Origin of the sequence: Nocardioides furvisabuli, from assembly GCF_021083185.1 — a bacterium.
Taxonomy (GTDB): Bacteria; Actinomycetota; Actinomycetes; order Propionibacteriales; family Nocardioidaceae; genus Nocardioides; species Nocardioides furvisabuli.
This window is the reverse complement of the sequence record NZ_JAIGQB010000002.1, coordinates 1-57,671: the sequence shown is the minus strand read 5'-3', so window position 1 is coordinate 57,671 and position 57,671 is coordinate 1. Positions and strand designations below refer to the sequence as shown.

General features: G+C 67.4%; 47 protein-coding genes and 1 tRNA gene (1 of these 48 running past the window's edge). 17 read left to right on the top strand and 31 right to left on the bottom strand.

What is annotated here, in order from left to right:
- From K4G59_RS03445 to K4G59_RS03405, 9 genes are all read left to right on the top strand, one after another.
- Window positions 1-401, top strand: the final stretch of a protein-coding gene (locus tag K4G59_RS03445) for an HNH endonuclease signature motif containing protein (protein ID WP_231249313.1). The gene continues 1,039 nt to the left of window position 1, outside the view; the window shows 401 of its 1,440 coding nt (coding positions 1,040-1,440); the start codon falls outside the window, past its left edge; its stop codon occupies window positions 399-401.
- Between the two features lie 110 nt (window positions 402-511).
- Window positions 512-940: a hypothetical protein gene (locus K4G59_RS03440; RefSeq protein WP_231249312.1), complete on the top strand. Its 429-nt coding sequence runs from the start codon at window positions 512-514 to the stop codon at window positions 938-940.
- Between the two features lie 68 nt (window positions 941-1,008).
- Entirely contained in the window at window positions 1,009-1,770 is a 762-nt protein-coding gene (gene priA, locus K4G59_RS03435) for a bifunctional 1-(5-phosphoribosyl)-5-((5-phosphoribosylamino)methylideneamino)imidazole-4-carboxamide isomerase/phosphoribosylanthranilate isomerase PriA (RefSeq protein ID WP_231249311.1), read from the top strand.
- Entirely contained in the window at window positions 1,767-2,558 is a 792-nt protein-coding gene (gene hisF / locus K4G59_RS03430; RefSeq protein ID WP_231249310.1) for an imidazole glycerol phosphate synthase subunit HisF, read from the top strand. Before priA ends, hisF begins: the two co-directional genes overlap by 4 nt.
- A 9-nt stretch (window positions 2,559-2,567) precedes the next feature.
- The gene (locus K4G59_RS03425; protein ID WP_231249308.1) at window positions 2,568-3,473 is read left to right on the top strand and encodes an ABC transporter substrate-binding protein; all 906 of its coding nucleotides are present in this window, start codon (window positions 2,568-2,570) and stop codon (window positions 3,471-3,473) included.
- Entirely contained in the window at window positions 3,473-4,348 is an 876-nt protein-coding gene (locus K4G59_RS03420; protein WP_231249307.1) for an amino acid ABC transporter permease, read from the top strand. The genes K4G59_RS03425 and K4G59_RS03420 overlap by 1 nt, the downstream gene beginning before the upstream one ends.
- On the top strand, window positions 4,345-5,082 hold the full coding sequence (locus K4G59_RS03415) for an amino acid ABC transporter ATP-binding protein (RefSeq protein ID WP_308189335.1): 738 nt from the start codon (window positions 4,345-4,347) through the stop codon (window positions 5,080-5,082). The genes K4G59_RS03420 and K4G59_RS03415 overlap by 4 nt, the downstream gene beginning before the upstream one ends.
- Before the next feature lie 130 nt (window positions 5,083-5,212).
- Window positions 5,213-7,036: an ABC transporter ATP-binding protein gene (locus K4G59_RS03410; RefSeq protein ID WP_231249306.1), complete on the top strand. Its 1,824-nt coding sequence runs from the start codon at window positions 5,213-5,215 to the stop codon at window positions 7,034-7,036.
- Window positions 7,033-8,841, top strand: a complete 1,809-nt coding sequence (locus tag K4G59_RS03405; RefSeq protein ID WP_231249305.1) for an ABC transporter ATP-binding protein — start codon at window positions 7,033-7,035, stop codon at window positions 8,839-8,841. Before K4G59_RS03410 ends, K4G59_RS03405 begins: the two co-directional genes overlap by 4 nt.
- Before the next feature lie 20 nt (window positions 8,842-8,861).
- Here the strand turns inward: K4G59_RS03405 and K4G59_RS03400 are convergent, their stop codons facing one another.
- On the bottom strand, window positions 8,862-9,296 hold the full coding sequence (locus K4G59_RS03400) for an SsgA family sporulation/cell division regulator (protein ID WP_231249304.1): 435 nt from the start codon (window positions 9,294-9,296) through the stop codon (window positions 8,862-8,864).
- A gap of 203 nt (window positions 9,297-9,499) precedes the next feature.
- Here K4G59_RS03400 and K4G59_RS03395 point away from each other — a divergent pair, with 203 nt between their 5' ends.
- Both K4G59_RS03395 and K4G59_RS03390 read left to right on the top strand, forming a co-directional pair.
- Complete coding sequence (locus tag K4G59_RS03395; RefSeq protein ID WP_231249303.1) at window positions 9,500-9,997, top strand: PGPGW domain-containing protein; 498 nt, start codon at window positions 9,500-9,502, stop codon at window positions 9,995-9,997.
- A 62-nt stretch (window positions 9,998-10,059) separates the two neighbouring features.
- Window positions 10,060-10,131 (top strand) — tRNA-Val (locus K4G59_RS03390).
- 94 nt (window positions 10,132-10,225) lie between these two features.
- Here the strand turns inward: K4G59_RS03390 and K4G59_RS03385 are convergent.
- Window positions 10,226-10,456 carry a helix-turn-helix domain-containing protein gene (locus tag K4G59_RS03385; RefSeq protein ID WP_231249302.1) on the bottom strand — a complete coding sequence of 77 codons (231 nt, stop codon included), beginning with the start codon at window positions 10,454-10,456 and terminating at the stop codon, window positions 10,226-10,228.
- Between the two features lie 452 nt (window positions 10,457-10,908).
- Here K4G59_RS03385 and K4G59_RS03380 point away from each other — a divergent pair, with 452 nt between their 5' ends.
- From K4G59_RS03380 to K4G59_RS03370, 3 genes are read left to right on the top strand one after another with little or no spacing between them, the layout of a single operon-like run.
- Entirely contained in the window at window positions 10,909-13,140 is a 2,232-nt protein-coding gene (locus K4G59_RS03380; protein ID WP_231249301.1) for a tellurite resistance TerB family protein, read from the top strand.
- Window positions 13,137-14,573, top strand: a complete 1,437-nt coding sequence (locus tag K4G59_RS03375; RefSeq protein WP_231249300.1) for an ATP-binding protein — start codon at window positions 13,137-13,139, stop codon at window positions 14,571-14,573. Before K4G59_RS03380 ends, K4G59_RS03375 begins: the two co-directional genes overlap by 4 nt.
- Window positions 14,570-17,800 carry a DEAD/DEAH box helicase gene (locus tag K4G59_RS03370; RefSeq protein WP_231249299.1) on the top strand — a complete coding sequence of 1,077 codons (3,231 nt, stop codon included), beginning with the start codon at window positions 14,570-14,572 and terminating at the stop codon, window positions 17,798-17,800. Before K4G59_RS03375 ends, K4G59_RS03370 begins: the two co-directional genes overlap by 4 nt.
- A gap of 97 nt (window positions 17,801-17,897) precedes the next feature.
- Here the strand turns inward: K4G59_RS03370 and K4G59_RS03365 are convergent, their stop codons facing one another.
- The 25 genes from K4G59_RS03365 to K4G59_RS03245 all read right to left on the bottom strand — a co-directional run bounded on the left by K4G59_RS03365 (window position 17,898) and on the right by K4G59_RS03245 (window position 49,027).
- Window positions 17,898-18,902: a hypothetical protein gene (locus K4G59_RS03365; RefSeq protein WP_231249298.1), complete on the bottom strand. Its 1,005-nt coding sequence runs from the start codon at window positions 18,900-18,902 to the stop codon at window positions 17,898-17,900.
- Window positions 18,899-22,333: an AAA family ATPase gene (locus K4G59_RS03360; RefSeq protein ID WP_231249297.1), complete on the bottom strand. Its 3,435-nt coding sequence runs from the start codon at window positions 22,331-22,333 to the stop codon at window positions 18,899-18,901. Before K4G59_RS03360 ends, K4G59_RS03365 begins: the two co-directional genes overlap by 4 nt.
- A 12-nt stretch (window positions 22,334-22,345) precedes the next feature.
- Window positions 22,346-23,515 (bottom strand): exonuclease SbcCD subunit D, encoded by a 1,170-nt coding sequence (locus K4G59_RS03355; RefSeq protein ID WP_231249296.1) that lies wholly within the window; start codon window positions 23,513-23,515, stop codon window positions 22,346-22,348.
- A gap of 75 nt (window positions 23,516-23,590) precedes the next feature.
- Window positions 23,591-25,369, bottom strand: a complete 1,779-nt coding sequence (locus K4G59_RS03350; RefSeq protein ID WP_231249295.1) for an ATP-binding protein — start codon at window positions 25,367-25,369, stop codon at window positions 23,591-23,593.
- Between the two features lie 817 nt (window positions 25,370-26,186).
- Window positions 26,187-27,773 carry an exonuclease domain-containing protein gene (locus tag K4G59_RS03345; RefSeq protein WP_231249294.1) on the bottom strand — a complete coding sequence of 529 codons (1,587 nt, stop codon included), beginning with the start codon at window positions 27,771-27,773 and terminating at the stop codon, window positions 26,187-26,189.
- 2 nt (window positions 27,774-27,775) lie between these two features.
- A complete protein-coding gene (locus K4G59_RS03340; protein ID WP_231249293.1) occupies window positions 27,776-28,375 on the bottom strand; it encodes a hypothetical protein in 600 nt (199 codons plus the stop codon).
- 460 nt (window positions 28,376-28,835) lie between these two features.
- A complete protein-coding gene (locus tag K4G59_RS03335) occupies window positions 28,836-29,885 on the bottom strand; it encodes a hypothetical protein (RefSeq protein ID WP_231249292.1) in 1,050 nt (349 codons plus the stop codon).
- 287 nt (window positions 29,886-30,172) lie between these two features.
- Window positions 30,173-30,472: a hypothetical protein gene (locus K4G59_RS03330; protein WP_231249291.1), complete on the bottom strand. Its 300-nt coding sequence runs from the start codon at window positions 30,470-30,472 to the stop codon at window positions 30,173-30,175.
- 45 nt (window positions 30,473-30,517) lie between these two features.
- On the bottom strand, window positions 30,518-31,177 hold the full coding sequence (locus K4G59_RS03325) for a hypothetical protein (protein ID WP_231249290.1): 660 nt from the start codon (window positions 31,175-31,177) through the stop codon (window positions 30,518-30,520).
- 14 nt (window positions 31,178-31,191) lie between these two features.
- A complete protein-coding gene (locus K4G59_RS03320; protein WP_231249289.1) occupies window positions 31,192-31,623 on the bottom strand; it encodes a single-stranded DNA-binding protein in 432 nt (143 codons plus the stop codon).
- A 43-nt stretch (window positions 31,624-31,666) separates the two neighbouring features.
- Window positions 31,667-33,451, bottom strand: coding sequence for a type IV secretory system conjugative DNA transfer family protein (locus tag K4G59_RS03315; protein WP_231249288.1), 1,785 nt, complete (start codon window positions 33,449-33,451; stop codon window positions 31,667-31,669).
- On the bottom strand, window positions 33,448-33,990 hold the full coding sequence (locus K4G59_RS03310) for a hypothetical protein (protein WP_231249287.1): 543 nt from the start codon (window positions 33,988-33,990) through the stop codon (window positions 33,448-33,450). Before K4G59_RS03310 ends, K4G59_RS03315 begins: the two co-directional genes overlap by 4 nt.
- Window positions 33,987-34,994, bottom strand: coding sequence for an ArdC-like ssDNA-binding domain-containing protein (locus K4G59_RS03305; protein WP_308189334.1), 1,008 nt, complete (start codon window positions 34,992-34,994; stop codon window positions 33,987-33,989). Before K4G59_RS03305 ends, K4G59_RS03310 begins: the two co-directional genes overlap by 4 nt.
- 105 nt (window positions 34,995-35,099) lie before the next feature.
- Entirely contained in the window at window positions 35,100-36,587 is a 1,488-nt protein-coding gene (locus tag K4G59_RS03300; protein WP_231249285.1) for a putative type IV secretion/conjugal transfer ATPase, read from the bottom strand.
- Window positions 36,588-36,705: 118 nt separating this feature from the next.
- Window positions 36,706-38,169: an SCO6880 family protein gene (locus K4G59_RS03295; RefSeq protein WP_231249284.1), complete on the bottom strand. Its 1,464-nt coding sequence runs from the start codon at window positions 38,167-38,169 to the stop codon at window positions 36,706-36,708.
- Window positions 38,166-39,530, bottom strand: a complete 1,365-nt coding sequence (locus tag K4G59_RS03290) for a TrbL/VirB6 family protein (protein ID WP_231249283.1) — start codon at window positions 39,528-39,530, stop codon at window positions 38,166-38,168. Before K4G59_RS03290 ends, K4G59_RS03295 begins: the two co-directional genes overlap by 4 nt.
- Window positions 39,531-39,558: 28 nt before the next feature.
- On the bottom strand, window positions 39,559-39,858 hold the full coding sequence (locus tag K4G59_RS03285) for a DUF6112 family protein (RefSeq protein WP_091200440.1): 300 nt from the start codon (window positions 39,856-39,858) through the stop codon (window positions 39,559-39,561).
- 97 nt (window positions 39,859-39,955) lie between these two features.
- Window positions 39,956-40,246, bottom strand: coding sequence for a DUF6112 family protein (locus K4G59_RS03280; RefSeq protein ID WP_231249282.1), 291 nt, complete (start codon window positions 40,244-40,246; stop codon window positions 39,956-39,958).
- A gap of 52 nt (window positions 40,247-40,298) precedes the next feature.
- Window positions 40,299-41,378: a M23 family metallopeptidase gene (locus K4G59_RS03275; protein ID WP_231249281.1), complete on the bottom strand. Its 1,080-nt coding sequence runs from the start codon at window positions 41,376-41,378 to the stop codon at window positions 40,299-40,301.
- 2 nt (window positions 41,379-41,380) lie between these two features.
- Window positions 41,381-41,896 carry a hypothetical protein gene (locus K4G59_RS03270; protein WP_231249280.1) on the bottom strand — a complete coding sequence of 172 codons (516 nt, stop codon included), beginning with the start codon at window positions 41,894-41,896 and terminating at the stop codon, window positions 41,381-41,383.
- A gap of 119 nt (window positions 41,897-42,015) precedes the next feature.
- The gene (locus tag K4G59_RS03265) at window positions 42,016-43,050 is read right to left on the bottom strand and encodes a ParB N-terminal domain-containing protein (protein WP_231249279.1); all 1,035 of its coding nucleotides are present in this window, start codon (window positions 43,048-43,050) and stop codon (window positions 42,016-42,018) included.
- Window positions 43,043-43,888, bottom strand: coding sequence for a serine/arginine repetitive matrix protein 2 (locus tag K4G59_RS03260; RefSeq protein ID WP_231249278.1), 846 nt, complete (start codon window positions 43,886-43,888; stop codon window positions 43,043-43,045). The genes K4G59_RS03265 and K4G59_RS03260 overlap by 8 nt, the downstream gene beginning before the upstream one ends.
- Before the next feature lie 364 nt (window positions 43,889-44,252).
- The gene (locus K4G59_RS03255) at window positions 44,253-45,179 is read right to left on the bottom strand and encodes a bifunctional DNA primase/polymerase (protein ID WP_231249277.1); all 927 of its coding nucleotides are present in this window, start codon (window positions 45,177-45,179) and stop codon (window positions 44,253-44,255) included.
- 651 nt (window positions 45,180-45,830) lie between these two features.
- The gene (locus K4G59_RS03250; RefSeq protein WP_231249276.1) at window positions 45,831-47,492 is read right to left on the bottom strand and encodes a UvrD-helicase domain-containing protein; all 1,662 of its coding nucleotides are present in this window, start codon (window positions 47,490-47,492) and stop codon (window positions 45,831-45,833) included.
- 5 nt (window positions 47,493-47,497) lie between these two features.
- Entirely contained in the window at window positions 47,498-49,027 is a 1,530-nt protein-coding gene (locus K4G59_RS03245; protein ID WP_231249275.1) for a hypothetical protein, read from the bottom strand.
- 1,109 nt (window positions 49,028-50,136) lie between these two features.
- On the opposite strand from K4G59_RS03245, the gene K4G59_RS03240 reads away from it, so the two are divergent.
- Window positions 50,137-51,888: a hypothetical protein gene (locus K4G59_RS03240; RefSeq protein ID WP_231249274.1), complete on the top strand. Its 1,752-nt coding sequence runs from the start codon at window positions 50,137-50,139 to the stop codon at window positions 51,886-51,888.
- Between the two features lie 239 nt (window positions 51,889-52,127).
- Here the strand turns inward: K4G59_RS03240 and K4G59_RS03235 are convergent, their stop codons facing one another.
- Window positions 52,128-53,207 carry an alpha/beta fold hydrolase gene (locus tag K4G59_RS03235; protein WP_231249273.1) on the bottom strand — a complete coding sequence of 360 codons (1,080 nt, stop codon included), beginning with the start codon at window positions 53,205-53,207 and terminating at the stop codon, window positions 52,128-52,130.
- A 345-nt stretch (window positions 53,208-53,552) separates the two neighbouring features.
- Between K4G59_RS03235 and K4G59_RS03230 the strand changes: the two genes are divergently transcribed.
- The gene (locus K4G59_RS03230; RefSeq protein WP_231249272.1) at window positions 53,553-53,714 is read left to right on the top strand and encodes a hypothetical protein; all 162 of its coding nucleotides are present in this window, start codon (window positions 53,553-53,555) and stop codon (window positions 53,712-53,714) included.
- Window positions 53,715-53,971: 257 nt separating this feature from the next.
- Here the strand turns inward: K4G59_RS03230 and K4G59_RS03225 are convergent, their stop codons facing one another.
- Both K4G59_RS03225 and K4G59_RS03220 read right to left on the bottom strand, forming a co-directional pair.
- On the bottom strand, window positions 53,972-54,823 hold the full coding sequence (locus K4G59_RS03225; protein ID WP_231249271.1) for a DUF4062 domain-containing protein: 852 nt from the start codon (window positions 54,821-54,823) through the stop codon (window positions 53,972-53,974).
- A gap of 145 nt (window positions 54,824-54,968) precedes the next feature.
- Entirely contained in the window at window positions 54,969-55,550 is a 582-nt protein-coding gene (locus K4G59_RS03220; protein WP_231249270.1) for a hypothetical protein, read from the bottom strand.
- A 214-nt stretch (window positions 55,551-55,764) separates the two neighbouring features.
- On the opposite strand from K4G59_RS03220, the gene K4G59_RS03215 reads away from it, so the two are divergent.
- Window positions 55,765-56,484: a DUF8453 domain-containing protein gene (locus K4G59_RS03215; protein ID WP_231249269.1), complete on the top strand. Its 720-nt coding sequence runs from the start codon at window positions 55,765-55,767 to the stop codon at window positions 56,482-56,484.
- A 260-nt stretch (window positions 56,485-56,744) separates the two neighbouring features.
- Here the strand turns inward: K4G59_RS03215 and K4G59_RS03210 are convergent, their stop codons facing one another.
- On the bottom strand, window positions 56,745-57,464 hold the full coding sequence (locus K4G59_RS03210; protein WP_231249267.1) for a hypothetical protein: 720 nt from the start codon (window positions 57,462-57,464) through the stop codon (window positions 56,745-56,747).
- Between the last annotated feature and the right edge of the window lie 207 nt (window positions 57,465-57,671).

Genomic DNA, 57,671 nt, shown 5'->3' with positions numbered 1-57,671 from the left:
TCATCGACCTCAACCAGCCGAAGGCCGGGCCGAGCTACGCGATCCCGGACCGGATCCGCGAGCACGTGGTCCTCCGCGATCGCGTGTGTGTGTTCCCGTGGTGCGGTCGCCCGGCGCGTGGGTGCGACGTCGACCACGTCACCGAGCACGACCATCACGCCGACGCAGAAGCCCGACCCCAACCCGGCCCCACGCACACCGACAACCTCGCGGCCCTGTGCCGGTTCCACCACCGCTTGAAGACCCACACCACCTGGCACTACGACATGGTCGCGCCCGGGGTCTTCGAGTGGACCAGCCCGCACGACCACCGCTACCGACACGACCGCACCGGCACCACCGCACTCGACCCACCCGGACCAGGCCAGGGACCGCCCCGGATCCCGTCACCGCGAAGATGACCCCGCCCCGCACCCCGCCACCCACGCGTTGGCGGGGCCACAGGCATGCCCGGGGATGCGGTTTCGCCGTTCCGGCCACGTCGGGCCGTGAGCGTGCCTACCGTTCCTCCGTGCCGAAGACGCGATCCAGGCCCTCCCCAGGACTGATGTGCCCGCTGTGCGGGGCCGACGTACCTGTCGCCGCACCAGCCTGCCGCGGGTGCCACCTGCCGATCGCCGACGTGCGCCGTGAGCAACCGGCCGCCCGGCCCGCTTCTCGGTCCAGGGCTTGGGCTCGCGCGATCGGCGTACGCGTGGTCGGGCTCGCGCTCTACGGCGCGGTGGTGGCGTGGTGCGCGTGGCAGCTGCCGACCACCTTGCCCTTCGTCGTTCCGGCGGCGGCGGCCGGAGTGCTCCTCCACGGTGTGAGGGCTCGTCCGTGGCTCGGCCTGGTGGCGTTCGCGGTCCTCGTCGTCGTGCTGCCGTTCCTGATGGCTCCGGCGCTGGGCACCGGTGCACTGTCCGACCTCGCCGAGTGGATCAACGACCCGCAGTGGTGACGAGCGCCCCGTCTCGCCCCAGCGAGGGCCCTCCCGGCCCGCCATGGAGCGGCTCCTAGGATTCACCCATGCCCAGCACCCCCGAGCAGCCCTACCTCGAGCTCCTGCCCGCCGTCGACATCAAGGGCGGCCAGGCCGTCCAGCTGGTGCAGGGCGTGGACGGGTCGGAGAAGCGCTTCGGCGACCCGGTCGAGGCGGCCCTGCGCTGGCAGGAGGCCGGCGCCGAGTGGATCCACCTCGTGGACCTCGACGCGGCGTTCGGGCACGGGCACAACCGCGACCTCCAGGCGAAGATCGTCGGCACCCTCGACATCCAGGTCGAGATGAGCGGCGGCATCCGTGACGACGAGTCGCTGGAGGCCGCGATGGCCACCGGCTGCCGTCGCGTCAACATCGGCACCGCCGCGCTCGAGCAGCCCGAGTGGTGCGCGAAGGCGATCGCGACGTACGGAGACCGCGTGGCCGTGGGCCTCGACGTGCGAGGCACCACGCTGGCCGCGCGCGGCTGGACCCGCGAGGGCGGCGACCTCTACGAGACGCTCGCCCGCCTCGACTCCGAGGGGTGCGCGCGCTACGTCGTCACCGACGTCAACAAGGACGGAATGCTCCAGGGGCCCAACCTCCAGCTGCTCCGCGACGTCTGCGCCGCCACCGACAAGCCCGTCGTCGCGAGCGGCGGGGTGACGACCCTCGATGACATCCGCGCGCTGATGACGCTCGTCGGCGACGGCGTCGAGGGCGCCATCGCCGGTACGGCGCTCTACGAGGGTCGCTTCACGCTCGAGGACGCGCTCGCGCTGACGAGGCCGGCCGGGAGTCCCCAGCTGTGAGCCTCGCGATCCGCGTCATCCCGTGCCTCGACGTCGACGGCGGCCGCGTCGTCAAGGGCGTCAACTTCACCGAGCTCCGTGATGCCGGCGACCCGGTCGAGCTCGCCCGGCTCTACGACGCCGAGGGCGCCGACGAGCTGACCTTCCTCGACATCTCTGCCTCCCATGAGGGCCGCGCGACGACGATGGAGGTCGTCAGCCGCTGCGCCGAGGAGGTCTTCATCCCGCTCACCGTCGGTGGCGGGGTCAGCAGCGTCGACGACGTCGACCGCCTGCTGCGCGCCGGCGCCGACAAGGTCGCGGTCAACACCGCCGCCATCCACCGCCCCGAGCTGGTCGCCGAGATCGCCGACCGCTTCGGCAACCAGGTGCTCGTGCTGAGCGTCGACGCCCGTCGCGTGGGTCCCGACCACGAGGGCACCGCCAGCGGCTTCGAGGTGACCACCCACGGTGGGCGCAGGAGCGCCGGCCTCGACGCGATCGAGTGGGCCGTGCGCGCCGCCGAGCTGGGCGCGGGGGAGATCCTCCTCAACGCCATGGACGCCGACGGCACGACCGACGGCTTCGACCTCGAGCTGATCCGGGCCGTACGCCGCGAGGTGAGCATCCCGGTCATCGCCAGCGGGGGAGCGGGCGCGGTCGAGCACTTCGCGCCGGCGGTCGACGCGGGCGCCGACGCGGTCCTGGCCGCGACGGTCTTCCACTTCGGCACGCTGCGTGTCGGCGACGTCAAGGCCGGTCTGTCCACGGCCGGCCACCCGGTCCGCTGGGGCGCGCACGCGCCGTAGGATCAGCCCATGCTGAAGACCGCCCGGCCGCGCTCGATGCGGCACATCGTCCTCGCGGTGACCGCGACCGCGACCCTCGCCCTGACGGCGTGCGCCCCGACCGACGAGGCCGACTCCGGCTCGGACAGCGCCGCCGACGACTCGTCGGAGTCGCCCGCGGCCGACGAGTGCACGCCCGACTCGATGGAGACCGTCGCCGACGGCACCCTGACGATCGCGACCGACGACCCGGCCTACGAGCCGTGGTTCGTCGACAACGACCCGACCAACGGCCAGGGCTACGAGTCCGCGGTGGCGTACGCCATCGCCGAGCAGCTCGGCTACACCGCCGAGCAGGTCACCTGGGTGACGGTGCCGTTCAACAAGGTCGTCCAGCCGGGGCCGAAGGACTTCGACTTCGACGTCAACCAGGTCTCCATCACCGAGGCGCGGCGCGAGGCTGTCGACTTCTCCTCCGGCTACTACGACGTCGTGCAGACGGTGATCACCAACAAGGGCAGCTCGCTGGACGGCGTCACCAGCATCGCCGACCTCGCCGACGCCAAGCTCGGCGCCCAGGTGGGCACGACGAGCTACACCGCGATCATCGACCAGGTCCAGCCCTCGGAGGAGCCGGCCGTCTTCGACACCAACGACCAGGCGGTGCAGGCGCTCAACAACGGCCAGATCGACGGCATCGTGGTCGACCTGCCCACGGCCTACTTCATGACGGCCGTCCAGCTCGACGACGGCACCATCGTCGGCCAGCTGCCGCTGCCCGACGGTGAGCCCGAGCAGTTCGGCGCCGTGCTCGACAAGGACAGCCCGCTGACCGACTGCGTGTCCGGCGCCGTCGACGCGCTGCGCGAGGACGGCATCCTCGACCAGATCGGCCAGGAGTGGCTGGCCCAGCAGGGCGCTCCCGAGCTGTCCTGATGCCGGGACGGGTGGCCTCCGGGGCCACTGGGGACTGGGCGCCGTCCGCGGTCCAGCGCGACCGCGACGAGTGGCGGAGGCGTCGTACGCTCCGCAGCGCGGCGATCGCGGCGGGCAGCACCCTGGTCCTGCTCGGCGTGATCGCTGCCGCCGTGGTCAGCTCACCGGGCTGGGACCGGGTCCGCGAGACCTACTTCAGCTGGGACAAGGCGGTCTCGTCGTTCCCGGCGGTGCTCGACGGGCTCTGGCTCAACATCCGCGTCATGGCGATCTGCTGGGTCCTGATCCTCGTGCTCAGCCTCACGATCGCCGTGGTGCGGACGCTGCGCGGCCCCGTCGCGTTCCCGCTGCGCCTGCTCGGGACGGCGTACGTCGACATCTTCCGCGGCCTGCCGCTGCTGCTCGTGATCTTCCTGCTCGGCTTCGGCGGCCCCGCCCTGCGTCTGCAGGGCCTGCCCACGTCGCCCCTGTTCTGGGGTGGCACCGCGCTGGTGCTGTCGTACTCGGCCTACGTCGCCGAGGTCTTCCGGTCCGGTATCGAGTCGGTGCACCCCAGCCAGCGGCTCGCCGGTCGCTCGCTCGGCCTCTCCTACGGCCAGACGCTGCGCCACGTCGTGCTGCCGCAGGCGTGGCGGCGGGTGATCCCGGCGCTGATGAACGACCTGGTCTCGCTCCAGAAGGACTCCGGACTGATCGCGGTCCTCGGTGTCTACGACGCCATCCGCAGGGCACAGATCGAGACGTCGCTCGACTTCAACTACACGCCGTACGTCGTCGCGGGCGCGCTGTTCTGCTGCCTCACGATCCCGATGGCCAGGCTGACCGACCGCTACGCCCGCAAGAAGGGCTACCACGGAGCAGGAGGCCACCTGTGAACACCGAGCTGCTGCGCCTCGAAGGCGTGCGCAAGTCCTTCGGCGACCACGTCGTGCTCAGCGACGTCGACCTCTCCGTCGAGCCGGGCCAGTGCGTGGTGCTCATCGGCGCTTCGGGCTCGGGGAAGTCGACGCTGCTGCGCTGCGTCAACCTCCTCGAGGTCGTCGACGACGGCGTCATCACCTTCGAGGGCCGCGACATCACCGACCCGCGGGTGGACGGTGACGAGGTGCGCTCGCGGATGGGCCTGGTCTTCCAGTCCTACAACCTCTTCCCGCACCTCGACGTCATCGGCAACGTCACCCTCGCCCTCAGGCTGGTCCACGGGGTCGATCCGGGGGAGGCGCGCACCCGCGGCCTGGCCATGCTGGAGCGCGTCGGCCTCGCCGAGAAGGCCACCGCCCGCCCCGACGACCTCTCCGGCGGCCAGCAGCAGCGGGTGGCCATCGCCCGTGCGCTGGTGGCCAACCCGCGCCTGATGCTCCTCGACGAGGTGACCAGCGCGCTCGACCCCGAGCTAGTGGGGGAGGTCCTCGACCTGCTCGGCGAGCTCAAGGGCGAGGGCGTCACGATGCTGCTCAACACCCACGAGATGGGGTTCGCGCGCGACGTCGCCGACCAGGTGTGCTTCCTGCACGCCGGGCGCATCCACGAGCAGGGAACCCCCGAGCAGGTGCTCGGCGACCCCCAGCAGGAGCGCACCCGCGGCTTCCTGTCCCGCATCCGCGCCTGAGCCCACCCGTCCGGTCGATCGGATTCGTCCGCTGTCGGTCCCGAGGAATAGCCTGACCCGGCTGGTTGGTTGCGCTCGGCAACCGACGTGGTCGGCGGACGACGGACAGGCGAAGGGGCGGGCGACACCGGTGGGCGAGGACGCGGAGCTGAAGGGCACCACCACGCGCGACGGCTTCCGGGTCCTCTGGGTCGGCGTCAAGCGCGAGCCCAAGGTCTTCACGGTCGCCACGCTGGGTGCGGTCCTCTTCGGCGTGCTCACCGTCGCGGACGCGTGGGTGCTCGGATGGTCCACGGAGAACGTCCTGATCCCGGCCTTCGACAACGGCGAGATCGGCACCGACATGCTGGTCTGGGTGTTCGCGCTCTTCATGTCCGTGGCCGTCCTGCGCGCTGTCGGCATCGTCGCGCGGCGCCTCGGCGGCGGCATCATGTACTACCGGATGCAGTCCCACACCCGTCGTGCGGTGACCAGGCAGTACCTCTCCCTCCCGATGGAGTGGCACCAGCGCCACCCGACCGGCCAGCTGCTCTCCAACGCCTCCTCCGACATCGAGGCCGCCTGGTCGCCGATCATGCCGCTGCCGATGGCGCTCGGCACCGTGGTGATGATGGGCATCGCCGTGGTCCAGATGTTCGTCGCGGACGTCGTGCTGGCGCTGGTCGGGCTGCTGGTCTTCCCTGCCGTCGTGGGGGCCAACCTGCTCTACCAGCACTACTCCTCGCCCCTGATGACCCGCGCGCAGGGCCTGCGCGCGGAGGTCAGCGAGATCGCCCACGAGTCCTTCGACGGCGCCATGGTCGTCAAGACCCTCGGCCGTGAGACCGAGGAGACCGACCGCTTCGGCGCCAAGGCCCGCGAGCTGCGCGACGTCAACATCCGCGCCGGCCGCATCCGTGCGATCTTCGACCCGGCCCTGGCCAGCCTCCCGGGACTCGGTGTCCTCGTCGTGCTGGCCGTCGGCGTCGCGCGCGTCACCAGCGGTGCCACCGACGCGGGCGACGTCGTGACGGTCGCCTACCTCCTCACCATCGTCTCCTTCCCGATCCGCGCCATCGGCTGGCTGCTGGGCGAGTTCCCGCGCTCGGTCGTCGGCTACCGCCGCGCCCAGGCCGTGCTCGACGCGCAGGGGTCGATGAGGTGGGGCGAGGCGGAGCTGCCCCGCACGGACAAGGGCGCCCTCCTCGAGGTCGAGGACCTCCACTACTCCTACGACGCCGACACGCCCCTGCTGCGCGGCGTCGACTTCGACGTACGCCCCGGGCGCACCGTCGCGCTCGTCGGCGCGACCGCGTCGGGCAAGAGCACGCTGACCAGCCTCATGACGCGACTCGTCGATCCCGACTCGGGCACGGTCCGCGTCGACGGGCAGGACGTCACGCAGCTGCGCAAGGGCGAGCTCTCGGGCAGCGTCTCGCTGGTCCCGCAGACCGCCTTCATGTTCGACGACACCGTCCGCGACAACGTCACCCTGGGTGCCGACGTCGCCGACGAGGACGTGTGGGCGGCCCTGCGCACTGCGCAGGCAGACGGCTTCGTCGCGGCCCTGCCGGGCGGCCTCGACTCGTTGCTCGGCGAGCGTGGCACGTCGTTGTCCGGCGGCCAGCGCCAGCGGCTCTCCCTGGCCCGTGCGCTCGTCCGGCAGCCCCGGCTGCTGATCCTCGACGACGCGACCTCAGCGGTGGACCCCGAGGTCGAGGCACGCATCCTCGCCTCGTTGCGCGACGACGTCGGCGGGTCCGCGGCATCGCTCGTGGTCGTCGCCTACCGCAAGGCCACGATCTCCCTGGCCGACGAGGTCATCCACCTCGACGGCGGCCGCGTCGTGGGTCGCGGCACCCACTCCGAGCTGCTGGCCACCAGCCCGGCCTACGCGCGGCTCGTCAACGCCTACGAGATCGACGCCGACGCAGACGCCGGTGCCGGGGCCGGCGCAGAGGGGACCCAGCGATGAGCGCGACCGCACCCACCTCCGGCACCACGATGCACTCCGGGGAGAAGATCGGCGCCTGGGCGACGATCCGCCTCGGCATGAAGTACTCCCCGGAGCTCCGCGAGGGCCTCGGCTGGACGCTCGTCCTGGCCGTCATCGCGTCCTGCGGGCAGATCGTGGTGCCCATCGCGGTCCAGCAGACCCTCGACAAGGGGCTGAACGGTCCCGGCGGTCCACGCTTCGACTTCGTCGCCTGGATGGGTGTGCTGGCCGCGCTCGCCATCATCGTCACCAGCGTCGCCTCCTACGCCATGACCAACCGGCTCTTCACCACCTCCGAGCACGGTCTGGCCACCCTGCGCACCAAGGCCTTCCGCCACGTCCACGACCTGCCCCTGCTGACCCAGAACACCGAGCGCCGCGGCGCCCTGGTCTCGCGCGTCACCTCCGACGTCGACCAGGTGAGCCAGTTCCTGGTCTTCGGTGGGCTGATCTTCGTGGTGAGCATCGGGCAGATCCTGGTCGCCACCGTCCTGATGCTGGTCTACAGCTGGGAGCTCGCCGCGGTCGTGTGGCTGTGCTTCGCACCCCTCTTCGGTTCGATCCGCTGGTTCCAGAAGAAGCTCTCCGCGGCCTACACCGTCGTGCGCCAGCAGGTGGGCGTGCTGCTGGGCGCGATCTCCGAGCCGGTCGTCGGCGCCGCCGTGGTGCGCACCTACGGCGTCGAGGACCGCACCCAGCGCCGCATCGACACCGCGATCTCGGACTGGCAGAACGCTTACACCCACGCCCAGACCTACACCGTCACGTCGTTCTCCCTGGGCGGCCTGTCGGGCGGTCTGGCCAACGCCGGCGTCATCATCGTGGGGATCCTGCTCGGCTTCACCTCCGACATGACCCCCGGCCGGGTGCTCGCCTTCGCCTTCCTCGTCACCCTGTTCGTCGGGCCCGTGCAGATGGGCACGCAGATCCTCACCGATGCGCAGAACGCCATCGCCAGCTGGCGTCGCGTCCTCGGCATCCTGGAGACGCCCGCCGACCTCATCGACCCGGGTCCCGAGGGTGAGGCGCTGCCGCGCGGTCCCATCGACGTGCGCTTCGACCACGTCGCTTTCGCCTACCCCGCCGGACCGCCGGTGCTGCGTGACATCGACCTCGCCATCGACGCCGGCACCCGCGTGGCGATCGTGGGGGAGACCGGGTCGGGCAAGTCGACCTTCGCCAAGCTGCTCACCCGCCTGATGGACCCCACCGAGGGCTCGGTGCTGCTCGACGGCATCGACGTACGCCGCATCGACGCCGGGTCGCTGCGCCGCAGCGTCGTCCTCGTGCCGCAGGAGGGCTTCCTCTTCGACGACACCATCGCCGCCAACGTGCGCTACGGCAAGCTCGACGCGACCGAGGACGAGATCCGTGCCTCCGCCGTCGAGCTCGGCATCGACGACTGGCTGGCCGGCCTCCCGCGCGGTCTGCACACCCAGGTCGGTCAGCGCGGAGAGTCGCTCTCGGCCGGTGAGCGCCAGCTGGTCGCGCTGCTGCGGGCCCACCTCGCCGACCCCGACCTGTTGGTCCTGGACGAGGCGACCAGCGCGGTGGACCCGTCGCTGGAGATGCAGATCGGCCGCGCGCTCGAGCGGCTCATGCAGTCGCGGACGTCGGTGACGATCGCGCACCGGCTCTCGACGGCGGAGAGCGCGGACGAGGTCATCGTGGTGGACAAGGGCCGCGTCGTGCAGCGCGGGCCGCACGCCGAGCTGGTCGGTCAGGGCGGCAGCGTCTACTCAGGGCTCCACCGCAGCTGGATCGCCCAGCACTCCCACGGCTGAGCCGGGGACCGGGTCGGGCCTCAGGAGGCGAGGACCTGGCTGATGAGCAGGTCGGCGTCGAAGAAGTCCGACTCGGTGCCGGGCGCGACGAGGGCCGCGGTGCGGGAGATGAAGTCGTGGATGTCGCCGGCCCGCGCCTGCAGCACGAGGTGGCCGTCGGGAGAGCTCAGCTCGATGCTGACCATCGCGCGGCCGCTGACCCCGATGGTCGGCGACACGTGCACGTCGCCGTCGCCGGAGGGGCTCTCGGTGCCCCGCATCAGCAGGTCGCGGCCGAAGGTCCACACCAGGTTGCCGTCGGAGGTGATGAACGTCATCGCCACGGCGAAGGGGTCGGAGCTGCGGTAGCCGAGGACGGTGTCGATCTCGTGGCGGACGCCGCGCTCGTCCATGCACTCGACCGTGATGTCCAACGCGACATCGGACAGGGTGTGCCCGCTACCGGACATGTTCATGGAGGCTCCTAGGGGTGCGCCCGGGAGTGAGGCCGGGTTGAGTTGCTCATGAGACGGCATCCGACCCCCCTCGTGATGCGAAACCGCAAAAGATGGTCAACACTGGTTTAGACCGGATCTTGATCCGGACTCATGACGAACTTGACGTTACATGCGATTAGAGCCCTGCGTGGGCGTGTGGGCCAGCCCGGTAGGTTTTTCCCATGACAGGGGCAGCGAAGCGCATCGGTCTCGAGATCCTGGGATGGGTGCTCCTGCTCCTGGGTGTGGCCGCGATCTTCCTGCCCGGACCCGGCCTGCTCGGCATCTTCGCCGGGCTCGCCCTGCTCTCCCAGCAGTACGACTGGGCCGAGCGTCGCGTCGAGCCCGTACGCATCCGCGCGCTGCTAGGTGCCGCGGAGGGCGTGGAGACGTGGCCGCGCATCGTTGCCTCGTGCCTGGGCGCCGTGGTGCTGGCTGCGTGCGGCGTGCTCTGGATCATCACGCCGCCGGCACCTGGGTGGTGGCCCGTGTCGGAGACGTGGTGGCTGCCGGGCGGGATCTGGACGGGCATCACCCAGGTCGCCTCGGCCTTCATCGCGATCGCGTTGATCGTCTACAGCTACCGCCGCTTCCACGGCCACCCGGAGAAGGCCGAGGAGCTGCGCCGACAGATCAAGGGCGAGGGCTCCGAGCGCGAGCAGGCCGCCAACCGCTCCTGAGAGCCTCCACGCCCCCCTGATTGCAGGGGAGCTGCCGCCATGGGATATCGTTCCGGCGTCGCGGGCGATTGGCGCAGTGGTAGCGCGCTTCGTTCACACCGAAGAGGTCACTGGTTCGAACCCAGTATCGCCCACCGAGTAGAAAACAGCCCCTGACCTGCGGAAACGCAGGATCGGGGGCTGTTTCGATTTGGTCGGCGTGTCCACTACGTGTCCACCAACGGTCCATCAATGGCCGGTAGAGGGAAGCTTTCGGAAGGCTGCCTCGAGCTCGTCCAAGCGGATCCGGATGTTGCGGCGTCCGCATCGATAGGCCGGGATCGAGCCGTCGCTGATGCGACGACGAATCGTCTTCGTGCTCAACGACATCACTTCAGCTGCCTCCTCGATGCTGAGGTACACGGGCAGCACCCGCGGTCGCGGGATGCGGGGGCTGGCGTGCTTCTGCTTGGTCGCCATGGGGCCTCCTGGGCGGTTGTGGGTACCTAGGAGGTGGGTTGGTCGTCCCGCGCCCGTTGGGCAGAAGGAGACCGACCATCAGGTCCGGCAACGAATGCTGCTGTCAGTCCTAGCCGGCCACGAGGCGATCCCGACGCGACCGAGTCTGGCGAGACTCGGTCCAGGTGATCGGCTCTCGGATCTCAGCACCTCCTTGAACCCCGGACCGCTGTCGGTTGAGCGGGTTAGGCTCCGAGACGTTCGGGTCGCACGGGGCGGCCATGATCACGGGCAGGGGGACCCCAGTGGGCTTATTCGAGCGGTGGCTCAAGCAGAAGCCTCGACCAAAGCCGTCGCAAGGGCGCTCGTCGGGATCCCTTTTTGACCTCGCCCCACCCGAGGTGACTGCCGTCGCGCCCTCCGAGGCACCGCGCAGCGCCGCGGTGGGTCAAGTCGCTGGGAGGCCCAACTCGGTGACGGCTTCCGCGCCGAACGCATCCAGTGGCGGCGTCCAGCAACTCTCACGCACTGCCCAGTGGATCGGGCCGGGCGCGAGCACCAATATTGGCGGACAGCTAATCCCGGGCGGGATGCTCTACGTAGGTCGTGGTCTGCGGGCCGCCACCGGGTCGGGAGTCGAACCGGCGCTGATCGACCCGACGCTGACCGTGCGGGGATCCAGGCCGGACCACAGCGGCGCCACGATGAGCTACTGGCCGACCTATGCCGACATCAACCCGCAGGCCCGGGCTGCGTACTTGTCTTGGCTCGCCGGGGGCAGACGCGACCCGAACGCCTACATCGGTTACGTGTTCCTGTTCTTCTACGGCCTTGAGCGTCGCGCTCTGGTCGACATCCCGAGGGACTCTTCGCTTCTTTGGGAGGTCCCGCACCTTCGAGCCGAGGTGCAACGCCTTCTCGACCTGCACCGGTCTAACAGCTCTTTTTGTGGCTACGCCTCCCGCTTCCTCGACGTGCTGGACCTCCAAGGCAGTCAGGGCGGGTCTGGGAACAGTAAGCCGCCAGCCCTCGATCTGACGCGCCGATACGAACCGCCGATTGCGCTGGCAGTCGAGGTCGGATCATTCGCGGCTGATAGGAAGCCGGTGCCGGCAGACTGGGCCCTGGCCTGGGCGTGGTACCACCCCGAGATCCACCTCCGGACGCCTGCGACCCGCTGCCGCGAAGAATTCGCGACCCTCTTCAAGGCGCGCTACACGAAGTCCCACCAGGATGGCATCACCGTACGGCCCACGAAGAAGCAGATCGGCGTGGAGTACTACGCCGCTAGCGCCGGGATCAGAAGCGCGTCGTTGAGTATGAAGATCCCCGATGTGTTCACGGCCGCTGTCCCCACGCGGCAGCTTGCCAAGATCGTCGACTCCGTGACTGAGGATCTCGACCCCTACAGCCGCTACCTGGGGCGCAACCCCGATGGCCGCCACAGCCTCGGAGCCGCCGCTCTGCTGCCTGAGGATCTGGCCGGCGACCCGGGTCCGGAAGTAGCGCAGCTGCGCGATTGGGCACACCAGCTCGCCGACGCCGGCGAAGTCACCGCTGGGTCCGACCTGATGAGCCGGTGGCCGACCAAGTCGCCTGACCGGATGGCCAAGAACGAGTCAGTCACGCTCGCCCAGCTGCTGGGTCGACACGGATACGGGATCGAGCCCGACGTCCGGCTCGGCGGCCCGGCAATCACGCCTGCCACGCCTGTGGTCGTGTTTCGTATCGGCGCGCAGCCTCCCCAGGCGGCGACACCGTCCTACGCTGCGGCAGCAACTCTTGTCCATCTCGCCACCGCTGTCTCCGCGGCGGACGGTCACGTCAGCTCCGCCGAACAGGACCACCTCGTCGCCCACCTGGAGAACGCCCTCGAGCTGACGGCAGGCGAACGAGCCCGCCTCGAAGCGCACACGCGCTGGCTCGTGGCGAACGGTGTGAAGCTAACTGGCCTCAAGAAACGAGTCGAAGTCCTCACAGTCCCCCAACGGCAAGCCATTGGCGACCTCCTGGTTGCCGTCGCTGCCGCCGACGGAGCGATCTCCCCCGAAGAGATCACCAGCCTCACCAAGATCTACCAGCTCCTCGACCTCGACACCGCTGAGGTCCACACTCGCCTCCACGCTCACCTCACCGGGGCGCGACCGGCCCCTGCGACCGGCCCGGTCACTGTTCGCCCGGGCGGTAAACCTGATCCCGGCTATCCGATCACGCCGCCTTCGGCAACCGGTGGGATGCACGCCCGCACCGATTCCGAGGCGGACGGCGTGGAGGGTGGCGTCCGGTTGGATCTGGCCTCGATCGAGGCGAAGTTCGCCGAGACTGCTGCGGTCTCGGCCCTTCTCGCCGACATCTTCAGCGACGACGGTCGCGAGCCTCGGCCGGTTCCGACCAGCGCTGGCGCAGGCGCAGGCGTGGTCAACGAGAAGTCAGCGCCTCCTGCCACCGAACCTGCCCTCACCGCCGACTCGGTGGCCGGGCTCGACGCGTCACACTCCGCCCTGGTGCGCACACTCGTCACTCAGGACACCTGGGGAAGGGCCGAGTTCGAGGAACTCGCCGCGACCTGGCAGCTCATGCCCGACGGGGCCTTGGATCGGATCAACGAAGCTGCCCTGGACGCCGTCGACGAACTACTCCTCGAAGATGACGACTCCGACGCCTTCACCGTCAACGACTATGCGCGACAGGAACTCCTCCGATGACTGCCACTCCTTCCAGCAGTACTAGTGCCACGGACCGAATCCGGCCCCGTGACCGCGACGCGATCGTCAACTCGCTGCGCGCCGGTGTCGTTCCCCGCGCCGGGCAGCAACACATTCAGGTCGGTCGGGTCAACGAGCTCAACGCGCTTCTCAACGACATCGACCGGATCGTCGACGACGGGTCTGCAGCACGATTCGTCATCGGTGAGTACGGGTCCGGGAAGACGTTCTTCCTCAACCTCGTTCGCTCCGTCGCGCTGCAGAAGAAGCTCGTCACCGTTCACGCAGACCTGTCTCCCGACCGCCGTCTCCACGCAACTGGCGGCCAGGCACGCAGCCTGTACAGCGAACTGATGCGGAACATGTCGACGCGCGCCAAACCTGACGGCGGAGCGATGGGCAGCGTGGTCGAACGGTTCGTCACCACCGCGCTGGCCGAATCTCGCGAGAGCGGCGTACCACCTGAGGCAGTCATCCGCGCCGGCCTCAACCAGCTGACCGAACTAACCGGCGGGTACGACTTCGCCGAGGTCATCTCAAAGTACTGGCAAGGCCACGACACCGGCGACGAACAGCTCAAGTCCGACGCTGTGCGATGGCTGCGCGGCGAATTCTCCACCCGGACCGACGCCCGAACGGCGCTCGGCGTCCGGACGATCATCGACGACGCCAACTTCTACGACCAGCTGAAGCTGATGGCACGGTTCGTCCGCCTCGCCGGGTTCGACGGCCTCCTGGTCTGCCTCGACGAGATGGTCAACCTCTACAAGCTCGCGAACAGCCAGGCCCGGACCTCCAACTACGAACAGATCCTTCGGATCCTCAACGACGCTCTGCAAGGCTCCGCGGCCGGCGTCGGGTTCATCTTCGGCGGAACCCCCGACTTTCTCACAGACTCGCGACGCGGCCTCTACTCCTACACCGCGCTGCAGTCACGACTGACCGAGAACACCTTCGCGACCGGGGGACGGGTCGACATGAGCGGCCCTGTGATCCGGCTCGCGGCCCTGACACCCGAAGACCTTTACGTACTCCTGACCAAGCTGGTCCACGTCCACGCCGCGGGGGATCCGGAGGCCTACCTGCTCCCTGATGAGGCGCTCGAGGCCTTCATGACGCACTGCGCCTCAAAGATCGGGGAGGCGTACTTCCGCACCCCACGAAACACCATCCGCAGTTTCCTAGACCTGCTCGCAGTACTTGAGCAGAATCCCGAGCAGCAGTGGGACCAGATCATCGACGCGGTTCCCGTCCACCGGGAGTCCAACCCCGATCTCGAACCGCTCGAGGACGCCGCTCCGGCACCAGAAACCGATCGGGCGAAACCGGGCATGCCGGAGATGGGGGTCCAGATCGGAATCGCCGGCAGCACCCCGTTGGCACCCGAGCCCGTCAGCAAAGACGACGACGAACTGCACAGCTTCCGGCTGTGACATCAGACCCGGCCACCGCCTACGCCCGGCTCCACCCGTCGGTTCAACGGTGGGTCTGGAACCAGGGCTGGGATCGACTGCGTAGCGTTCAGGCCGAAGCAGTCACGTCCGTCCTGGCCGGGAACGACCTGGTCATCGCGGCCGCTACCGCATCCGGCAAGACCGAAGCCGCTTGGCTGCCGGCCTGTTCAGCGATCGCGAGCGCCAACGACGACGGCACCAACCAGCCCGGCGTCAAGGCGCTCTACCTCGGGCCACTCAAGGCCCTCATCAACGATCAGGCTCAGCGCCTCGAAAGCCTCGGCGAGCTCGTCGACATCCCCGTGCACCGCTGGCACGGCGATGTCGCCGGTAGTAGCAAGCGGGCCGTGGTCAGGAACCCCGACGGCATCCTGCTCATCACCCCCGAGTCCCTTGAGGCCCTGTTCGTCCGGGAGGGAACGAAAGTCGCCACGATGTTTGCGGGGCTGCGCTACATCGTGATCGACGAACTGCACTCCTTCATCGGGATCGAACGAGGGGCCCAGTTGCAGTCCCTCATGCATCGCATCGACCTGGCGGTGCGCCGGCGAGTGCCCCGCATTGGCTTGTCCGCGACGCTTGCCGACCTCACCATCGCCGCTGAGTTCCTACGCCCAGGGCACGCCGGGTCCGTCGCGATCCTGGACAACCCCGATGGCGACACCGCCGAGATCAAGCTTCAACTCCGCGGGTACACGAAACCTGACCCAGCACAGATCGCTCCTAACGCCGCGGCTGGTGAGGACCTGGCAGCGGACCCAGATGCTGACGACGCGGTCCACGCCACCGACGACTTGGCGATCGGCAACCACCTCTTTGACACCTTGCGCGGGCACGACAACCTCGTCTTCGCGAACAGCAGGGCCAAGGTCGAGGCCTACTCCGACATCCTCGACAAGCTGTCGGCGACTCATCGGGTCCCGAACGAGTTCTTCCCCCATCACGGCAACCTCTCCAAGGAGTACCGCGAAGACGTCGAACGTCGCCTCCGAGCATCGGACGTCCCGGCGACAGCGATCTGCACCTCCACGCTGGAAATGGGCATCGACATCGGTAGCACCGACTCCGTCGCCCAGATCGGCGCTCCCGGGAGCGTTGCCGCCCTGAGGCAACGGCTCGGGCGGTCTGGGCGTCGAGACCAGCCGGCAGTGCTGCGCATGTATGTAGCCGAACGCGAGCTCAGCGAACGCACCCCGCCCCCGGATCAAGTTCGGGCGCAACTGATACAGAGCGTCGCCATGGCGAACCTGATGCTCGAGGAGCACTGGTACGAGCCGCCGAACATCGCCGACCTTCATCTCTCGACCCTGACCCAACAGGTCCTGTCCGTGATCGCGCAGCACGGTGGCGCCACCGCCGCCGAGCTCTTCACCACGCTGTGCGCGACGGGGCCGTTCAACCGCATCGACAGAGCGACGTTCGTCGATCTTCTCCGCAGCCTCGGAGAATCCGAGCTACTCATCCAGTCAAGCGACGGGCTGCTCCTCCACGGGCCCGTAGGCGACAGAATCGTGAACCACTACACGTTCTACTCGGCCTTCCAGACCAGTGAGGAGTACCGGCTCGTCGTCCGCGGCCGCACGCTCGGATCGATCCCCGTGGACCACCCGGTCCTGGTCGGGAGTCTGCTGATTTTCACCGGACGTCGGTGGCGCGTCGTTGACGTAGACACCAAGTCCCGCGTCATCGAGCTAACCAGGTCCAGCGGGGGCCGGCCGCCCATGTTCTCCGGTGGCGGCGCCGAGGTCGCCGACCTCGTGCGTCAGCGGATGCGGAGCCTCTATGAGTCCAACGTCGTGCCTGCCTATCTGAATGCTCCTGCTCAAGGGCTTCTCGACGAGGCCAGAGCGTCGTATCGCCAGCTCCTCCTCGGCGAACGGGAGCTGGTGGGTTGGGGTGCCGACACGCTCGTGTTCTGTTGGCGCGGAGACAGGATCCTTAACACTCTCGCGATCGCCCTCAACCAGGCCGGTCTGCGAGTCAGCATTGGCGGGGTGGCGCTCACCGTCACCGGCGCCACGACAGCCGACGTCCTTGACACCGTCGCCGCGATCCTCGCCGAGCCGCAGCCATCGCCGGAAGCTCTGGCCGCGAGCGTCCTGATCAAGGAACGGGAGAAGTACGATCAGTACCTCTCCGACGACCTCCTCAACCGCGGATACGCAGCCGCCAACCTAGACGTTCCCGGCGCCTGGGAAACCCTCCGCCATCTCGCCGTAACCCAAGTCATCGAAAGCGCCGAGAGCAGCTGGGACCAGGGCAATGCCAGTTCGGCGACGCCGCAGACGGCCCCCGTACTTGGCGTCACCCCGTTCGCGGTGATCGACGTCGAAACCACCGGATTCGCGTCCCAAGACGATGACCGCGTCATCGAGATCGCTGTGGTCCACTGCGACCCGACCGGGAAGATGACTGGTCGCTGGACAACCCTCATCGATGCCGGCCGCGACCCCGGGCCCACCCACGTCCACGGCCTCACCGCAGAAGAACTCGTCGGCGCACCCGTGTTCGCTGACCTGACCGACTGGTTGTCCGAAATGACGGCCAGTCGGGTGGTCGTGGCGCACAACGCACCCTTCGATCTAGCATTTCTAGCCGCGGAGTACGAACGTGCGGATGTCGACACCCCAGCATGGGCGAGTCTCTGCACGCTCGAACTGACGGGCATCGTGGGCCTGGGCAACGCGCGAAGCCTGCAGGAGTGCTGTGCCGCCGCGCAGATCACCCCGACCGGAGCCCACTCGGCGCTAGGCGATGCGCAAGCTACGGCCGAACTTCTCGCCCATTGCCTCGACCTTGCCCGTCATCAGGGCATAACCGACCTGGCCGATCTCGGGTGTCGTGACACGCTTCCGAGCCCCATCAGCGATCGGACAACGCGGCAACCGCGGCTGCTGCCGCGGACCACCATTAGACCCCCGGACTCCGAGGCCGTCTCGATGGCGCGCTTAGTGTCTCGGGGCCGTACGCAAGGCGCGCTCGATGCCGCAGCCATCTCCTACCTCGCCCTGCTCGACTCCGCCCTGGTTACGAGCCGCAATGGCCACCACCTCGACCGGCGAGATCTGTTGGAAAGTGCGCGAGCCCTCGGGGTCGAAACATCCAACGCCGCAGACCTCCTTGACTCGTACCTCGCGTCATTGCTGGCGTCCCACCCGACGGTCGAACAGGAAGCGAGTCTTCGGAGACTTCAAACCATGGTCTGAGCCAGCCGCTTTGTGCGGCTTCCGGTGGCCAGCGGCTGGAACCCCCGGACCGGGTGCCTCGAAACCCCGGGCGGAGCCCGCAGACGACATACGGCGCTCAGGAAGAGTGAGCGGCCAACTGAAGGGCCCGGTAGATGAATCGCTGGTCGCCGAGGCGGCGACGCAGCTGCTTCTCGAGCCCAGCAATGGGGACCAGGTTCTGCGGAGCGCGCTGGTCCTTGTACTCCACCGACGCGTACTTCGGCAGCAGCACCTGGGACAGGTTCGCGAGCCGAATAGCCTCACTCGCCGGCATGTTCGCGGCACACTCGACGCGGACGACACCCACCCACGGGGAGCCGGGCTGGCACGGCAACCGCAGGTACCACGCGTGCCGGTCCCACGACGTGCCCATCAAGAACACCGGCGTCCGCTCCCCAGCACGCAGGCTCGCCACGACCGCGTTGAGCTCCGGCGGGAGGTAGATGGCCCGGTGCGTCTTGATGAACCCCAGCGCGCGGGGCAGGTGATCGCGTCCGCGGAGCGGGCCGTCGATGACCAGCAGGTCGTCCTCTGCCCCGTGCGCGACGACCTGCGTTCTGGCGTTGACGGCGGTGATCAGCTCGAGTGTGGCGAGCTCGCGCTGCAGCGCTGCGGACAAGATCACGCTCGGCGACTCGACTTCGTCTGCCGCGACGTGGTGGGTCACGAAGTCACCTGCTCGTGTGCTCAGGTCTCCCGCGGCGGGGTCGGTCGTGAACATGCCGCGCCGATGTTCCGCGGTGAGCAGGTGCGCGCCCGACTCCGGGCAGCAGCACAAGGCACCGGCGGCGTACGACGCGGCGACGCCCAGCGCCGCCGAGACGTCGAGCGCGTCCGGGATCCATACCCGCGCCTCGATGCGTCGTACCCCGTCGATGAACACCAGGGCGTCTGGTTCTGCCAGACCTGTTCGCGGAGCGATCGGTGCCCACGCGTCGCCGGAAACCTCGACGGCGACGTCGACGCGTGCCGACGACTGCTCAACCGCGGACGTCTCCCCGGCATCCTCCATCGCGGACCCGTACGACGGGTCCCACCCGTCGATGTGGAACCGGGTTCGGGCCTGCTGGCTCACGCTCATGTCGTCTCCCGTTCGACGCTGGACGTGCGGCCGTCGTGGTGAACCACGAACCGGGTCGGGGTGCGTTCGGCCAACGCGGCCACGTGCGTGACCACTCCAACCATGCGTTCGCCTTGCGCGAGCGTCTCCAGCGTGGCTGCCACTGTCTCCAACGACTCGGGGTCCAAGGTGCCGAACCCCTCATCGAGGAAGATCGAGTCGAGCTTCGCGTTTCCCCCGGCGGCCAACGTAGCCAACTGCTCCGACAGTGCCAGCGCGAGCGCGAGGGAGGCCTGGAACGTCTCACCGCCAGAGAGGGTCTTCACCGAGCGCTCGGAGTCGGCGTCGAAGTGGTCGATGACGTGGAAGTCGCCCTTGATGTGCGTGAGCGTGAACTGTCCATCCGAGAGCTGCATGAGGGAGTCGGAGGCTCCCGCAACCAGGGTGTCCAACGCTGCGGTCGCTAACCAGTTCCCGAACTTGTCGGCCCGCAGCAGCGACCGCAGCTCGCCGGCCACCGTCGCGGTCGCCCTGGCGGCATACTCCTTCTCTGCCAGCGCTCCTGCACGCTCACGCGCGTCTCGTAGCGCCTTCGCCTGCGACGACGCCTCGGAGTGGGCCACCGCCACGATCCGTTCCGCCGCGCGCGGGTCGTCCGCCACAGCGCTGGCCTCCAGGCCGTGCTCGGTCAGCGTCTCGACCAGGGCAGTCAGGTGCCCGGCCGCTAGCTCGGCAGTCTCCGTGCCGGCGTGCAGTGCCACGTCGCGATCGTTCCGCGCCTGCTCGACCTGCCCGGCAGCCCATGCCACCAGTTCGTTCCAGCAGCCGGGGAGGTCGTTCTCGAGGCGCTGAGCTTCGAACGCCGGCGGCGCCCACGCCCCGGCCACGTCCCGGGCACTTCCCAGGGCGTCGCGGTCCTGGACCACCGCAGCGACCGCACCGCGCACCTCGTCCGCGGCCTGCTGGGCAACGAGCCGTGTCTGCTCCTCCAGTGTCGATGCGGCTGCACGAGCGTCCTCGAGCTCGCGGGCGTTCTCGAGCAGGCCCGACAGGTCTGTGCGGGCTGGCGCCGTGGCGAGCTGTGAGTCGATCTCGTCCTGGCGCGCGGCAAAACCGGCTGCTCGCGTCTGCGCCGCAGCGGCAGCGCCCGCGGCTTCACGCGAGAGCGCCGTCAACTGCGTTGCGCGGGTCTCGGTCTGCGCGAGCAGGGTCTCGCTGTCGGCGAGCCGGTGCGCCGCCTCCTCGTGGGCGGAGCGGGCTGCCGGCAGACGCGCACTGTCCACGGTGTCCAGCTCTACATGAGCCCAGGACGCGAGGGCCTGCCAGCCGGCTGCGGTTCCTTCCACGGTGGTTGTATCCACCGTTGGGGCTCCAGCGTCGACGAGACCCGCGTGGGTGCGTGCGAGCGCCAGGCGAACCTCGTCCAGCTCGCCAGCGACCGCATCCCGGTCACGCTGCGCGACGGCCAGGGCCCCCTCTGCCTGGACGACAGTGGTGCGCGCCTGGTCGCGGTCGGTGAGCCGCTGGGACGTCTCGGTCATCGTCTGCTCCGCAGCCGCCAGCATCAGCGCGACGTTCTGCACAACCTCGACCGGAGTCGGGGCCCACGACTCGTCGGCCCAGGCTCCCACGGGTACGCCGACGAGGGTCGCGGCGCCGGCCAACTCCTGGGCCACCGCGTGCGCGGTCCGACTCGCGTGCGCGGCCGTCTGCTCGGCGCGGGCGAAGAGGGACGCCGCCTGCTCCTGCGACTCCTGCGCGCCCCGACGGGCCTCCTGGAGTCGCGTTTGTGCCTCGGACACCTTGTCCTGCGCAGCGTGCAGGTCGGGCACGTCTTCTGTCGGAGGCACCTCCTGGACGGTCTGCGTGCACACCGGGCAGGCGTGCCCGACTTCGAGCGCGGGTCGCAGAGCTGCGGCACCGGCAGCCAGCCGGGCACGGTCGAGCTCGTCCTGTGCCCGGGCATGCAGAGCCTCAAGGGAGGCGACTTCGACTTGGACGTGTTCGGCGAGTTCGCGCGCCGTCGCCAACGCCGCCTCGACATCACTGTGCTTCTGTGACTCGACGCGCAGTTGGTCAATCTGCGTGGTCAGCGCAATGAGACGCCGCGAGTCGGGCAGTTCCCGCGAGGCTTTGTCGAGCCGCGTCAGGCTCTCTCGCGCCGAGACGACCAGGAGTTCGGCTCCGGCACGGGCGTCGCCTGCGCGTTGCGCACGCTCGAGGATGGTGTCGAGATTGGTGGGGACCGTGACGCTGCGAAGTCGGGCGGCGCGCGCGTCGAGCGTGTCCAACTCCTGCTTCGCGGCCGCAGTGGCGCGTTGTGCGTCGGTGGTTGCCGTGCGCGCCGTCGCGAGGGCTTCGCTCGCCTCGCGAGCGTCTCTGGCCGCGTCCTCGGCTGCGGTCGTCTGGGCCTGCTCGTCCTTGCGGGCCGCGACGAGCAGGGAGCCCACGTTGTCCGCCTCGCCGTAGAGCCGTTCGAAGCCTTCGATGGTCACACGCTGCGGACCGCTCGCAGCAGCGTCCATGGCACGGCGCATCGCGGCGGCGGCGTTCGTGGCCGACTCATCGGCTGTCGAGGTTGCCGCCCGTGCGGCGGTGAGGCGCTCGTGCCGTTCCTCCAAGCCTGCGGGGGCGCTCAGGTCGGCGAGTGCGGTGAGCTTCTTCTCCGCGGCCGCCTGTGCTTCCTGGTGCTGGCGCTGCTGCTCACGCGCCGAGGTTGTGAGGCTGACCTGGTCGGCGATCTTGGAGGAGAGGTCGTCTAGGCGTGTGGCGTCCGCTTCGGCGGCGGCGAGCGCCTCGACGGAAGCGTGCGCCAGCGTGCCGAGCTGTTCGGCGTAGACCTCGGCCTCCTTCTGGGCGTCCGCTGCCCGGCGGCCGGCCCGCTTGGCGATCTCCTCGTAGTGCCCCGCGCCGAGCAGCTTGAGCAGGATGTCTTGGCGGTCTGAGGACTTGGCCTTGAGGAACCGCGCGAATTCCCCCTGGGGCAGGACGACGCACTGGCAGAAGTCGTCGAAGTCGAGGCCGAGCAGCTCGGAGACGGCCGGGGTCATGTCGCGGACCTCGCTGGCGAGGACCTCGCTGGGTGTCTCCTCACCCGGAGCTGGAGCCGCGGTGGGGTCGGCGAATCGTTCCAGGCGGGCGTTCTTCTGCTGGATGGTGTTCGTGCCGACGCGTCGCACTTCGCGTACCGCCTGATACCGCTGCCCGCCAACGTCGAAGATGAGGGAGACGGTGCACCGGTTCGTCGTGGGCGCGAGCGCATAGGCGACTGCGTTCGCGCGTTCCCACCGGTGAGCGGTGCCGTACAACGCGAACGTGATCGCGTCGATGATCGTCGACTTGCCGGATCCGGTGGGTCCGACGAGCGCGAAGTAGTCGACGTCGGTGAAGTCGACGGTGGTGGGTTCGCGGAACGAGGCGAACCCGTCGATGTCGAGACGAACTGGGCGCATGGTGGGTCCTTCTCAGCGGGTGCTGGTGAGCTCGTCGTGCAGGGTGTCGAACAGCGCCTTCACGCGCTTGTCGTCGGATCCGACGTGGGCACAGAAGTCGGCGAACAGCTCGGCCGGGGTCTTGGAGGCGACCTGCGCGCTGCTGACCTTCCCTGAGCTAGTGGCGGTGAAGTCGGGGTGGATGTGGATCTCGAGCGCGTTCGGGAGCACCTCGAGGATGTCGTCGCGCAGGCCGGCGTACGTGGACTGCTTGACCCGCACGCGCAGCCAGTCGTCACCGGTCGCATCCACCTGGGCACGCAGCTCCTCCACGGACCCCTCCAGGGTCCGCAGCCGACGCCCGGCGGTGACGGGCAGGTCGGTGACCTTCGCGGGCTTGCCCGGCTCGGTCTCGACGAGGACGACGACGGGCGTGTTGTCCTCCTCGCCGAAGTCGACGGGCAGCGGCGCACCGGAGTAGTGGACCGGGGCCGCGGCGGGGAGCTCCTGGCGGCGGTGCAGGTGCCCGAGGGCGACGTAGTGGGTCTCGATCGGGAAGATGGCGGCCGGGACGTGGTACTCGAAGATCGACTGTGCCACGCGCTCACCGCCACCGAACGACCCGCCGGTGCACGTCAGGTGTGCGGTGAGGATGTTGACGCCCGCCGGGTCGTAGCCCTCGCCGAGATGGGTGACGATGTTGCGGACCCACTGGTCGTAGGAGCCGACGTTGCGGGCAGGGACGTTGTCGCCCGGCGCGATGAGCTGGGCGGCCCTGATGGCGTAGCGCTGGGACAGGAACGGGATGGCGGCGACGTTGACGGGGGAGTCGTCGCTGCGCGCGGCGAACGTGTACACGCCGCCCTTGTCTCGGGCTCGTGCTTGTCCGAACAGCTGGATGCCGGCGCGACCCATGAGCGGCCGGTAGGCCTCAAACGTGCCGCCGTGGTCGTGGTTCCCGGCGATCGCGATGACCTCGATGCCGTCGCTGGCCATCGTCATCAGCGTGTTCACAACGAGACGCTGGGCGTCAGCGGTCGGCGCGTAGGAGTCGTAGATGTCTCCGGAGATGACGATCGCGTCAACGTCGTGGGCGCGGGTCAGGGCGACGATCTCGGCGAGGACGGCCTTGTGCTCGTCGAGCCGGTTGCGGCCCTTGAGGGTCTTGCCGACATGCCAGTCGGAGGTGTGAATGAACTTCATCGGCAGGGCTGCCTTCTCGTCAGGTCGGTTGTCGGCTGCGGATCGTGGTCGGTCGGCTTCGTAGCGGGCCGTGGCTCAGAACGGCGGTTCGTCGGGTCCCGGTTCGGCGATGGCGCCGTCGTCGCCGTCAAGGTCGGGCAGCAGCGAGAACGGGTCAGCGGCTGCAGGCTGGGCGGCCGCGTCGCCCCCGCCGGCGGACGCGCTGTTGGAGAACGTCGGGTCGACGACCTCGGATAGGCGGGTCGCCCAAGCAGGGAACGGGAACTCGACGGCGAGCGGGACCGGGATCTCGGGCTGGGAGACGAACATCGTGCCGGGCTTGGCCAGCGTCGCGCGACCGCGCTGGGAGGCGGGAAGAAACCCGTACTCCGGGCGCCCGGCCTCAGCGGGGTCGAGACGCCCGACGACCTTGATGGAGGAGTTCGACACGATGCGGCGCTCAACCTCGGAGGCGGTCTGCTGGGCGCCGATGAGGATGATGCCGAGGCTACGACCGCGTTCGGCGATGTCGAGCAGGACTTCCTTGATCGGCGACGACCCGTCGCGAGGTGCGTACTTATTCAACTCGTCGAGCATGGTGAACAGGAGCCCACCGGCCCCGGCGGCTTCCTTGCGTTCAGTCTCGGCGGCCAGGACCACACCTACGACGAACCGCTGCGCCCGGTCGTGCAAGGCGTGCAGGTCCACGACGGTGACCTGCTGGTTGGACGTGGAGATCTGCCGGTTCCCGGCCGCGGGCAGGTCGCCACGCAGGATCGGGGTCAGGTGCCGTTCACTGGACCGAAGCCGGCGGATGAAAGCGTTGATCGTGCCGATGCCGGTCACCGGTCCCGCCCACCGGCGCCGCTCGACCTCGTTGGTGTCGTCGGTGAGCTTGTCGCACACGATGTCGATGAGCTCGGGCCACGTGCGCGCGTGGCGTCCGTCAATGGACACTGCGCCGTCGTTGCCAGCCGCGACCGCGTCTGCCTTGAGCCGAGCCGCGACCTGGTGGACGACCATCGTGTACTGGTTCTTCTCATCCTCGACGTCGGTGAACACGTAGCGCATCAGCTCGCGCTGGCAGAACTCGTCCAGGGTCCACCAGAACGCGTTGACGCCGGACGTGCGCCCCTTCACGTTTGGGCGCCCGGTCAAGTCGCCGGGCGCGGGCGGGGAGAAGAAGCCAGTGGAAGCGAACGGGGCCGCAGCCAGACCCAGGCGCGAGTACACGCTCGCGTGGGTGTCGGTGAGCTTAGAGTTTGGCTGGTCGAGGAACAGCAGGTCCTCACCCTTGACCGAGAAGATCAGCGCCTTCGCGTTCGTCTGCCTACCGCCGAGGGCGCCAGAGGTGAACACCGAGTGCAGCAGGAAGAGCGCGAAGCTGGTCTTCGTCGCGACGCCGGAGATACCGGAGATCGACACGTGCGCACCGCGAGTACCGTCGAGGAACTCGAGGTTGAGGAACACCGGCTGACCGTCGCGGCCGAGACCGACGGGAACCTTGGCGTCCATCTGATCGAAGTACAGTGCCCGGTCGCGAACCTCGCCGGATGCCCGGTGGGCCGCCGACCCTGGGCGCGGGGGCACGAACAACTCGGGGTCAACCCGGGTCGTGGTCACCTCGGCGACCTCCTGCACCTGAGCGGGCATGACACCGTCGGCGATCAAGAAAACATCCGAACCAAACGACGCACCCTCGTGGCGTGAGATGACGTCGGTGACGATGCCGGAAGTGACGACCTTCCCGACACCGGGGACGTCGCGGGTGCACGTCACGACGTCGTCGAGCTGGAGGTAGGCGCCGTCAGCGACCGCGACGTGGAACTTCAACGGCGTCGAGTCAGCGGTGCCGGCCACCTTGCCGACTTCCATCAGCGTCCCTGGCAACGACCCAGCTACCAGAGCTCCGTCAGTTGCGGGCTCTGCCGGGGCGTCCAAAGCGAAGTTCGGACGGTCTTCGGCGGTGGCGTCCACACCAGCGTCCGGACCGGAGCTTGAACCGGAGGTAGTGCTCACTGTGCTCACGCTGAGGTGTCCTTCGGTTGTCGTGTCAGAAGGCGACGATCGTCCTGCCCGTCAGGCTATGCCTGACTACCGACAACTGCCGCCGAAACGCCAAGTGGCTTGTCCGCAGGGCGGCGAACGCCATCAGACGCGCCGAATCGCAGCCGTTCGAGTTAAGCCAGCGGCGTTGCTTCTCCGGCGTGATGTAGCAGGGGTAGCCAGCAAGGCGTTCGTGCCCGGTCCAGCGTCACGCACTAGCGGCTCGTCGCCGCCGTGCCTAGGCGGCATGGTGGGTGGTCGCGTCGTTGGAATGCCTCAATCGTTGACCAGTTGGGCCAAGGCCTCGATCGGGTCGGCGGCGGGCCACCGACTGAACTCGACCATGTCGCCGGCCCTCTGGGTGAGTCTCCGACCTGAAACGCGGCGCGCGAGTCCGCCGTCCTGTGGATCGGCTGAACCGCCGACGAGCGGCCCGTCGCCGTGTCGTCGTGAGCGTTGAAGCACAGAGTTGTGACAAGCGATGCCTAGCGCCAGTGGAGTTGGCGAGTGCGCCGTCAGGCGGCGGAATGGGCTAAGTCCACGTGTCACCGATTCGTGCAGCAGTCCCGCACCCCCTGGCGCGGTCGCAGCACAGGTGTACGTCGACGGCATCTCGCGCAGTTCGTTGCCTATGCAGTGCAGGGCTCTATGGGCGCGGCTGACAGGTGCACCCAAAGGAAATGTCTCCGAGGCGCTCGGCGCTGATCTTCCCGCAGCGAGAGCACTCGACCCGGTGAGGGTCGTAAGCCATAGACGGGTTGGTAAGCGGCCCGAGGTAGATATAGCCGTGCTCCTCGGCGGTGGATTCTGCTCGCTCGTAGGTGACCGGCTCGTTGTCGCCATACGGTCCAAGCGCCGCCCGCTGCTCAGCCCCCCACGCGCGCCAGTAGCAGGCCCGGCAGGTCTCGACGTTCGCGGCGTTGTTGTCCTGCACGTAGACAAATCGGTAGTGCGCGACGTTGCCGCACCGTAGGCACCGGGTGAGCAGCCAGTCCTTCGGATGGGTGAAGGACTCCAGCGGCTCCAAGCCCCCTCTGCCGAGAATCACGTCGATGTGGGCGTAGCAGTAGGTGGGGTTCTTGTACGTCTTGAAGGCGGCACCGTTGGTACAGGTATCGATTGAACAGACCTGGTCAGTGGGAATGGGTTCTCGGCGCAGAGGCTTCGGCGACTTGGGGGGCTTCGGCGGTGTAGGTGCTGGTCGTTCCGCAAGTGGAACCGACCGGAGGGGATCTCGCTTCGGTGGAGTACCCGTCCCCGGGTTGGGCATGGGGAACAGGTCGGCAACGTTCGCGAAGTCAGTGATTGGCTTGCCTTGGATGCATCGCGCGAAGTCGTCCTCAGTCATGACCTCGATGGGTTGACCTCCGTCCTGTAGGTCAAACGCCTTGCGCGCCTTGCCAGTGACGCTTGAGCCAGGCCGTAGAACGGCGGGATTGATGTCGCCCACCACCAGCACGTGGGTCCGCTTCGTGGTGTTCTGATCGGGCGTGGCACCGACACGAGCGCACTCCTGTCGAGCAACATCACGGGTCATGGACATCAACGTGCCGGTGAACACGACGACCCGACCGTAGAGGTAGCCGCTCGGGTCTGCGTCGGTGTTGACCTCGATGGGCGTGAAGTTCCTTCCGCCACTGCCGAGGGCGACGCTGCCGGTGTAGATGCCGTTACTCATGTGCCCGATACCCAACTGATGGGCGGCTACTAGGTCAGCGAGCTCGGTGACTCCCGCTGCGTCTGCTAGGCCATTGATCACCGACACAACACCGTGTGCGTCGGCCAACGGATCGTGATGGTCGCCCATCTGCGAACCGAGCGACTCCACTACGTACGGCAGTCGATACGACGGCAAACTCAGTGCGCGTCGCGCCATGACCATCGAACACAAGAAGCGCATCTCGGGCCACTCGATGTTGTCCACCGCGCAGGCGTAGCGAATCACGCCGATATCAAAGCCTGCGTTATGTGCCACCACCACGTCGTCCCCGATGTATTCCACGATGGCGGGGAGGACGTCGTTCCATCTGGGAGCGTGCCGAACCATGCTGGCGTCGATGCCGTGCAGCGCGGTGTTGAAGGCGTCGAAGTAGTCCACCTGATGAGGAGGACGAATCAGCCAGCGACGCTCATCGACGGCTTCGCCGTCCCGCACCCGGACCAACCCAACCGCACAGGGTGAGCCCCGGTAGGCATTGGCAGTCTCGAAGTCGAGCGCGGTGAAGTCGAGCATCGTCAGACCAACGCCTGCTCGTGGACCCGTGCTGCAAACAACTCAGGGAAAGCGGCGACCTTTGGCGAATTCAGTGACTCCGGCATGATCCACGGCGTCTCCCCTGTCCTCGGGCGGATCGTGCGGCGGCGACGCTCCTCGTCGGTTTTGAGCCACGCCGTCCACGCTTGGGCGAGGTAACTCGCCGTAGCAAAGGCCCTGCTGGCCGGGGTGTCGTCCACTGGTGCAAAGTCTGTAGGGATGGGGCTGACAGGGAACACCGGCATCGCGATTGAGGCCGACCGCGTTCGGCGCTTGTGATCCCTGACAGCCTCAGAGATGGCGTGCTGATGCGCCTCGGTATAGGCCACGAGGTCGGTGAGGTCAGACTCGGTGAGCGGGTTCCCCGCTACTGGTAGCCCGTCGAGGGTGGTCCCGTTTGTTACGAGCACCCCGCAGCAGCGGGTTAGCGAGGAGACCGCATCGATGGCGTCCTCGAGGTCCTTCGCCGCATCTACTTCCACGGCGTTGACGTGCCGAGCCTGCGTATCCTTCGCCGAGGTCACCCAGAGGGTGATGGTGTCGCTCCCCGGCTGACTGTCGATGGTCGTGATCCCGCGCATGTTTCTGTTCCCCCTGGCTAGCCCGTCTGGCGTCGCCGCAACGAGGCTAGCGACAGCCGGAGACATTCGTCGCTCGTTTGCGAGGGACGGGAGGCGAGTAGCGTTGGCTATGTGACCGATTCGATGTCGAGAATGCATCTCTCGACGGCTACGAGGTAGAGCGAGCCGGCGGTCAAACCATCTTGGAGTACGGGATCCCGGCCGGGCAGCTCGACGAGTTCAAAGCCACATTGTCGCCCCCATCGAGGTTGCGGCTGAGTTCCGCTAACTGGCGCGGCGTAGGCGGCGCTGTGCAGCGCCTCAGGAACGCCCGATGTCCACGCGGTGCAGCGCTCCCTATCGGGCCTCAGCTTGGGCACTGAGAGGCTCCGCAAGGACGGTTGGTTCCGAGGCACAAGTACGCTGGGGAGTTCGATACCCAGGTGAGTGAGTTGCCACGCGAGGGTCTGCGTGTCTTCACTTAGATGCCTAGAGCATCGTTCCGGCGCTGCGGTCGATGCACGATGGCGGAGTGGAGTTCGGCCCGGCTCCTGGCCGCATCTTGGGTGGGAGCGGACGGCTCGGATGAGGGCCGGAGGCGGTTGTGGACCAGGTTCGTCATGGTGCTGAGTGCCTCAGCGCTGAACGGTGTGAAGCGCTCTCGGACGGGGGCGACGAGTTGGCCGCTGTCTTCGACGAGGCGGGGGAGTGTGACTCGACGCAGGTAGGCGTGGCGCTCGATACCGGTCTCGATGTGGCCGGCGATCTGGGTGTCGATCTTGTCGAACAGAATGGTGAATGCACGAAGCACCCGGAGGTCACGGTCGACGTCCGGTCGCAGTGCTCTGAGCCTGCCGATGACGTCGGCGCTGTCAGCGACCGCGAGTTCACCGGTGCCGATGAGGGAGCCGACGTCGCGTAACTCTCGCTGGAGGTCGGCGTAGATTTGTTGGCGTCCGAGGCACTGGTCGCGGAGACCGGTGTCGATGTTCGTTGCGAGCTCGGCGATGCCACCGGACAGCACTTGCTGTGAATGGACGATTCGGCGCAGGTTGATGGCGCTGGGCAGCGGTCGCAGCCTGACGGCGAGGTTCCGTTCGGCTTGGAGGACGCCGAGCAGTCCAGGACGGGCTGGGCCTGGCATGACGTTCGCCGGAGCCCTCCAGCCGAGTGCGTCTATCGCGTAGCTGGGCGGCTCAAGGCTTGAGTCCAGGGCACACGCGAGGGCGCTCCAGCCGAGCCGCTCTGCCCGATGGAGTCTCTCCCAGCCCGGGATGGACCTGTAGCGCTGGTCCAGGATCACGAGCGCGCGGACAACGGCCGCGATGTCGCCGACGAGGGTGTGGACCTGGGGGACGTCGAGGCTCTCGTGATGAAGTCCGGCGGCGAAGTCGTGCTCGCCAAGAGCCGCGCCCCGGGCGGCCTGTCGCCAGTGCTCGACCAGCGGCAGCTCCCGTGGGGCCACCAACTCGTGCAGCTCGGGTAGCCGCGCGCTTGAAGTGTCTACCGTGTGGTCGAGGGCGAGCCTCAAGGACGCCAGTCCGCCGTGTTGAGTCGGGGGGAGTCGGAATGGGGTGGGCGCCGCGGGTGAGAGGTTGCTGGACGCGTACGGGGCGACTGCCCGCGAGGCTTGCTGGCACCACACCAGAACGGATTGCCGGTATCGACGGATCTGCTTGCCGACCTCCTCACGGTCCGCCCTGCTGGTGGTCACAGGGACTGAGGGACTTCCCCCGCCTCCCAACCTGAGCTGGACCCGGTGCTGTGCGAGGAGTGCGGACAGCTCGGCCCGCAGCAGCGCTCCGTTTTTGCCGTACATCAGCGCTTGTCCAGCGCGCAGGCACCCTCGAGCGATGCCAGCAGGAGTTCGCCGTGCAGCGCGTCCACGCCGTACGTGGTGAGCCGCTCGACGGCGGAGGTGGCGAGGGCCATCAGGATGTCGCGGTCCACCGCGGGGCTCGTCGCGTCGAGCGCGAACGCGTCGTCACCGTGAACCAAGTCCAGCTCGATGAGCGCGAGGTCGTACGCCGAGGACGCTTCGAGAGTCGTCGCGTTGTCTGCGAGGGCGGCGATGTAGGAGCGAGCTTCTGAGAGCAGGACAGCGTGGGCGAGCAGCATGGTGCTTCTCCCTTTCGACGAGCCGGCGATCCGACCACCGTGCGCTCACAGGTCGTGCAGCTCGGTTCGAGAGTCGTGGCCTGTGGACGGACGCTGAATGGGCGCACTGGGATGGGGCGATGACAGCGCTCGAGCCCGCTCCTCGATGACGCGTCGAGCGGCGACGTCGTCGTCGACGAATCGGATGAAGTCGGCGAGACGGTCGGTGATTTCAGACTCGGCGTTGGTCTCGCTTTGTGCCTCGCCCGGCCAGGTTGTCTGCCGCGTGGGGCGGTCGCGGTCGAGCCTGCACCCGGCGGTCGAGACCCACTCACGCAACCGGTGCCGGGCCTCGGCGAAGTCGCGATGCCATCCGATCGGACTCGACGGCGAGCTGTCGGGGTCGTACGCGCTGAGCCAGTGCGTGTGCAGGGCGGAGAGCTCCCACACCAGCTCGTCGTGGCGGTGCCACAGCGGCGGGACGACAGCGGGGGACAGGCCGAAGGTCTTGCGGAGCCAGTCAACCCAGGCGTCGAGATCCATCCACTCCGCGAGGGCCTCATCTGCCGAGAGCAGGTTCCAGTTGATAGGGCGCAGAGGGGCGTCCGGGTCGAAGTCGGAGGACCGTAGTTCGTGTCCGGTGTCTCCGTACGTGGCGTCGTCTTCCTGATCGAAGTCGGGTCCCCAGAGCCCCTGCCGCTCCGATCGATTCAGGTCAGCGCTCATGAGTGGCAGCCCCGTCAGAGACTGATGGCCGGCGTGGCCTGATTGACCACCGTCATCTCGTTGTGCGGCGCTTCAGGCTGCTTCGCCGGCGTGCGGTCGACGACATAGCGGGTCCAGGCACTGTCGTGGCCGATGCGGCGTGCGACGAACTGCTCGCGGATCTCGCTCGGCTGGCCGGGTCGTTCCTGCTCGTACTCGTGGATGTAGCCCGAGGCGATGATCCGGTCGCCGGGCTTGAATCTGGAGTACGCGAGCTCGGCTGTGCGCTCGAACATCACCAGGTCGGCGTAGACGGGGTCGAGTCTGGTGAACGACCCGTCGATCTCCTTGCGGTGCTGCTCGATGCCCACCCGGCAGTAGAACCGTGCGTGGCCCTTGTCGGTGAAGCTGAGCTCGGGCGCTGTGGCGATGTAGCCGTGCAGACTCATCTGCGTGGGAATCGTCATGGCTGGCTCCTAAGGCCACGCGGCGCCTCGGGTGGCAGCCGCTCTACCCGTGAGGTGCGCCGCGAGACCCGCGGCGAAGGGCAGCCTCGACGAGCGCGCGCTCCCTTCCCAGTTCCTCCGCGTCTTTCCGCGACGTCCACGGGCGGAGGTCTGTGACCAGCGGGGGGGCGCTGCGCAGAAGGACGAGCGCCTTTCCGAACGGGAGGGTCCGGATGGTCTCGGGCGGCATGACGGGCACTCGGCGCGTTGAGCGCTGGAGCGACCGCGAGCCGTAGTCGCCGATCGAGATGGTGTCGGTGCGTTCGTCGCGCTCGCCGATCAATGCGGAGAGGTCTTGGAGGTCGCGCGCTGACGATGCACCGCCCAGGATGACTTTGACGATCGAGGCGTCCCAGATCGCGCCGGCAGCGTGATCGCCCCACTTGTCTCGGGCCTGTGACAGCGACTGGAGGACGGGCATGGTCGTGATGCCGGTCCCGCCCCCTTCTGCCATGAGCATGGGCAGGGACGGCAGTGGTGAGAGGTTGCCGATCTCGTCGAGCGCAAGGAGCAGCGGCGGATCGAGTCGTGCGCCAGGGGAGGACGCAGCAAGGTGGCGGGCGGTCTCGACTAGGTCCTCGATGAAGGCTGCGACGAGCGACCAGGAGGCGCCAGCTCCGGCACCGGTGGCCAGCAGGTAGAGCGTGCCGTTGTTGGTGAGGAAGTCAGCTGGGTCGAAGCTCTCACCGGGATCGGGGGAGACCGCCCTGAGGACGCGAGGGTCCGCCAGGCATGACAGCGCGAGGGAGACGCCCATCCAGATCGAGTCACGGGTGCGGGGATCGGCATGGATCATGGACTCGAGCGAGTCAGCCCAGCCGGGGGCCGCCTTCGGGTCGCTGGACAAGATGGCCACCGCGTCTGCCGCTGCAGAGGGCGCGAGCGTCCAGCCGAACAGCTCGCGCGGGGTTCGGTTGTCGAGGGCCGCTGCGTGGAGCAGTGCCTGAAGCGCGGTGCGGGTCTTGCCCTCCCAGAAGCCGCCGGACTCGACACCGCCGGTCGAAAGGCCGGTGGCCGACGCGAGCCCGGTCGCTCGGATCATCGCGGTCAGGGGATCGCTGCATCCTCGGACGGGTGACCAGCGCAGGCCGGCGGGCAGCCCATCGGCAAGGCGCTGAGGGTCGAAGACGGCGACCGGCCCGCGCCGCTGGCGCTCGAGGATGGTCGCGGCCACGTTGTCCGGCCGGGTCGCTGTGGTGATGACGGCCCCCGGGGCGTCGAGGATCGCGTTGACGACCACGTGCAGGCCTTTGCCTGATCGTGGCGGGCCAAGCACCAGGATGGAGTCCTCGACCGAGGCCCAAACGTCGTGACCACGCGAGCGGCCGAGGCGGTAGCCGACCTCCGACGGTTCCGGTCGGTTCAAGGACGGCCGAAGTGCCTTGCCGCGGGCCAGCAAGGCCTTCCGTGAAGCGAAGGCCCGTACGTCGCGACCTGTTGCCACCCCAGCCAGGCGCCGCGGGTCGCTCGACGGCCGATGCCTGATCATCCTCATGCGTCGCCACAGCACGAGTGAGCTGGCGACGACGATGGCCACCATCAGCGCGAGGACGCCCCAGTAGACCCACGCCGCGAGACCAGTCGATCCCAAAGCCTCAGCAGGGTGGGTGGGGTCGCCGAGTACCTGAAATCCTGCCTCCCAGCCATGCTCCGGCTGGTCAGCGCCGGACAGCCAGGCCGCCGCGGATCCTGCCAGTCGAAGGGTCGCTGCGATGACACCGATCGCTGCGACGAGGACGAGACCGAGGTTGACGAGCTCATCGTCGGCTCCGTGACCGCGGGGGTTCATCCCGAGACGCCGCTCACCACGACGGCTCCGGACTGCTGTCCCACGAGCACGAGTCGACCAGCGTGGGACTCAAGGAGGGCAGGCGGGAGGCGAAGGGTGGCCACGCCGTCCTCGCTCGCGGTCTGGTGCGCGACGACGACAGCCACAGCGACGTCCTCGAGGGGGAGGAACCGTCCACTGGCCGTCTCGCCAGTCGTCTGGTCAGGTGGGTCGGTGGCTGGCCGGGGAGGATCGGGCGGTCGTACGTCTTGAGGCCCGGGTGTGACGATGTCGGTGAATGCCGAGCCGTCTGCTTCCCGCACCTCGACACGGATCGGCGTCTCGAGATCAGTGGCGAGCTTGCAAAGCAGTCGCTGGAGGTCCTCCCGGTGCAGCGGGGTGTCGGTGGCGTACGGCTCTCGATCGAGTCGGACGGCCACGGTTCCGTCGACGTGGACCCGGACGTCGACCAACGGCATGACGACGGGAACACGCTGTGCCGCACGTGGGGCTGCGCGGTCCTCGCGGCGGTAGGAGGCGGCGGCGTTCAGCATGCTCATCGGCTCAACACCTCCGATGGCCGCGGCGGTGCGGACGCCCTTGCCGGTGCCACGATGTGCCGGCTCGACGGAGCTTCGCGGTCGAGTCCTGGTGGATCGCCATTGCCGACCTTGCGAGTCTCCAGTTGGCCAAGGATCGCCACGGCTGCGCTGCGGACCCGTTCGGCCGTGGACTGCACGACCTCGACGGGAGACTTGCCTGGAACGGTGCCAGCCCACGTGGCGACGTACGGCACGGTGTAGTCGTCGGTCGCCAGACCGTGCCCGGCGCCCACCATGAGCGCGACGGACTCCGCTTCGACCTCCGCGATGCCGCGGTGCATCGCGGCATCGGCGTTGTCAGGTCCGTGAAGCATAACGTGACCCAGCTCGTGGGCCAGCGTCTTGACCTGGGCGGCGTCGTCCATGTCCATGCGGACCGACACGTCGCGGGTTGTGTAGTCCGTGAGTCCGTTGGCGCCGCCGATCGCCTCAGCGTGTGACACCAGCCGGAGGTCGAAACCGTGCGAGGTGATCTGATCCGCGAGGCCGTCCCACAATCCTGCCGGGGCTTGTCCTTGGAGCAGCACGGGGCGCGGTGGTTCGGGAACCGGGTCACCGTCGGTCTGACTCAGGTCCCAGACGTGGGCAGGCTTGAGGCCAACCAGGCGCGTGCGCACGACCTCGCCGGGCTTGGCCTTCTCACCTTGGCCGAGACGTCGCCACGACTCCGCGCTGGTCGGAGTCGACGACGCGAACCGTGCTGTCACGGGTGCGAGGATCGCGTAGCCCGACTGGCCCTTCATGACCTGCCGGCCCAGGCTGAGCCACTGCTTGAAGCCAGCGACGTACGACGGTGCAGGCTCGGGCACGCGACCTTCCTGGTAGGCGTCCGCGTGCTGGACATAGATCAGCAGCGTGTTGTTGAACGAACGGGTGCGAAACCTGGCCGCGAACTCCATCGCCCGCTTCCAGTCATCTCCGGTCACCAGATTGCCGACGGACTGGGCCAGCTTCTGCTGCAACGCGTCGAGCTTCTCCTCGCGGGAAGCGACGCCTCGGGGCTGAGCTCTCATCGGACGACTCCTGTCTCTCAGACGACAGGTGCGTCCCCGACACCATCTGGCCGGCTACGCCCCGGACGCCCGCGCAGATGTGTCAAACAGCTCGAGCTCGGCGGGATGCAGCTGGTGCTGCACCACGAAGGACCTGTCCTTGATCCGCCACAGCCCCTGGCCGGTCCCCAACGTCGGCAAGAGCGACTGCTCAGTTCCGGTCAGGCCCAGGGCCGTCGCGGTCGAGCCGAGCTGGTCCGACTCCTGCCGGTAGACCACGCGTGTCTCGGCATTGGCGAGCAGCGACGACGCGAGGGCACGCATCGCTGAGCCTTGGTCGCCGACGTTGTCGAGGTCGGAGAGCTTGTGGAAGATCAGCATGTTCGCGATGCCGTAGTGGCGCGCAAGTCGCCAATGCGCGTCCATCCGGCGCAGGAGCGCCGGGTGAGACATGAGTCGCCAGGCCTCGTCATACACCACCCACCTCTGCCCGCCGGACGGATCGAGAAGCGCGGACTCCATCCACGCCGATGCGCACGTCATCAGCACTGAGATCAAGGTGGCGTTCTCGGTGACGCGAGAGAGATCGAGCGACACCATCGGAAGGGTCGGATCGAACCGCACCGTGCTCGGGCCGTCGAACAGCCCGGCCAGGTCGCCTGCGACCAGACGTCGGAGCGCGTGTGCGACCAGACGTCCGTCCTCTGCGAGCCGACCGTCCGTGTCGGAGGCCGCGTCGGGGGAGAGGAGACGGTCCACCACCATCGGCAGCACAGGCGTTGGCGAGGCGCGGACGACGTCACCAAGGGCGACGTCGATGGCCGTGTGCTCGAGCGGTGTCAGTCGGCGGTCCAGCACGGTCTCGGCCAGGGCGCCGACGAGGTCCCGCCGCCTGGCCGTGACCTGCGCCGTCCACTGCGCGTCATCGAGACCGCTGGGACGAAGGCCCTCGTCGAGGGGGTTGAGTCGGTTCGCCATGCCGTGCCCGAGCGCGATGGCCTTGCCGCCGACGGCCTCGGCGACTGCGGTGTGCTCACCCTTCGGGTCGCCCGGCACGTACACGCGACGCCCGAACGGGATCGAACGGGTGTAAAGGCTCTTCGCCAGCGCGGACTTGCCAGCGCCCACGATCCCGGCGAGAACGAGGTTCGGTGCGGTGATGAGACCGCGGGAGTAGAGCACCCACGGGTCATAGACGAAGGAGCTGCCTGAGTAGAGATCCTGACCGACGAAGACGCCGTCACTTCCGAGGCCACCCTCGGCGAGGAACGGGTACGCACCCGCCAGCGTCGCTGACGTGTCTTGATGGCGTCGTAGGCGCAATCGGCCTGGAGTACGGAGGGCGGCGGGGCCGGGCTCACCTGCCCGGGGCAGCACGACGGTGGCGCGCCGCTCGGCTGTCAGCTCGTCGGCTTTGGTCTTAGCTGCAGCCTTCCGTGCCTCGCGGTCCACAGAGAGCAACGACTTCGCAGCACTCTGCCGGATGCGACGGTCACGGCGTCGCTCGCGACGGGGCGACACCAACACGGTGCTGTGCAGGCGGCCTTCATCCCAGCCCGTCACAGCGAGAGCCGCCGATCGAACGCGAGGTCCTCGAACGTGGGCATCGGCGCCTCCTACTTGATGTGGTCGGGAAGGAGGTGTGTCTGGAAGCCCGTCGCCAGTCGGTCGCGCGCCACCCTCACACGTCTCGGCACAGCGGTAAGGCTGCTGCCGAGAACGCCTGCGCCTGCTGGCCCCAGAGCCGACGGGTCTCGCAGGAGGCCTGGATAGCTGCCTGCTCGAGGTGAGCCACGGCGCGCTCGAGCTCGTCGAGGTCCGCGGCGCTGACGGCGATCAGTCCTGTGGTGCGCAGGATGCCGTGACCTGCGGTCAGGTCCGCCTCCTGCTGGAGTACGTCGTTGTACTCCGCGGACTGCTGGGCGTCCTCGATCTGGCCGATCCGCTGACGTTGCGAGGCGTCGGAGACGTACTCGGTCTTCTTCTTGCGGATGTCGCGCGCGGCCTGATCGGTGCGCATCGGGGTGTAGAGCAGCGTGAAGGTGCGTCGAACGCCCGAGGACAGGAGCACGGGCGCGAGGAACCCGGGGTAGACCAAGGATCGCGGCCACTCGCTGACCCACAGCACGCAGTGGTGGGCTGAGTCGCTGCGCACGCTTGACCACTGCTCGGTGACACCGACTGGCCCGGCCGCGGCGAGGTCACGACCGAGCTCACCGTGGCGTTCGAGCGCTCCGGCGACGACCGGGTCGTATGCCGAACGCAGGATCACCGCCAGGTCGCCAGGCTCCAGCCACGCCGACGGTGCGAGGTCGGCAGCCCTCAGGGCAGCGGTGGTCGTCGACATCTCCTGGCGGAGCACTGCGGCAGCGCCGCGGTTGCCCCCGCCCGCGGCGTGAATCGCACGACCAGCAGCTTTCATGTCGAGCGAGATCGAGACGGTGCTCGCGTGCCGTTCACCGGCGGGACCGGCACGGTCGATGAGTTCGGCGTACGTCGTGGACGTCCACGAGTCGTCCTGCACACCGTGCTGGGACCACCACTGCGCCAGCCCTCTGCCCGAGTCGGGCAGTGTCCTCTCCATCACCTGCAGGGACGCGATCCGTCCGGATCGACAGGCGGTTGCCAGAATACGGCCCCAGCTGGCCACGCGACGTTGTTGCTCGATCGGGTCGAGCAGGATGAATGCCGGATGGGTGACGCTGACGATTGCCGTCAGTGTTGAGCGGTGCGGGTCGTGGATCATCACGGCTCCGCTCTCGGGGTCGAGCCACTGCCGCAACCGCGCAGCATCTCCCGGAAGCGCCAGAGTCCCCACAGGACGCGGTCTCACGATCCGGCGTCGGAAGACCAGCTGGCCCCCGGTCGAGCGCCACACCCAGCGCGCCACTACGGGGAGCCACTCGACCAGCTTGCGGCCACCGATGCCGACCCACGCGAGTGCGGCACACAGGAGGAGCATCGGGGCGACGTACAGCAGGAGGGCGCCGCCGCCCAGGTACAGCGCGACGACCAGTGTGACGGCACCCATGCCGACCACGACGAGCTGTGAGCCGGAGAGACCTAGCAGGACTCCGCGACGGGTGAGGCGGGAGAACTTCACCGGCGCGAGGTCGTAGTCGCGCCCTGCTGAACCAGTACTCATCGCTCTCGGCCCTCCTTGGCACTCGACGCGGGCACCGGGTCAGCCACGTGAGGTGGCGACGGTGCCGCAGGGCTGGGTGGTGCTTGGTTGGCGGCATCGATCTGTTGGGTAGCCGCAGCGCCCACCGAGCGGCCGGTGCTGACGCCAGCCGAGAAGGACTGCTTCGCGACCGCCAGTCCCGCTGCGACGCCGCCCCCGGCCGCGCCTCCTGTCCGCCCGCTCGACACCCCGCCCGCTGAGCCTCCGGCCGCTGAGCCTCCGCCCGCGACGCCTCCACCTCCGCCTCCAGCCCCGCCTCGAGCCCCGCCCCGGCGAGACCCAGGAGCTGCGGCTGGGGCAGGCGAGGAGCCTCCGCCACCCGTCGTCGGACTGCCGCCTTGTGGTCCGCCACCGAGGACCTTGCGGGGCGTCGACCCGGACTGTCGGTTCAGGGGGATGGGCATGGGGCGGTTCATCGCCGACTTGGTCTCCTGTTCGGCCGACATCGCGTGGTGCATGTCGAAGCCCATAAAGCTGATCGCCTTGTAGGTGAGGTACGGGGCGAAGGCGGCCATGAGCATGAGCACGACGCCGGCGATCGGCTCGCTTGCCGATGCGAGGTCGGAGTCGATGGGGGCGGACACCTGCGCGGTCGCCAGCAGGAAGATCACTACCAGCACGACCTTGGACAGGATGAGGGCGAGGACGAAGCCCGCCCACCTGCCGATCCAGCCGCGTGTGTGGTCCCAGCTCGCCCCTGCAAGCGCTATCGGTGCGAAGACGATCGCGATGAGAAGTAGTGCCTTTCGTACGAGCAGGCTGATCCAGACGATCACCGCGCCTCCGATGGCGAGGCCGGCGATGAAGATGGTCACGATGGCTCCCGCTCCGGGTGCGGCAAGGCTGATGGCGCTGAGGCCTGCGACCAGGAGCATGATCCGGTCGCCCATCTCCTCCATGTTGGTCCCGGCGGCCTTGACGATGCCGACGCTCAGCTGGTCGGTGAGCTCCAGGGCGGTGGCGAGCAGGGTGAGCGCCACGAACGAACCGAGGACCGATTTCGCCATGCCGAGGGCGGCTCTGGACAGGGCTGCGGGTTCTCTCCGGAGCATGCCGCCGATGACCTGGAGCATGAAGAAGCCGAGCATCACGAAGACCGCGACGCCGAACAGGATGTTGTAGACCTTGGTGTACTGGCTGCTGGTGACGTCGACCATAGTGGTCGAGTCGAAGACCCTCCAGACCGATTCGAACATCCAGCCGGCGGCGTTCCCCATGGACTGCGCGAGGTAGTCGAACGGAGCCGAGACCAGGGAGCCGGCCGCTTCTCCGGCCACGTCGCAGACACCTGAGATCACGGGTATGTCGCAGACGTCGACCATCGTGTCGTCCTCTCGTCTCAGACGCGCGTCAGACCGACTGGCCGACGTTCCAGAAGAAGTTGACGAGGGTGACGGACGCGCCGGTGATGATCGCGGCGCCGAGGCCCACCAGGACGCCGACCTTGCCTCGTCCGGCCAGGTGCGGGTTGGAGGAGTTTGCGCCGAGAGCCCACACGATCGCGGAGATGATGAGGGCCAGCACCGCGAGGATGAGGCCGACGGTCATGGCGGCGCCGACGACGTCTCGTAGCTGTCCGATGCCCGGCAGGCCGTTGGAGTTGGGACTGATGGTGATGTCGTAGGGGAGCAGTGGGGCGCGGTAGAGCACGATTCCTCCTGGGCAGGGGTCAGGGTCTTGCAGTGCAGGTGCGTGCGCGACGCCGGTTCGGAGGCAACGCGGGAGATCCGGGCGCGCTAGAGGGTGGCTACAGAGATGCGCCGATGGAGAGGAGCCAGTTGGCCCAGGCGAGTGAGCCCCCGATGAGTACGGCTCCGCCGAGGGCGACGTAGAGCCCGGTCTTTGCCTTGCTGGCCGTCGGCCAGCTTCCCTGTGCCGATCCGATCGCCCATGTTGCTGCGCATGCGATCACCATGAGTACGGCTATGACGAGGCCGTAGGTGAGCAGTGCACCGACGATCGTCCGCAGGTCGCCTGCTCCGCCGACCGCACCGAAGTCGGGACCAACCAGTGGAAGAAGGGCTGTCGTGATGCTCACGCCTGGCAGGTGCTCAAACAGGTCCAGCCCGCAACGAGGGGGGCTCCCGACGTCAGCTCGCCGCCGTGAAGTGCAGGTGGTCGAAGTGCCCGCCGGTCACGCTGGTGGGGTCGTGCATCCCGCCACCGTCGTAGGAACGCCAGCCCTCGCTGCTGCGTGCCACCGACCAGATGCGTCCCTGCCAGATGAGGTACTCCACGCCGAGCTTGCCGGCGTTGATCTTGAGCCAGTTGGTGACCTTCCATCCGAGGTCGAGGGCGGGCCCGGTGGCAGCCGTGCCGATCGAGTTGCCGAACGTCCCGTCGCAGGCGCGTCCGACCTCGTGCTCGGAGTCATTGCCGGGGCGCTGTGACCAGCATGCCCAGGCGGTGTCAGGGAAGGCGGCCCGGACCTGGGCGAGGACGTGGGCAGTCTGTTCGGTGATGAGCCCGTCGGTCGTGGGGTCGTCGACCAGGCCGTTCGGGTTGGTTCCTGGGTAGGGCGTCGCCGGTCCGCTCGTGGTCGCGTCACAGCTGTTGTCTTCGCTGCCGTTCACTTCGGCTGCTCCGTTCGCGCTCAGCCACGGCTCGGGGTCGATGGGCGCAGCGTTGGCTCCGCCGGGTCGGGCCTCGAAGTGCAGGTGGGCGCCGGTCGAGTAGCCGTCCGATCCGACGTCTGCGATGTGCTGGCCAGCGGTGACCGCGTCATCGACGCTGACGTGGATGCCTTCGGCGTGCATGTGGGCGTACGCGGTTGCCACCGGCTGTCCACCGACGGTGTGCTCGATCACGATGAGGTGTCCGTATCCGACGGCGGGCCCGACCGACACGACGCGTCCGTCGGCAACGGCGACGATGGGTGTGCCGGCATTGGCTGACAGGTCCACTCCCGTGTGGAGCTTGCGTTCGCCAGTGATCGGGTGGACGCGCATCCCGAAGCCACTCGAGCGTGTCCACGACCCGGCCGGGAGCGGGAGGACCACGCGTGAGGTCTCTGGCTCGGTGCCTGCGGGCGTGCCCGTCGACGGGAGCGAGGAAGTGGCGGTCAGGCATGAAGCCTGGGCGGCCGGGTTGAGCACGAGGCCAAGGCTCAGCAGCAGGATCGCAGGCCCGAAGAGGAGGGCAAGGACGGTGATGAGCGCAATCTTGGCCATGCTCAGTCCAGCGGCTCATCGAGCCTCGAGAGGCGCAGCAGGTGGCACTGAGGGTAGGACGGCGCGCACACGATGAAGACCGTGAAGGCAACCTCATGCTCGGAGGCGACGGGTTGTCTCTCCCAGATTCCGGAGCGGTGTCGAGTGCCCTCGATCGTGAAGGCGGTGGTGCCGGGAAGCAGTTCGTTGCCTGCTTGGGCCTCTGCCTCGTCCCACAGCGAGGGTGTCACCACCGACTCGATGGCGAGCCACTGCGCGGTCTCGTACTGGGCCAGCTCGGCCCAGGTCTCCTCGGTGGGCAGGTAGTTGTCGAGGTCAGAGACCAGACCGGGGGAGGACTCACCCGTGGGGTCACTCACGGCGACGAGCTGTTGGACGTGATCGGACCGGCCGACGAGCGTTGCCGTGTTCCACTCGAAGATGGCGTCGGCGACGAGGCGGGCGAACGCGTCGGGCTCGCTCGTCGGGCGCAACGGGGCGAGGTCGCGGACGGGGGAGACCGGGGCCATGGTCGTCATCGCCCGGGGTGTTGCGGGTGCGACCCCGGTCGTGCCCGGCGTCGCCGGCGAGGGACGTACCTGCAGCGAGTAGATGACGAGGGCGACCGACAAGGAGCCCAGCGCGAGGCCGGAGATGATCAGGTGTCGTCGGCGGACAACTTCGGAACGTGTCGGGTAGCGCATGTGTGTGAGGTGGCCGCGTGTTCCCGCGCGCGTGTCACCGCCTCGACGAACGCGATCGTCTCGTCGACGACGCGGAGGAAGAGGGTCCAGTCGTCCGGCTTCACCTCGCGTGCCACCTGGTCGACGTCGTACCGCTTGGACCAGCCGTCGAGTTCCGCCCACGTCAGGACGAACGCGCGGGTGGATCGCTTGGCGGTGGCCGCCGCCGACGCCCGCTTGGTGCGGTTCTCGCGGACCCGACGTCTGTGGTCAGCCTTCGCCTCGGCGAGGGCTTCGTCCGTGAGGGCGTCCACGTCCGAGTCCTGGGTCGAGGTCATCCGTGCTGCAACGCGCTGCGCTGCCTTGACTCGCTGGTAGCCAGGATCGACCGGACCGCCGTTGCGGATCACGCCGAGCTCGTCGGTCGCAACCTGGCGGATCGTCTCGGGTTGGGACCGGTCCGCGGCGATGCGTTCCATCTCTAGGATTTGCTCGAGCCGGGCGTAGGACGCCTTGCCCGTGACCATCTCAGCGGCCCGGCGACGGGCCGATCCCAAGGACCCCGGCCCCGGTGATGCTGATTCAGCATGACCGTGCTGACCTGCGGATTGATCGCTCTTCGCCCCGTACTGGGTGGCCGCCTGTCGGCGCCGTGCGTCCTCCCTCACCAGGTCGAGAAGCTCGTGGTAGAGCTTGGCTGCCTCGTCGGGGGTGAGGGGCTGGTGGGTGATGTTCTCGTCGCGCTCGGCAAGCAACCGGGTCAGCTCGTCGCTGATGCCCGAGCGCACCCAGACGCGAAGGGTCTGCCAGCCGAGCTCCTTGGCGGCCGCCAATCGACGGTAGCCACAGATGAGGTAGCCGTCGGGGGTGATGGTGACCGGTTGAAGGAGGCCAACGCGGGTGAGCGATTCCGTCAGCTTGGTCAGGTCACCGGGATTCCGACGGTGACGCTCACCGACGACGATCGAGTCGATCTGTCGTTCGAGCTCGACGAACCCCTTGTCAGACACGGCTCGTGCTCGCCGACGTGTACTCGGGCGCTGCGTGCTCGATGAGTCGGGCGAGTGCCGCGTCCTCGAACAGCTCGTCGAGACCCTCGCCGGACATCAGACGCAGCAGGATCCCGCGCCCCTCGCTGGTGTGAGAGCGATCGGGATGCTGGTTTCCGAGCACACCGCGGAGGACGGCAAGCCAGGACTTGTGATCGACGTCCAGGAGCGCGGGTCCATTCCCGTCGCGCCGCAACGACTCGAAGGCGCTCAGGCGGGTGCCGGTGCGGATCAGGCGGGCGGCGATGTACTCCAACCCGAGCCGTGCAGTGCGGCGGGACCACCCCAGCTCGACGAAGAACTGGATCGCCTGGTCGAGGGCGAAGTAGGCGTTCGTCGGCTCGTCCTCGACGGACTCCTGCCCCGGATCGTCGATCGTGCTGAGGTCGTCCTCGACCTGGAAGGCCGGGTGGTAGTTCGCAAGCTCGTCGTCGCGCTCACTGAACCGTTCGGCGTCGTGGTAATCGGAGCCGGAGCTGTGGCGCGCCTGCTGGGTTGAGCAGAGCATCCCTCGGGCCCGCGACTCATAGACGAGGCTCAGGTGGACCGCGTGGGTGATCACTGCCCACGGATCCTCGGCCAGCCGGGTCGCCCGGGCGTTCATGATCTCAAAGGCGTACGTCGCGGCGTCTGTGGGTTCCAGCCCGTACTTGTGAGCGAGTGCGCCGTACTTGTCCATGGCGTACGCCATCAGTTCGGCGGCGTCGGGGTCGGTCTCCCATGCACCGGGTCCGGCGTAGGCGAGGTCGAGCAGCAGGAGTCGAAGTCCTTCTGCGGTGGCGTAGATCGGGTTGTTCACAGTCCGAGTCCTTCCGGTGGGGTGGCCGTCGTCGCGGAGGGCAGCGACTGGCCTTGAACGGGATGGGGCAGGCGTCTGGCTGCCTTGGTTGCGGCAGCCGCTGGGGCGCGTCGAGCGCGTCGAGTCAGTTCGTCCTGGAGGTTGATTCCGCGGCCTGCCCATCGGGCCCCGATCAGCGTGGAGACCTCGCTGGGTCGGACCCACGTGATCGTCGGTCGGACCGGCTCCGCAGCCGACTGGATTGGCTGGAGTAGTGAGGGGTCGCCGTGAAGCACGAGGGCATTCGGAGCAGGGTCGGGTACGGCCGTCGGCATGGGTTCAGGAAGCGCGCGACCGAGACGGCGTTGGTAGGGCGCGTGGGTGTTCACAGTCCCACCCCCTCAACCGCTCTTGTAGGGCGTGACGGCGGCCGCAGCGGCGGCGCTGGCGCTACTCGCGCGACGATCCGGAAGGCAGATCGGATGGTGGTCAGTGTCTCGGGCTCTGGCAGTCCTGCAGCATGAGCTGCCTGACCGAGCAGCGAGGTCGTGCTGCCGAGGTCGTGTCCGTCCTCAGCCATCCGGCACGCCGCCCAGAACAGCCCACCGTTGCGAGCGCCTTCAGGACGCGAGGCGACCCACGCGGCCAGTTTGTCGGGGGCCCTGCCGATCGAGGGCGAGGCCGTGGACGGGCGCAGCGGCTTGGGCGGGTCAAGGAGCCGCCGTAGCCCCGAGGCGTTGACCGGCGTGGGCCGGTGGTGCTCGGCGACCGCGATCTGCTGGTAGCGGCGGTCGACGCCTCCGTCGGTGCGCGCGCAGGAGGGCGGGATGATGATGTAGCCGCCGTCGCCGCGGAAGTCGATGTGCTGGCTCGGCACCTGCCACGACCTCTGGTCTGTAGCGGTGGTGCGAAGGAAGTAGGCGTGGAGGCCGCCGGAGGGAGTGCGGACCAGCCACGCCCATCCCTCGACTAATCCAGCCCTTCGCGCACGCTCGAAGGCACCGAACCCGGACCGGGCGCCGTGGACGTCCACGTCGACTACGTCGACGCCGCTGGCCGAACCGGTCGGGACACCGAGATTGGCGTCAGGCCATCGCCGCCACCATGACCTGACGATGTCGGTGTCAGTGCTGGCGTCACGGAAGCCGTGGACGGTAAGGGGCTGCTTGCCACGGGGGATGCACGGAAAGACTGGGATACCGCGGCCTGCGACCTGCGCCGCCGCCGTCGCCAAGTCCGGTGCTTGGGCGGGCCAGTGAAACAGCTGCTGATCCCACCGCGCCGATGGGTGCTGGTGTGCTTGTTGTTCCATGCAGTCGACTGTCCACATCCAAGGCACCAAAAAACGCCCGTCCTGGTGACGCCCGTCCTAAGCCAGCCTGGGACGGGCGAGCGCGAACGTGTCCTTCGGATTGGGCCGGGCCCCGGAGTCAGCGCACGGTCTTACTCTTGAGCGGAGGCCGCGGCATCGGGGTCGACGTTGCCGATTCCACCGCACGCGAAGCTATGGCGAACCGCCCAGTTTGGGTGTACCGGCAGGCGCTGCACCCCGCCCACAATGACGCACACGTTTCGGGGGTAGGTCTAGTCCCGCCGGGGCCGGATGCCGACCACGCACTTCGCGATTCACAAGCCAGCGAGGCAGCTCGACGACCAAGCGACGAATGACGCGCCGGATCCTCTAGGTGGACCATGCGCAGCACGGACTGACGCTCGATCCTCCAGCCCCCACGCCAGTTTCCACACTCCGATCATGTACGCCGAGAACCGCGCGTCCGGGCCACTTTGGGAATTCCGTCCGCAGCGGCGTTGACCTGCTCACGTTCGCACCTCCGCGGCTTGAGTCAACGCTCAGTTGACTTAAGAGACTGCGGGTTTGTTGCGGGCTTCGGCACCATGCGACCACAACCTTCCGACGTCAGCACAAGGCGCTGCGAATGCACATGGTCGGCTATGTTCACCGCTAGATGAGAAGCGCGAAGTCGCAGGCTGCGACAAACGGTGACCACAGCGCATGAACGGTGCGGTCGGCCGGTAGCACGATGTGAGCGCGTTCTCGTGCACGGGTCAAGCAAACGTAAAGCACGCGAGAGCCGGTGGCAAATGGTTCGCTTTCAGGACCGTGGTACTCGTCTGGCTGCAGCATTAGGACGGTTGCGTCGGATTCCCGACCCTTCGTCTGGTGCAGATTCATGAGTTGAACCGGGCGTTGCCTGCTTGCTCGGAAACCAACAAGCGTCGAGCTGCGGAGTTCCTCGACTTCTGCACCGACGTCGGCAAAGGTGCCACCGCGTTCGAGCAGTCGGAGCGATCGTCGCAGCTGGCGGTTGGCTTCTAGCCAGGTCTCTTCGCCTCGGGGGAACGACAGCGTCTTGTGGATGCGGCCGATACGAAGGACCAGTTCGTCAAGGTCTGGCGGAGGGCCGACGACTTCCCTCAGGCTTCGAATGACCTCCTTGATGGCCTCTTCAAACCTCGGCATGGTCCTATCGACGATGGCGGCAGGGACCCGCTTCTCCTGACGGCCACGACTGATTGACTGGACGTAAACCGCAAGTGCCTTGCGACCGCCGCGGATCTCGCCGAGAACGGAACCCAGAATCTCGTATTGCGCCTGGATCGCGTCTCCGAAGGACTCGGTGAATCCGACCTGCTCGTGGACGATCCCAGCGGACGCGAGCCGAGTTGACAGCTCGGCTGTCGCAGCATGGGTGTGGGTGTAGATGCTCACTGACTTGTTCATGGCACGCTCTGCAGCAACGACATGCGCAACGCCGTCCGCTAGGTCCTGCGTCGGTGCGCGATGCAGCACGATGCGGCCGCTGGTCACGGCATGCGAAATCGCGGGATCGTCGAACCGACGTTCCATGGCGGCCAGCGCGGCTGCGGGAAGAACACCTGACGGGTCGCGGTGGCTTAGCGGAGGCAAGGTCAAGGTGACCGCTCCAGTAAGACGTGCCGCCTCTGCTACCCGAGCGTGAGGGTCGATGTTTTTCATGCCGGCGTAGATGCACTGATTCGGGTCGCCCAACAGGATCCGCTGACCGGACGGCGCCACCGACTGCACGAACGCCCATTCGGCATCACTGGTGTCCTGGAACTCGTCGCAGATGACAGTCCCGTAGCGCCGCTCGTAGTAATCCCTGACCGCTGGAACGTTCAGTAGTTTGGTTGCCTCGGGCACGAGCTGGGCGTAAGTCAGGCCGGGGAATGTAGCGGCGCTAAGGGCGGTCTCGGCGGCAGACTGAACTCGCAAAGGATGCGGGTATCCGTAATAGCGGCCAAAGTTGTTGAGGATCCGCCACGCCAGGCCGTGAAAGGTCACAACATCAACGTTGCGCTGGTGGGCGCCGAGCACGCCGGCGGCTCGGTCGACGATCTGGCTGACCGCAGTCCGTGAGAACGAGATGAAGAGGACTCGCTTTAGATCGGTCTGCACCGGGAGCGTCCCGACCGGAGCTGCTGCTCGAGCTGCCTGTCTGGCGAGTTCTTGGTCGCCGAGGCGCTTAGATGCGGCCGCGGCAGCGGTCGTCGTCTTGCCGCATCCGGCCCCGCCGATGACAACGACCACTGGGGCGCCTTCGTCGACGACGTCCTGCTGCTCGACGGATGGCTGGTACGGCATGGCGTTTAGACGGTCGCGGTCGGGTCGGCAAGATCAATGCGCTTCGCCCCCGAGTAGGAAGGTTGCGAGCAGGTCGCAGTCGCGTCGAGCGCGGCGACGACGATCGGCGGCAGGGCGCCCGTCTCTTCGAGCAACGCGCCGAGGAACTGTTCGTGCAGACCCTTGCTGTGCAGCACCTTCATCACAACATTGGACACGTCCGGGTCAGACTTACCCAGTGTCGGGTCAGCCAGGCCGTACATCGGGAAGACCTGAGACGCGGCTACACGTAGTTGCGTCGCTGTCGCTCCTGTGAGGATTGCGCGTTCGATTGCCATGCTGTCGGGCAGCCTGACAAGTGCATCGCACGCAGCCTCGATATCGGAAAGGACCGTTCCGGCGGTCTTCGCCGGATCGCCATCAACCATTGCGACGACGCGGTACCCGAGTTGGTGCGCCAGCTTGGCGACCTGAGGAATCTGGCCTGTTCCGCCGCCCGAACCGGAATCCGCAGTGATCAGCCGGACACCGTGCGCAGCGAGTGGAAGGGCAGGCGTGGAGCGCCTTCTGTCCGCAGCACTGAGGGCCGACAAGTCGTGACGTCCTTCCGAGACTGCGACCGCCGTAGCAGTGAGGGCAGGGAGAAGTTGCGACTGGATGTGCCGATGCAGACCTGCTTCCTTTCGATCGGCGGGCGGAACAACCTGGTGCGCCAGACGCTGACCCGTGTGACGCGTGAGTCTGACGAACTCGGACGTCTCGAACGCGCGTGCCCCGTCCGCACGACGCGTGGTGAGCCACGTCTGCGACGCAGCGCCGCGTAGCGCGTTCGCCAGGTGCTCTGTGGTGGGTCCATCGAGACCTTCGCCGACATCGTCGCCAACGATGATCGCACCGTGGGTGGATGCCGCCAGTAGCAACGCCTCGGCCGCCGACAGAATCGCGACGGTAGTTGAACCGTGGCTCTCCAGTGGCAGCGATCCGGCGTCGTCGAGTCGCAACGCTGGCTGGAATGCGCGGAGCAGACCGGCCAAGGATCCGCCATCCGGTAGGAATCGGATGTCCTTCGCAGACACAGGAGCATCGCCGATTCGGCGAGCGGGGCCGGCGTCAGCGACGAGTGCGTCGAGAACGCCCTCGATGGACGGATTGGCTGAGAGCGTCGTTGCGGCAGCCACTACATCGACCTCCAAAGCCTGGAAGGCAGCGGTCGCTGCGACCGGGTCTGCGTCTGACACCAACTGACGGAGGAGCCCCTCCGGGCGAAGTTGCAGCGGACGTGTCGGGTCCAGGAAAACCACCGGCAGGAGGGCCCTGATCGCGGCGGGCACGCGGACATACTTGTCTGCCGCCGGATCGCTTAGGCTCGGGTAGTAGACACGATGCTCGACTTCGTCAGTCGTCGCGTCGTAAGAAACTCGGTAGGCAAGCCGAAGACCCAAGGGCGCACTCGGTGCCGCGTTGCCGGACACATCGACAAGACCGTTACTGAGCAGCGGCTCGAGGGCGCCGTCGGCCTCCTGCTCCACGGCGTGGGGAAGACCGACCAGCGTCACCTCAACTTCGGCAAACGGAGCCAATGAAGTAGTCGGTTCCGCTCCGACGGCACTAGGCACCTGACTCTGCCGAATGTCGGCGGTAGAGGGCTGGCTGCGCGTTGAGCGTGGGTCGAGGACCCGTCGCAGAGCTGCCACCAGGTCGGAACGGCCCGCACGCGGTTCTCCGATCACGAGCACATGCCCGCGAGGATGGAGGTCGAGGACGCTCCACCCGCGAAAGTCTCTAATGCGAAGCCGAGAGATGTGCACATGCAGCCTTCCGCCGAGTTCAGGTGCTCATTGTCCCGTTCACATCGACTGCCAGCAGTCGACACACCGACGCCGTCTCGCCGCTCCCGGCAAGCGAGAGGTGCGGCCATGCCCGGGCACCGTGACGCCAGCCAACGTCCACGCTCAAAGGACCAAGCCGGTCTGGCGGTTCTGCACACGACGCGACGACTTCCCTGCTGCCCCCGGAGATCTTGTCAGCGGCCGCTTCTGCCCGTTCTGCGCGGGAAAGCAAGCCAAGACCCGCACCTGCTCGGCCACCACGCATCCGTACCTGGTCTGCGAGACTGGCCCAGAGCGTCCTGACGATCCGATCGTGGCGCGGGCCTCGAACCTCGCCATCCAATTCGCTTGCCCCCAGCGCGGCGCTCTCGTTCGGTCAGCGCCAGGGATCGACTCCGACGCGTGAAACGTGGTCGCTGCGGGTTGCGCAACCGTCCGCCCGCCGCCGCCTCGGACGGGCAGCCCGCTCACCGGTAAGGGGTGTGCCCAGTCCTCCGCGACGTCATGAGGTCACCTCGACCCGCGCGGTGTCGCGTCGAGCCGGCCGCCACCATCGGCGGCCACGTTGGAGCCCACAGGATCGTGACCGAGGCTGGCGGCGGCGTGGTCGGCGTCTGCTCGCATCGCAAAGGAGAGGACGGAGTCACGGTCTCGCCTTTAGTGCTCGAGGACCAACGGCCGCGCCGACGGTGGTCCATCCGGTGCTGGCAGCCAAGGCGCAAGCGGCCGTTTCGAGCGCTTCGCCGGGCCGGGCGCACGGTGGTCACTTCGGGTCACTGGTGTCGAGTCCCGTGTCTGCGTGCCTTGATCATTGATCGATCGGGTAGACCCGTCGTATGGCAAGGAATCGAGGCTCGGCCAGCAAGGGCAAGGGCAAGGGCAAGGGCAAAAGCAAGAGCACGGGCAAAGACCAACGAAAGCGCGGTGACGACAGGACGCGACGAGTCGCGACTCGCAGACCAGAGGGTCTCGAAGGCAGCAGCGGTAAGCGCCGCAGCTTCTCGCAACGCGTCGGGACGAAAGGGGAGCTCGCGTTCCGGGTGTTCGCGGAAGCGCACGGGCTGCTGGCGACGAAGTGCGAAGAGGACTTCGGCATCGACTTCATGTGCCAGATCGACCTCGACCACGACAGCCGTGGAGCGAGCGACATCGCGAACACGCTCGTCGGCTGTTGCGTGCGAGCGACGACGTCATCGGACAAGAAGGTCAAGCTCAATGTCGGCGATGCACGCAACCTGCTGAACTCGCGCACACCACTGATCTTCATCCTCGTCGCGCTCGACCAAGGAGGAGCCGCGTCAGTCCACCACCGGCTAGTTGACTCGAAATTTGGGGACGAGCTGACGGAGTTCCTTGCAGGTACAGCCGCGGAGATGACCGTCACGGCAGACCGTTGCGGGAACGAAGACACCTTCGACGCCGACCTTCGAGCGTGCCTGAGCCACGGTTTCAGCGAAACCATGCGACTCGGGCTTGCCGAGAGACGTCTGAGCAGGATCCTTCCGGCGGCGTCGGTGGAGATCCGGCGGACCCCTCAGGGCCAACTGACGTTGGTCGAGACGGTCCACATCTTTGACTACTACGAGAGCGAGACTCCGGAGCAGGAGCGCGCGGTCGTGCATGCGGCATTCGGCTCGATAGAGCACGGCGCCGATCGCTTTCGTGCACTCGTCCCGAAGCCCGAAGTCCTCAAGTACCTCCGAAACCTTCCTGCTCCGACAGTACTTTCGGGGTTCCTGTCAGAGTCGTCGGTCAAGCTGCAGTGCTCGTCCGCCTTCGGTTCCGTGACCGCGGAGTTCGTCCTGCGCAGGACGAGAACTCATTGGGCCTACGTTCACTCCTCGGGGCTCAGCTTGATTACCTCGCATGCCAGGCTCGTCGAGGGGAAGCGTGTGCACGAGACCGAGGTCTTTATCGACCCTCTCGTCGACACCAAAATGGAAGACCTCGGGTCCTTCGCCGACTTCCTCTCCGCATGCGGACCAGGTTCCACGATCGTTCAGTTGGGCGATGACGGAAAGCCGGACGGGGCAGGTTTCGCGACGGACGCCACGTTCGTGCCGTTGCACACCGTCGCCAAATTCGTCGCTAGTTGGCGCAGATGCACAACAATTGAGGGCTGGCCCCGGGAGTCGGTCTCGCTCAGAGACGTTACGGACGCCGAGGTTTTCCATTCTCTCACGGGCCTCGCTGCGACGTTGACCGACGAGCGCGTCATCGCCAGGTACTCGTTCTACCTTGCTCCCGCTCAAGAGGACAGAGATGTTCAGGACCTGAGCCCTGCTCCGGTGCGGGCTAGTCTGCCCGTCATAGCGAATTTGTCGGCAGACACCGTCCTCGTGCGATTCAACGTGACCGCGTCGACTCTTAGCCTAGATGGGGAAGTCTGCGGCATGCGCTTCCATTCGGTGCAGGGCGCGGTTGCCGAGAAGCGGGCGCTGGTACAGAAGTCGACCATCTTCCCGGAGGCCGTCTACGGCGGCAATGACACCACGACAGCCTTCGGTCCGGACCTGCGAGAGGGCCGGGTGCCTCGCGAGATTGAGGCGGTGTCGCTGAGTTGGGACGAAGGTGACGACGACGATTGAAATCGTCTGGGCCGATGGTAGGAGTCATTCGCGTTAGGGAGTGGGCTGACGCCCGACCCAGCGATGAGTGCGCGCGCTAGACCTGCGTCTTACCGCCGCCTGCCGGCGCGCCCTGAAACGGCCCCAACTGACAAGTTGTACGGCGGCATGTGTCGTGTGGGCGGATGGCGTGAGCCCACAGCCGCCGACGCAAATCCATGATTCGGCACAGGCGGATCGCAACGCTCGAGACTGAACTTCTAAACCTCGATGGCCAGCAGGTCTGAGAGCGCGGCGTCCACCTCGGCGGTGTAGGAGGGCTCGAAGCCGAACAGCCCGAAGTGACCGGCGATGCTGTGCAGCATTCTGAGTTCGGCGCCCGGGATCATCTCCTGCTCGGGGATGCAGTCGCGGGGTGGGAAGAACATGTCCTGCTCGATCGGCATCACGAACGTCTTGGCGGTGATGCTGCCGAGCGCAGCTGCGAGGTCCCCGTTGGTGTTGCGCGCCACGTCCCCGCGTTGCCACTTCCAGCCCATCGACAGCAGCGCGTTGGGGTCCATCATGCCGAAGATGAGCGCGGTGAAGTTCTGCTGGAACTCCTCGAACGTCTCCCACCCGAGGCCTTCCACCAAGGGAGGGATGTCCCTCCAGAACTCCGTCTTCCAGAAGTCCGTGGTCAGTCCCATGACCGCCCAGATGTCGGCATGGCGCCGCAACCCAGCAGCCACGTCGGTATTCGCGGCGTACTCCCCACCGTTCCAGGCAGGATCTGACGTGATCGCGTCCATCAAGGTCTGGGTGTAGAGGAAGTCGTGCGGCAGGTTCTGGGCCGTACCTGCGATGGGAGCTGCACGCAGCACCTTGTCGGGGAACCGAACCGCCCACTCGTAGGTCTGCTGAGCGCCCATGGAACCGCCCACTACAAGCGCAAGTCGTTCGATGCCGAAGTGTTCGCGCAGCAGTTGCTCCTGTGCGCGGACGTCGTCGCCGATGCGCACATGAGGGAACTTCGACATCGCGATCGATGGGTCCTCGGTGTTGTGCGGTGAAGTCGAAAGGCCATTGCCGATCTGATTGATGACCGCGATGAAGTACTTGTCGGGGTCCAGGGCCCGCCCCGAACCGATGTAGACCTGCTCCCAGGTGGCATGGGTCCCTGAGAACCACGTCGGAATGCAGATTGCGTTGGACTTGTCCTCGTTGAGGGTGCCGTACGTCGCCACAGCCAACCGAAGATCCTCGATCACCCCACCCTCTTCCAACTCGAAGCGGCCGATCGAGATCAGCTCGTAGGCTCCCTGGCCCTCGGGTGTGTAGAAGTCGTTCTGCAGCGGCATGAGATTCTCCTTGTAGTCAGGTGCCAAGCCGACGGGCCGGTCGCGTCCAAGATCGCGGTGATGAAGGGGCCGCCGCGTGACCCAATTGCACTGTAGGCAGTGCGCGCGCCAGGTGCTAGGCCCTCCTCCTCGGTGTGGGGTCGGTGATGCCCGGCGGCCGCGAGGCGATACCTATTGAGGGGCCATGGGCGCCAAGAGCTCTCGCGGGTTGGTGAGTGGGGTCTCGTCACATGGTGCGTCAAACCGCCGCCTGGCGGACGCGCTCCGCCCGTGTTGAATAACCGCGGCAGAGGATTCGGTCGTTGCACTAGACAGAAGCCCAGTGTCTTCACGCATGCTCGATCTATGACCGACTCCTGGACCATGCATGACCTTCGCGATGCCCTCGACAAGTTCGAGCGCGAGCTGCGCACCGCGGGACTGACCGACAACACAGTCACGACCTACATCGACCGGGCCGATCGGTTCCTTCGCTACCTGTCGGGCGACTACACGCCCGGTCGGTAGCGGGAGCCTTTCCATCTGCGTCCTATCGCCGCATGCCGTGGCGCGCAGACCCTCACCTTGTTGAGATGGTCAGAACCTCGTCTGCCGGCGTGCCTCGCTGCCCGGGCTGGTGGCAGCGGTGCAGACGATTCTCGTTGGTGCCGACACGCCACCCCAGCGCAGCCGCTGCTGGCTAGCGTCATCGATCCGAAGTCGACTCCCCAAGAGTCCCGCGACTTCTTATTCTGACAGCCGACACGGTGGGAGCAGGTCGCGTCTCAGAAGAACGACACGGTGTGGGACGACGCCTTCGCGACGCCGGCTTCCGACCAGTTGAATGAGATCTTCACATGGGACGCCATCCCCCACGACAAGATGACCGGAAGCGAGATTTCTCCGCCGTGCCGAGGAAGTGTGAACAGGCCGGGATCGGTCAAGAGCATCGGTGCCTCGGAGTTCTCGTCACCCCCAGTCGGCGTGAGGTCGAACGAGATGTCCTCCGCGTCGGCGTCTCCCGTGTTGCGGAGGATCAGCCGGTATGAGGAGCCCGCCTTCACTGCACGAGCTTGTAGCGCTGCGCCCTCTCTCGCCGGGTTTCTCGCGTCATTCGGTGCACCCAGATCGAGCGCCACGATGTCGGCCTCGATCGCGCGTCTCACCTGATCCCTCAACGACCCTGCGGTGTCGAAAGACCCGTACAGACCTAGTTTCTCGATCTCGTTCTTGAACGCGTCCAGCGTCGCAAGCGCCTCCGGGTCAACATGCGCGCGGGCAATCGGCATCGACGAGAAATAGACATGGACCCGTTTGCCGGCGTCCTTCGCCTCATGCAGTTCCTCCGCAGTGCCTGACGCATACCGCGGCGTCTCCTGGCCGAGCTTCGAGTGGAAGATCCCGATTACGACATCGGCCTCATCAACCAGTTGGCGGTTGATGACCGTCTGGCCATCCTCGCCCGTCAATTCCGGGACCGCGTTGGTTTCCCATCGGCGCGGGAGCAGCACGACCGACGACGTGGCCGCCCTGTCGCCGTTCCACTCGTGAAGCGCGTGTTCGACAGCGTCCCGGAGTTCGGCGGTGTCGGAAGGAGACGCGATCAGGACGCGAAGGACGTTTGCGGAGAAGGCCACAAAGCTGACGCTAGCCGGTGGGGTGGCCCATATTCCGGAGTCCCGCGCCTATAGGTCATTCCGCCGTGATGAATCGATGAGTGCGAACCGGTCGAGGCCAAGTCGTCCTATCCGCCGATAAGCGGAAGGACGGCCTTCGGAGACGTCACTCGCGCTGATCGTCCTGAGCCTCGGGTTGCCCGGTTGTGCTAATCGCGGGCGTGCCCATGCTTGCGGTCGAGGTTATCGGTTGCGGATACACGGTGATCCCGGTCCAGCGCAGCACGCCGTACTCGTTGCGACGCCACACCCGTCCCGCTGTATCGCGGAAGCTCAGCGCCACCCGGAAGTCCGCGAGCGTCCCCTCCCCGTCGTGCATCCACTGCGGCCAGTCGTGCAGCTGAGTCCCTGGTGGCAGCAGCCCTAGCTCCTCAGTCTCCACGCCGGACGGCCCAACGAACTCGAGCTCGACGTCGTAGACCGGCAGGCTAGACCCGGTCAACTGCACCGAGAGGGGCCCGAAGTCCTCGACGTCGTACGGCCACGCGGCCACCAGATCGGCCTGTTCGGCCCGCTCCGCGGCTTCCCGCAGATCAGCGTCGCGCTTGTCGCGAGCCTTGTCGCGCTCCTGCTCGATCTGTAGCAGTTCGCCAGAACGACGCACAGCCACTATCGCGGCGACGAGCGCTCCCAGCGTGACAGTGGCCGTTACCCAGGTTGCGAGGTCGCCCCACGTGTTCGGGTCCATGCAGGCCAGTATCGAGGTGCGCTCCTCCCGCGCCCGGCAGGCTCACCTGAGCCGCTGGCGGTCCGCGTCAATCCGCCGCTTGCAGGCGTCGGTCGTGGTCGCGCTTGATCCACTCGGATGGCTCCTGCACGACTCCTGACAGCTCAACGATGAAGGGGGGCGCGGTCCCGACGTCGGTCCCTTCCTGTCGGAGGGGGCAACTACGTTGCCCTGCATGGATGTGACGAAGTGGGGCGCAGCGGAATGGGCTGCATTTGGTGCTGTGGGCGCGGTCGTTGTCTACATCGTCCTCGGTGTGATCGCGCTGAGGCAGCTGGCCGAATCGAGACGCCTCCGGGACTTGGAGCACCGGCCGTACGTGCTCGTCGATTGGTACTTCAAAGGCTTCTTCGTTGCCTTGGAGGTCCGCAATATCGGGCGGACCCCGGCTCGTGACGTTCGGGTGACCTTCGACAAACCCATCCGGGCCGCGGCGAAGACACGGGCGCCTAACTTCAGCATCTTCAATGCTCCGATCCCGATGATGGCTCCTGGGCGAGTGATCAGGCTGCCAATGGGCACCGGGCCGGAGTTCTTCGGAGAGAACGCGGACATTCCGCTCTCGTATACAGCCCAGCTCAGGTACACCGACATGACCGGGAAGCAGAAGTACGACGATCCCCCAATCACCCTCGATCTTGGTCCGTACCAGCACACGACTGCGCCCAGGGACCATGCCTCTGACTTGGTGGATGCGGTTCGCAACGTCCGGGACACGCTCAACAAGTGGGGCTCGCATAGAGGGCTCCAGGTCGTCTCGACAGACAGGCTCCGTTACGAGCGCCGTGAGCATCGGTGGGATCACCTCTACGAGTCGAGACAGATGCTTCGCGAGGGAGGCATCCGGAGGCTCTGGCAGTTCGAATTGCAGCGCCTGAAGAGGCGATTCAGGTAACTCCGCAGGCGGCGGAATACGTGTTGCTCGCTCGGGTAGAAGGTGCGAGCGCTGCACCAATGCGTCTAACCGCCGCCTGTACTCCCGGGCGAACCACCCGGTGAGCGCCTCGTGACCGATGCGGCCGCTCGGGCACTGCAGCACGTAATCGCGATCAGTTCACTTCGCTGTCGCAGGAAACGAGGAGCTTCTGGTCCTGTCGAGTGGCGGCATTGCCGCCCGGTCGGCCTCTACTCTCGTTGGCGCCTCAGTGATGGGCTCTACCTCTGCCAAGACGAGGGACCGGACACGACAACCGTGCGGTCGGCGGGGGTACCGGCGTCGCGAAGCTCCCCCTCATGCAGACGTCGGGTCCATGAACGTCCTGCGGCGTCAACGAACTGGAGGAACACCCGAGTCTCGTACCTCGGGTCCACCCTCTGAGTGGTGACAAGTTGAATGGCATCTCGGTGCGTAGCAGAGACAACTACGTCGGTTGTGGTCTCGGGTTCGACAGAGAAGAAGGCGGTGGAGCCGAAGTCCAATTCTTCCGCGAAGCCGTCGGCGCGTCTGACCACGATCGTCGCCGCCAGCCGAACCTTCGCAACCGGGAGATCGGAGGCGTTCCGGACACGCACGTTAAGGCCGCTCACCTCAATGACCGGATACTGGCCGGTCTGTTCGTCGAAGGGGCCCGTTCTCCACTGCATCTCTAACGGCCAAGCAACAACGCGGCTCGCTTGGGTCGCGCGGTTGTCCTTCTCCCAGCGGTGCTCACGGTCCGACTCAAGCCGGAAAGCACGAGCTGCATAGAGCCCGGCGACTATGGCTGCCCCGACCGCGGCCAAGGTTGCACCGGCTTCGATCCACGCCGGCCACTCCGCGGTTGGACGGCCAGCCAGCCACCAAGCCGTGCTCGAGATGCCGATGGTGAGGAGCACGACGGACGTGGCCGCGAGCATGATGTCGATTGCGCCCGCGCGCTGCTTCTCGGCGGTCATGGTGTGCATCCTGCATCGTCCGACGAGCGCATTGGCGAACAAACGGCACAAGTCCGATGGCCACGGCGTCACGGGTTGGCTGTCGCGTGCCGGGTTCAGTGGAGGCTCTGAACTGACGCGCCGACGGTAGTCGGTGTGGGATTGTGCCGGTAGTGCTCGTCCTCGAACTCGACTGGTGGGACGAGTCCGATCTCGCCGTGCAGGCGT

Bases quoted from the DNA above. Each gene is read 5' to 3' on its own strand.
- K4G59_RS03270 (WP_231249280.1), bottom strand. From the start codon at position 41,896: ATGACGACCATGGCCCCGGTCTCCCCCGTCCGCGACCTCGCCCCGTTG.
- K4G59_RS03330 (WP_231249291.1), bottom strand. From the start codon at position 30,472: ATGCTGCTCGCCCACGCTGTCCTGCTCTCAGAAGCTCGCTCCTACATC.
- K4G59_RS03425 (WP_231249308.1), top strand. From the start codon at position 2,568: ATGCTGAAGACCGCCCGGCCGCGCTCGATGCGGCACATCGTCCTCGCG.
- K4G59_RS03315 (WP_231249288.1), bottom strand. From the start codon at position 33,451: ATGAACCCCCGCGGTCACGGAGCCGACGATGAGCTCGTCAACCTCGGT.
- K4G59_RS03345 (WP_231249294.1), bottom strand. From the start codon at position 27,773: ATGCTCGACTTCACCGCGCTCGACTTCGAGACTGCCAATGCCTACCGG.
- K4G59_RS03295 (WP_231249284.1), bottom strand. From the start codon at position 38,169: ATGAGTACTGGTTCAGCAGGGCGCGACTACGACCTCGCGCCGGTGAAG.
- K4G59_RS03240 (WP_231249274.1), top strand. From the start codon at position 50,137: ATGGCAAGGAATCGAGGCTCGGCCAGCAAGGGCAAGGGCAAGGGCAAG.
- K4G59_RS03340 (WP_231249293.1), bottom strand. From the start codon at position 28,375: ATGCGCGGGATCACGACCATCGACAGTCAGCCGGGGAGCGACACCATC.
- priA (WP_231249311.1), top strand. From the start codon at position 1,009: ATGCCCAGCACCCCCGAGCAGCCCTACCTCGAGCTCCTGCCCGCCGTC.
- K4G59_RS03375 (WP_231249300.1), top strand. From the start codon at position 13,137: ATGACTGCCACTCCTTCCAGCAGTACTAGTGCCACGGACCGAATCCGG.
- K4G59_RS03250 (WP_231249276.1), bottom strand. From the start codon at position 47,492: ATGCCGTACCAGCCATCCGTCGAGCAGCAGGACGTCGTCGACGAAGGC.
- K4G59_RS03320 (WP_231249289.1), bottom strand. From the start codon at position 31,623: ATGACGATTCCCACGCAGATGAGTCTGCACGGCTACATCGCCACAGCG.
- K4G59_RS03255 (WP_231249277.1), bottom strand. From the start codon at position 45,179: ATGGAACAACAAGCACACCAGCACCCATCGGCGCGGTGGGATCAGCAG.
- K4G59_RS03215 (WP_231249269.1), top strand. From the start codon at position 55,765: ATGGATGTGACGAAGTGGGGCGCAGCGGAATGGGCTGCATTTGGTGCT.
- K4G59_RS03360 (WP_231249297.1), bottom strand. From the start codon at position 22,333: ATGCGCCCAGTTCGTCTCGACATCGACGGGTTCGCCTCGTTCCGCGAA.
- K4G59_RS03235 (WP_231249273.1), bottom strand. From the start codon at position 53,207: ATGCCGCTGCAGAACGACTTCTACACACCCGAGGGCCAGGGAGCCTAC.
- K4G59_RS03355 (WP_231249296.1), bottom strand. From the start codon at position 23,515: ATGAAGTTCATTCACACCTCCGACTGGCATGTCGGCAAGACCCTCAAG.
- K4G59_RS03230 (WP_231249272.1), top strand. From the start codon at position 53,553: ATGACCGACTCCTGGACCATGCATGACCTTCGCGATGCCCTCGACAAG.
- K4G59_RS03290 (WP_231249283.1), bottom strand. From the start codon at position 39,530: ATGGTCGACGTCTGCGACATACCCGTGATCTCAGGTGTCTGCGACGTG.
- K4G59_RS03350 (WP_231249295.1), bottom strand. From the start codon at position 25,369: ATGGAAGTCGGCAAGGTGGCCGGCACCGCTGACTCGACGCCGTTGAAG.
- K4G59_RS03310 (WP_231249287.1), bottom strand. From the start codon at position 33,990: ATGAGCATGCTGAACGCCGCCGCCTCCTACCGCCGCGAGGACCGCGCA.
- K4G59_RS03275 (WP_231249281.1), bottom strand. From the start codon at position 41,378: ATGGCCAAGATTGCGCTCATCACCGTCCTTGCCCTCCTCTTCGGGCCT.
- K4G59_RS03395 (WP_231249303.1), top strand. From the start codon at position 9,500: ATGACAGGGGCAGCGAAGCGCATCGGTCTCGAGATCCTGGGATGGGTG.
- K4G59_RS03385 (WP_231249302.1), bottom strand. From the start codon at position 10,456: ATGGCGACCAAGCAGAAGCACGCCAGCCCCCGCATCCCGCGACCGCGG.
- K4G59_RS03325 (WP_231249290.1), bottom strand. From the start codon at position 31,177: ATGAGCGCTGACCTGAATCGATCGGAGCGGCAGGGGCTCTGGGGACCC.
- K4G59_RS03365 (WP_231249298.1), bottom strand. From the start codon at position 18,902: ATGAGCGTGAGCCAGCAGGCCCGAACCCGGTTCCACATCGACGGGTGG.
- K4G59_RS03405 (WP_231249305.1), top strand. From the start codon at position 7,033: ATGAGCGCGACCGCACCCACCTCCGGCACCACGATGCACTCCGGGGAG.
- K4G59_RS03210 (WP_231249267.1), bottom strand. From the start codon at position 57,464: ATGACCGCCGAGAAGCAGCGCGCGGGCGCAATCGACATCATGCTCGCG.
- K4G59_RS03420 (WP_231249307.1), top strand. From the start codon at position 3,473: ATGCCGGGACGGGTGGCCTCCGGGGCCACTGGGGACTGGGCGCCGTCC.
- K4G59_RS03220 (WP_231249270.1), bottom strand. From the start codon at position 55,550: ATGGACCCGAACACGTGGGGCGACCTCGCAACCTGGGTAACGGCCACT.
- K4G59_RS03400 (WP_231249304.1), bottom strand. From the start codon at position 9,296: ATGAACATGTCCGGTAGCGGGCACACCCTGTCCGATGTCGCGTTGGAC.